The sequence below is a fragment of the Bacillus safensis genome (assembly GCF_039619585.1).
Taxonomy (GTDB): domain Bacteria; phylum Bacillota; class Bacilli; order Bacillales; family Bacillaceae; genus Bacillus; species Bacillus safensis.
In genome coordinates, this window is sequence record NZ_CP154909.1 from 3104420 (window position 1) to 3162090 (window position 57671).

General features: G+C 40.1%; 56 protein-coding genes and 1 other annotated feature (2 of these 57 running past the window's edge). Of the genes, 14 read left to right on the forward strand and 42 right to left on the reverse strand.

Translation table 11 applies throughout. The features are described 5' to 3' along the window. Both nagB and AAYR28_RS16045 read left to right on the forward strand, forming a co-directional pair. A protein-coding gene (gene nagB, locus AAYR28_RS16040) for a glucosamine-6-phosphate deaminase (protein WP_034281053.1) crosses the window boundary here: on the forward strand, positions 1-37 show its final stretch. 689 nt of this gene lie to the left of the window's left edge; only the last 37 of its 726 coding nucleotides appear in the window; the start codon falls outside the window, past its left edge; its stop codon occupies positions 35-37. An 18-nt stretch (positions 38-55) separates the two neighbouring features. After that, positions 56-781 carry a GntR family transcriptional regulator gene (locus AAYR28_RS16045; RefSeq protein WP_065214814.1) on the forward strand — a complete coding sequence of 242 codons (726 nt, stop codon included), beginning with the start codon at positions 56-58 and terminating at the stop codon, positions 779-781. Positions 782-811: 30 nt separating this feature from the next. Here AAYR28_RS16045 and AAYR28_RS16050 read toward each other — a convergent pair whose 3' ends face one another. The 5 genes from AAYR28_RS16050 to AAYR28_RS16070 form a co-directional block, all read right to left on the reverse strand. Continuing rightward, entirely contained in the window at positions 812-4666 is a 3855-nt protein-coding gene (locus AAYR28_RS16050) for a metallophosphoesterase (protein ID WP_345808885.1), read from the reverse strand. Between the two features lie 94 nt (positions 4667-4760). Further along, positions 4761-5147 (reverse strand): phage holin family protein, encoded by a 387-nt coding sequence (locus AAYR28_RS16055; protein ID WP_024423577.1) that lies wholly within the window; start codon positions 5145-5147, stop codon positions 4761-4763. Further along, on the reverse strand, positions 5148-5342 hold the full coding sequence (locus AAYR28_RS16060) for a PspC domain-containing protein (protein WP_024423578.1): 195 nt from the start codon (positions 5340-5342) through the stop codon (positions 5148-5150). Between the two features lie 6 nt (positions 5343-5348). Beyond that, positions 5349-6440, reverse strand: coding sequence for a DUF4097 family beta strand repeat-containing protein (locus tag AAYR28_RS16065; protein ID WP_081124889.1), 1092 nt, complete (start codon positions 6438-6440; stop codon positions 5349-5351). A gap of 11 nt (positions 6441-6451) precedes the next feature. Then, positions 6452-6787 (reverse strand): hypothetical protein, encoded by a 336-nt coding sequence (locus AAYR28_RS16070; protein WP_024427655.1) that lies wholly within the window; start codon positions 6785-6787, stop codon positions 6452-6454. Positions 6788-6984: 197 nt separating this feature from the next. Here AAYR28_RS16070 and AAYR28_RS16075 point away from each other — a divergent pair, with 197 nt between their 5' ends. Next, on the forward strand, positions 6985-7215 hold the full coding sequence (locus AAYR28_RS16075; RefSeq protein ID WP_034281058.1) for a hypothetical protein: 231 nt from the start codon (positions 6985-6987) through the stop codon (positions 7213-7215). A gap of 30 nt (positions 7216-7245) precedes the next feature. Here the strand turns inward: AAYR28_RS16075 and uvrA are convergent, their stop codons facing one another. The 3 genes from uvrA to AAYR28_RS16090 all read right to left on the reverse strand — a co-directional run bounded on the left by uvrA (position 7246) and on the right by AAYR28_RS16090 (position 12654). Next, a complete protein-coding gene (uvrA, locus tag AAYR28_RS16080; protein ID WP_025093988.1) occupies positions 7246-10122 on the reverse strand; it encodes an excinuclease ABC subunit UvrA in 2877 nt (958 codons plus the stop codon). A gap of 7 nt (positions 10123-10129) precedes the next feature. After that, positions 10130-12115: an excinuclease ABC subunit UvrB gene (gene uvrB, locus AAYR28_RS16085; protein WP_024423583.1), complete on the reverse strand. Its 1986-nt coding sequence runs from the start codon at positions 12113-12115 to the stop codon at positions 10130-10132. Between the two features lie 293 nt (positions 12116-12408). Continuing rightward, positions 12409-12654: a CsbA family protein gene (locus AAYR28_RS16090; protein ID WP_034281059.1), complete on the reverse strand. Its 246-nt coding sequence runs from the start codon at positions 12652-12654 to the stop codon at positions 12409-12411. Between the two features lie 281 nt (positions 12655-12935). Between AAYR28_RS16090 and AAYR28_RS16095 the strand changes: the two genes are divergently transcribed. The 6 genes from AAYR28_RS16095 (at position 12936) to AAYR28_RS16120 (ending at position 20857) form a co-directional block, all read left to right on the forward strand. Continuing rightward, positions 12936-15467 carry a PEP/pyruvate-binding domain-containing protein gene (locus AAYR28_RS16095; protein WP_342474562.1) on the forward strand — a complete coding sequence of 844 codons (2532 nt, stop codon included), beginning with the start codon at positions 12936-12938 and terminating at the stop codon, positions 15465-15467. A gap of 90 nt (positions 15468-15557) precedes the next feature. Beyond that, a complete protein-coding gene (locus tag AAYR28_RS16100) occupies positions 15558-16130 on the forward strand; it encodes a TetR/AcrR family transcriptional regulator (protein ID WP_034281062.1) in 573 nt (190 codons plus the stop codon). Positions 16131-16170: 40 nt separating this feature from the next. Continuing rightward, positions 16171-17505 carry an MFS transporter gene (locus AAYR28_RS16105; protein ID WP_034281064.1) on the forward strand — a complete coding sequence of 445 codons (1335 nt, stop codon included), beginning with the start codon at positions 16171-16173 and terminating at the stop codon, positions 17503-17505. 273 nt (positions 17506-17778) lie between these two features. Further along, positions 17779-18762 carry a YncE family protein gene (locus AAYR28_RS16110; RefSeq protein WP_070326071.1) on the forward strand — a complete coding sequence of 328 codons (984 nt, stop codon included), beginning with the start codon at positions 17779-17781 and terminating at the stop codon, positions 18760-18762. Then, positions 18759-19445: a response regulator transcription factor gene (locus AAYR28_RS16115; RefSeq protein ID WP_034281069.1), complete on the forward strand. Its 687-nt coding sequence runs from the start codon at positions 18759-18761 to the stop codon at positions 19443-19445. The genes AAYR28_RS16110 and AAYR28_RS16115 overlap by 4 nt, the downstream gene beginning before the upstream one ends. Beyond that, positions 19442-20857 carry a HAMP domain-containing sensor histidine kinase gene (locus tag AAYR28_RS16120; RefSeq protein ID WP_034281071.1) on the forward strand — a complete coding sequence of 472 codons (1416 nt, stop codon included), beginning with the start codon at positions 19442-19444 and terminating at the stop codon, positions 20855-20857. Before AAYR28_RS16115 ends, AAYR28_RS16120 begins: the two co-directional genes overlap by 4 nt. A 193-nt stretch (positions 20858-21050) precedes the next feature. On the opposite strand, the gene AAYR28_RS16125 is transcribed toward AAYR28_RS16120, so the two are convergent. Both AAYR28_RS16125 and AAYR28_RS16130 read right to left on the reverse strand, forming a co-directional pair. Further along, positions 21051-22400 carry an amino acid permease gene (locus AAYR28_RS16125; protein ID WP_034281072.1) on the reverse strand — a complete coding sequence of 450 codons (1350 nt, stop codon included), beginning with the start codon at positions 22398-22400 and terminating at the stop codon, positions 21051-21053. 75 nt (positions 22401-22475) lie between these two features. Beyond that, positions 22476-22701: a binding site (T-box leader), on the reverse strand. Positions 22702-22790: 89 nt separating this feature from the next. Then, entirely contained in the window at positions 22791-23465 is a 675-nt protein-coding gene (locus tag AAYR28_RS16130) for an NAD(P)H-dependent oxidoreductase (protein ID WP_024423594.1), read from the reverse strand. A 227-nt stretch (positions 23466-23692) separates the two neighbouring features. Here AAYR28_RS16130 and AAYR28_RS16135 point away from each other — a divergent pair, with 227 nt between their 5' ends. Beyond that, complete coding sequence (locus tag AAYR28_RS16135; protein WP_024423595.1) at positions 23693-24058, forward strand: winged helix-turn-helix transcriptional regulator; 366 nt, start codon at positions 23693-23695, stop codon at positions 24056-24058. Between the two features lie 9 nt (positions 24059-24067). On the opposite strand, the gene AAYR28_RS16140 is transcribed toward AAYR28_RS16135, so the two are convergent. The 3 genes from AAYR28_RS16140 to AAYR28_RS16150 form a co-directional block, all read right to left on the reverse strand. Beyond that, on the reverse strand, positions 24068-25255 hold the full coding sequence (locus tag AAYR28_RS16140; RefSeq protein ID WP_024426241.1) for a PDZ domain-containing protein: 1188 nt from the start codon (positions 25253-25255) through the stop codon (positions 24068-24070). 68 nt (positions 25256-25323) lie between these two features. After that, positions 25324-25677, reverse strand: a complete 354-nt coding sequence (locus AAYR28_RS16145) for a swarming motility protein SwrAA (RefSeq protein WP_007500014.1) — start codon at positions 25675-25677, stop codon at positions 25324-25326. A 344-nt stretch (positions 25678-26021) separates the two neighbouring features. Then, entirely contained in the window at positions 26022-27470 is a 1449-nt protein-coding gene (locus AAYR28_RS16150; protein WP_034281075.1) for a S41 family peptidase, read from the reverse strand. 153 nt (positions 27471-27623) lie between these two features. Here AAYR28_RS16150 and AAYR28_RS16155 point away from each other — a divergent pair, with 153 nt between their 5' ends. Further along, positions 27624-28364 carry a sulfite exporter TauE/SafE family protein gene (locus tag AAYR28_RS16155; RefSeq protein WP_024423598.1) on the forward strand — a complete coding sequence of 247 codons (741 nt, stop codon included), beginning with the start codon at positions 27624-27626 and terminating at the stop codon, positions 28362-28364. Between the two features lie 49 nt (positions 28365-28413). Here the strand turns inward: AAYR28_RS16155 and AAYR28_RS16160 are convergent, their stop codons facing one another. The 5 genes from AAYR28_RS16160 to AAYR28_RS16180 all read right to left on the reverse strand — a co-directional run bounded on the left by AAYR28_RS16160 (position 28414) and on the right by AAYR28_RS16180 (position 32966). Then, entirely contained in the window at positions 28414-29676 is a 1263-nt protein-coding gene (locus AAYR28_RS16160) for a murein hydrolase activator EnvC family protein (RefSeq protein WP_345808886.1), read from the reverse strand. 110 nt (positions 29677-29786) lie between these two features. Next, on the reverse strand, positions 29787-30677 hold the full coding sequence (gene ftsX, locus AAYR28_RS16165; RefSeq protein WP_034281079.1) for a permease-like cell division protein FtsX: 891 nt from the start codon (positions 30675-30677) through the stop codon (positions 29787-29789). Next, positions 30670-31356 carry a cell division ATP-binding protein FtsE gene (ftsE, locus tag AAYR28_RS16170; RefSeq protein ID WP_024423601.1) on the reverse strand — a complete coding sequence of 229 codons (687 nt, stop codon included), beginning with the start codon at positions 31354-31356 and terminating at the stop codon, positions 30670-30672. The genes ftsX and ftsE overlap by 8 nt, the downstream gene beginning before the upstream one ends. Positions 31357-31739: 383 nt before the next feature. Continuing rightward, a complete protein-coding gene (cccB, locus tag AAYR28_RS16175; RefSeq protein WP_024423602.1) occupies positions 31740-32069 on the reverse strand; it encodes a cytochrome c551 in 330 nt (109 codons plus the stop codon). A gap of 48 nt (positions 32070-32117) precedes the next feature. Further along, positions 32118-32966: a YitT family protein gene (locus tag AAYR28_RS16180; RefSeq protein ID WP_024426245.1), complete on the reverse strand. Its 849-nt coding sequence runs from the start codon at positions 32964-32966 to the stop codon at positions 32118-32120. Positions 32967-33155: 189 nt separating this feature from the next. Here AAYR28_RS16180 and AAYR28_RS16185 point away from each other — a divergent pair, with 189 nt between their 5' ends. Further along, positions 33156-33890, forward strand: coding sequence for an alpha/beta fold hydrolase (locus tag AAYR28_RS16185; protein WP_120207788.1), 735 nt, complete (start codon positions 33156-33158; stop codon positions 33888-33890). Positions 33891-33907: 17 nt separating this feature from the next. On the opposite strand, the gene AAYR28_RS16190 is transcribed toward AAYR28_RS16185, so the two are convergent. The 24 genes from AAYR28_RS16190 to AAYR28_RS16305 all read right to left on the reverse strand — a co-directional run bounded on the left by AAYR28_RS16190 (position 33908) and on the right by AAYR28_RS16305 (position 56007). Continuing rightward, positions 33908-35701, reverse strand: a complete 1794-nt coding sequence (locus AAYR28_RS16190; protein ID WP_081124900.1) for a M3 family oligoendopeptidase — start codon at positions 35699-35701, stop codon at positions 33908-33910. Positions 35702-35825: 124 nt separating this feature from the next. After that, a protein-coding gene (gene prfB / locus AAYR28_RS16195; protein ID WP_098677688.1) for a peptide chain release factor 2 occupies positions 35826-36927 on the reverse strand; the annotation gives its coding sequence in 2 pieces (ribosomal slippage) (positions 35826-36854 and positions 36856-36927; 1101 coding nt in all). A 67-nt stretch (positions 36928-36994) separates the two neighbouring features. Next, a complete protein-coding gene (gene secA, locus AAYR28_RS16200; RefSeq protein WP_120207790.1) occupies positions 36995-39520 on the reverse strand; it encodes a preprotein translocase subunit SecA in 2526 nt (841 codons plus the stop codon). Between the two features lie 198 nt (positions 39521-39718). Continuing rightward, the gene (hpf, locus tag AAYR28_RS16205; protein ID WP_024423608.1) at positions 39719-40282 is read right to left on the reverse strand and encodes a ribosome hibernation-promoting factor, HPF/YfiA family; all 564 of its coding nucleotides are present in this window, start codon (positions 40280-40282) and stop codon (positions 39719-39721) included. A 188-nt stretch (positions 40283-40470) separates the two neighbouring features. Continuing rightward, positions 40471-42156, reverse strand: a complete 1686-nt coding sequence (locus AAYR28_RS16210; protein WP_120207792.1) for a methyl-accepting chemotaxis protein — start codon at positions 42154-42156, stop codon at positions 40471-40473. A gap of 33 nt (positions 42157-42189) precedes the next feature. Then, on the reverse strand, positions 42190-42570 hold the full coding sequence (locus tag AAYR28_RS16215) for a hypothetical protein (RefSeq protein WP_041115576.1): 381 nt from the start codon (positions 42568-42570) through the stop codon (positions 42190-42192). A 13-nt stretch (positions 42571-42583) separates the two neighbouring features. Continuing rightward, entirely contained in the window at positions 42584-42925 is a 342-nt protein-coding gene (gene fliT / locus AAYR28_RS16220) for a flagella biosynthesis regulatory protein FliT (protein WP_041115575.1), read from the reverse strand. Next, on the reverse strand, positions 42922-43326 hold the full coding sequence (gene fliS, locus AAYR28_RS16225; protein WP_024423612.1) for a flagellar export chaperone FliS: 405 nt from the start codon (positions 43324-43326) through the stop codon (positions 42922-42924). The genes fliT and fliS overlap by 4 nt, the downstream gene beginning before the upstream one ends. Before the next feature lie 17 nt (positions 43327-43343). Next, the gene (locus AAYR28_RS16230) at positions 43344-44873 is read right to left on the reverse strand and encodes a flagellar hook-associated protein 2 (RefSeq protein WP_120207794.1); all 1530 of its coding nucleotides are present in this window, start codon (positions 44871-44873) and stop codon (positions 43344-43346) included. Between the two features lie 20 nt (positions 44874-44893). After that, positions 44894-45235 (reverse strand): flagellar protein FlaG, encoded by a 342-nt coding sequence (gene flaG, locus AAYR28_RS16235; protein ID WP_034281093.1) that lies wholly within the window; start codon positions 45233-45235, stop codon positions 44894-44896. 161 nt (positions 45236-45396) lie between these two features. Beyond that, positions 45397-45621: a carbon storage regulator CsrA gene (gene csrA / locus AAYR28_RS16240; protein WP_008360181.1), complete on the reverse strand. Its 225-nt coding sequence runs from the start codon at positions 45619-45621 to the stop codon at positions 45397-45399. Beyond that, positions 45615-46049 carry a flagellar assembly protein FliW gene (gene fliW / locus AAYR28_RS16245; protein WP_024423615.1) on the reverse strand — a complete coding sequence of 145 codons (435 nt, stop codon included), beginning with the start codon at positions 46047-46049 and terminating at the stop codon, positions 45615-45617. The genes csrA and fliW overlap by 7 nt, the downstream gene beginning before the upstream one ends. A 28-nt stretch (positions 46050-46077) precedes the next feature. Then, on the reverse strand, positions 46078-46656 hold the full coding sequence (locus AAYR28_RS16250; RefSeq protein ID WP_024423616.1) for a DUF6470 family protein: 579 nt from the start codon (positions 46654-46656) through the stop codon (positions 46078-46080). Between the two features lie 46 nt (positions 46657-46702). After that, the gene (gene flgL, locus AAYR28_RS16255) at positions 46703-47611 is read right to left on the reverse strand and encodes a flagellar hook-associated protein FlgL (protein WP_034281095.1); all 909 of its coding nucleotides are present in this window, start codon (positions 47609-47611) and stop codon (positions 46703-46705) included. 9 nt (positions 47612-47620) lie between these two features. Further along, positions 47621-49141, reverse strand: coding sequence for a flagellar hook-associated protein FlgK (gene flgK, locus AAYR28_RS16260; RefSeq protein ID WP_024423618.1), 1521 nt, complete (start codon positions 49139-49141; stop codon positions 47621-47623). A 15-nt stretch (positions 49142-49156) separates the two neighbouring features. Beyond that, positions 49157-49639, reverse strand: coding sequence for a flagellar protein FlgN (locus AAYR28_RS16265; protein WP_024423619.1), 483 nt, complete (start codon positions 49637-49639; stop codon positions 49157-49159). Positions 49640-49657: 18 nt separating this feature from the next. Beyond that, on the reverse strand, positions 49658-49921 hold the full coding sequence (gene flgM / locus AAYR28_RS16270; protein WP_024423620.1) for a flagellar biosynthesis anti-sigma factor FlgM: 264 nt from the start codon (positions 49919-49921) through the stop codon (positions 49658-49660). Between the two features lie 79 nt (positions 49922-50000). Further along, positions 50001-50420: a TIGR03826 family flagellar region protein gene (locus tag AAYR28_RS16275; protein ID WP_120207796.1), complete on the reverse strand. Its 420-nt coding sequence runs from the start codon at positions 50418-50420 to the stop codon at positions 50001-50003. A gap of 56 nt (positions 50421-50476) precedes the next feature. Further along, a complete protein-coding gene (locus tag AAYR28_RS16280) occupies positions 50477-51133 on the reverse strand; it encodes a ComF family protein (RefSeq protein ID WP_251232415.1) in 657 nt (218 codons plus the stop codon). Between the two features lie 26 nt (positions 51134-51159). Next, positions 51160-51453 carry a late competence development ComFB family protein gene (locus AAYR28_RS16285; RefSeq protein WP_024423623.1) on the reverse strand — a complete coding sequence of 98 codons (294 nt, stop codon included), beginning with the start codon at positions 51451-51453 and terminating at the stop codon, positions 51160-51162. Positions 51454-51501: 48 nt separating this feature from the next. Then, on the reverse strand, positions 51502-52899 hold the full coding sequence (locus AAYR28_RS16290) for a DEAD/DEAH box helicase (RefSeq protein ID WP_142925562.1): 1398 nt from the start codon (positions 52897-52899) through the stop codon (positions 51502-51504). A gap of 120 nt (positions 52900-53019) precedes the next feature. Beyond that, positions 53020-53862, reverse strand: coding sequence for a DegV family protein (locus AAYR28_RS16295; RefSeq protein ID WP_024423625.1), 843 nt, complete (start codon positions 53860-53862; stop codon positions 53020-53022). 215 nt (positions 53863-54077) lie between these two features. Further along, entirely contained in the window at positions 54078-54767 is a 690-nt protein-coding gene (gene degU, locus AAYR28_RS16300) for a two-component system response regulator DegU (protein ID WP_008348273.1), read from the reverse strand. A gap of 64 nt (positions 54768-54831) precedes the next feature. Further along, positions 54832-56007 (reverse strand): sensor histidine kinase, encoded by a 1176-nt coding sequence (locus tag AAYR28_RS16305; protein WP_003213166.1) that lies wholly within the window; start codon positions 56005-56007, stop codon positions 54832-54834. A gap of 220 nt (positions 56008-56227) precedes the next feature. Between AAYR28_RS16305 and AAYR28_RS16310 the strand changes: the two genes are divergently transcribed. Together AAYR28_RS16310 and AAYR28_RS16315 are read left to right on the forward strand one after the other, a co-directional pair. Continuing rightward, complete coding sequence (locus AAYR28_RS16310; protein ID WP_012011434.1) at positions 56228-56896, forward strand: YigZ family protein; 669 nt, start codon at positions 56228-56230, stop codon at positions 56894-56896. Then, positions 56881-57671: the 5' portion of an LCP family protein gene (locus AAYR28_RS16315; protein ID WP_034281103.1), read on the forward strand. It continues 301 nt past the right edge of the window; only the first 791 of its 1092 coding nucleotides appear in the window; the start codon lies at positions 56881-56883; its stop codon lies off the right edge, out of view. The genes AAYR28_RS16310 and AAYR28_RS16315 overlap by 16 nt, the downstream gene beginning before the upstream one ends.

The following is a 57671-nucleotide window of genomic DNA, read 5'->3' on the forward strand; positions in this document are numbered from 1 at the left end:
GGTTATGATTGATCGAGAAGCTGGATCACTACGCTAAAAACGAGAGGATTTTCACATGTTTATTGATAAGCAGTCACCTATTCCGATGTACCATCAGATTATGGAGAACTTGAAAAAGCAGATTGAGGATGGAACATTAGCACCTGATACACTCATTCCTTCTGAAAGAGAATATGCCGAACGCTTTGGTATTAGTCGAATGACTGTCAGACAAGCCTTATCGAATCTTGTGAACGAAGGATATTTGTATCGTCAAAAAGGAAAAGGCACCTTTGTTAGCCGGAAAAAATTTGAACAGCCGCTTCAAGGCTTAACAAGCTTTTCAGAGGATATGCGCCAGCGTGGGCTCAAAGCATCAAGCCAGCTGATTGACTTTAAAAAAACCGCATGTCCAGAGCACTTGCTGCCCGTCTTACAGCTGACTAATAGTGATGCTGTATTTGAACTAAAACGGATACGCCTTGCAAATGATGAACCGATGGCGATTGAAACGAGCTATATACCTGAAAGATTTGCAGGAGATTTAACAAAGGAACATTTAACTGGCTCTTTATATGAATATATTGAAACTCACACTGGCCATGTCATTGCTCATGCCAAACAGGAGCTTGAAGCCAATGTTGCCTCAAAGGAAGAAGCACACTTGCTGTCTATTCTAGCAGGAGACCCTGTGCTGTCCATAACAAGAACGACTTTTTTTCAAAAAGACATTCCATTTGAGTATGTTGTTTCCGTTTATAGAGGGGATCGTTACAAGCTCATTCATACAATGGAAAGATAAACAGTGCCCCTGACACGGAGCACTGTTTTTTTATTTCCTAAGAAATTTTATTTCGTCATCATCTTTTGTATGAATTTTCCATATTGGAGAAATGGCTTTTCCTTGAAAACGATCTTTTGCTACAGTGTACCAATAATAATCTTCATTTGGCTTTAAGCCCTTCCACTCAAAGCTCGCTTTTTTGCCGCTTTTTATGCCTCGAGCCTCTCCTAGAAGAACATTCGTATACACATTGAGTTCAAAATAATTGGTTTTGACAGATTTCATTTTCGGTGTCAAATCCACATCGATTGAAAATTCATCTTGATCTCCATACGTTTTAGGATCATAAAAATGCTCTTGATTCAAGTAAGGTGAGTATGTCGTAAAGTGAAGCTGATTTTTTTCTTGATCGGCTGTTATCACCCTCATAAACCCTTGACCACCTTCAGGTCCTGACTGATAATCGGCGAGTATTTGATATACTTTCCTGTCTACTTTTCCATCATGGTCATCATCAAGCTCATCTACTTTCCTGCTTGCTCCATGATAATGGCCGCTAAATACGGCCACAATATTAGGATGGCGTTTCACCACTTGGTGGAAGATGAGGTCGCCAATCGGGCTTCGGTTGCCGCTCACTAACAAATACTCATGGAAATTTAAAATGACGATACGATCTGGATGCTCAGAAATGACACGGTTTAACCAATCAATTTCATCTTGCTTAATCCCCCAGCCCATGTACACCATCATATAATCATTGCCGCCGGCAGAGATGAGATCATAATGACCTTTATTGTTTCGATAGGATTCACCATAGTAAGGCTTATCCGCAAAGCGTTTTTCCCCGAAATATTTTCCGTATTCCGCATATAAACCATCCTTGTGTCTAACATCATGATTTCCTGCTAAAACACCATAGGGAATGTGATTCTCATCTAATACACGCATAAACGTATCAGCACGGTGCCATTGCTTATCCTTTGAATCATCCACAATATCGCCTGTATGGAACACATATTGAATGTTTAATTTTTCCCTTTGATCTCTGATCCATTCGACCATTTGTTTAAAGATATGAGGATAGCTCTTTGCATAATATTGAGTATCAGACATCCATATCATCTTATATGGCTTTTGCGATTTGCTGATTTCATCCTGTACTAGCAAATCAAACGTTTGATTCTTCATGTACTGTCTGACTGACAGCAGCCCTTTCAGGTAAAATTCCTTTTGATCCTTGGCAAAGTGATGAGTGATTTTATCCCACTTTTCCTGCTGGTGATTCCACGCGTACATTGTCACCTTTCTCCCTGACAATGAACTCCCTTTCCATACAGCTTCGACGACATTCTTTTCACGTACATCATGATGGACCTTAATTTGAAAACGATGATAAGGAAAGCGCTGTAAATCCTTCGTTTCAACTGACTTCCCATCAACAAATGCAATACGGTTCCTTTCTTGATCAGAAAAAATCATTTCTCCTTTTTGGAGATAACTCTTAGGCGGTTCTGTCTCTGCTGCATACTTAAAAATCTTCATTGATGGATGCAACGATGTATATTGATAGGCACGATAAAAAGAGTAATCTAACTTATCATTCGTTGGATCCTTGGTTAGCACAGTTTGTTTTGATGATTTCATTTTCGTCTTATCTGCCACCCGCTCTGGTGTTTCAGGATGCTCATGTACCGTCTTGAACTCTTTTTTCAACGTCGACATGTTCCCGGCAGCGTCTTTTGCTTTTATTGTAAACGTGTGCTTTCCAGGCTTTAATTCACTAGAGGACGTCTGATATGGTAAAGAAACTGGTTTGCCATCTACATATGCCTTCAACTCCTCTATGTCACTCCAGCGATCCGTTACTTTTGCTTTTAATGTAAAGGCGCCTTTATATTGATCCTTTGCTTGTACGTTGGTCTTAATTCTCGGCCCAGTGTTATCAACTTTCACACGTACTGAAGCGTACTCGTCTGAGGTTTTGGCCTCAATCAGGTGCGGCCCTTCTTTCAGCCTTTTTGTGTCCCACTTTATATAGGATGAGACATACGCCTCTTTTGGAATCTCAAATTGAAACGTTCTCACCTTTTTTGCGTTCCCGCTGTCTCCCATTCTCCATTCTTTTAGCGGCTTCGCATTGATTGGCGGAATTTGTGTTCCATTTGATAAGATCATCCTGACGTTTTTCAATTCAAAATCATCATGATTCTCTCCAGGCAGCCGGTCCACCGGAGAAGACTTTGTACCAGCGTGAAAAGAGATCGTTTGGAGACCTGCCTTTTTTATCTCTTCTTCGGGTATTGGCATTGTATAGGTACGGTACACTTTTGTCGAATCATCAAAAATAGAAAGTAAACGCCTACCTATAGACACACCATTTTTAAAATATAAATTTGTTCCTTTGACATCAAATGCGATATATGGATCTGCTTCAAGGGCAGAGGATACTTGCTGATTCCGTTTTCCATCTATCCGTAATTCGATGCTTTTTTTCTGATCAGACGTTGCCTTTAATGAAAATAAACCTGATACCGTATCTCCCTCTTCTACATTGAATCGCAGACCGTGGGCTTTACTGACCTGCTCCACATCAATCGTTTTTTTCAACGTCTTGGCTTCATTTTCGCCGTCTGACGCTTCAAGCTGATATTCCAATTGTTCTTTCCCAATCAACTCAGGTGAATAAATAATATGATGAAATAACCGGTCATTATGGTCTTTTTGCAGCAGTATTTCCTTAAACGGATCTTTTCGATTCGTTCGATAGCGCAGCTTGACGGTTTTTACAGCCTGATCATCTTGGACATCTGCTTTAATCTCTACACTTTCAGTGGGTTTCACCGGTTTCCTTACCGTCATATCTTCAATCACAGGTTTATGGATATCTTGAGAAATTTCCTTTTTTTCAGTTGGAATTTGTGCTTTTAGCACTTTACCTGGAGTGGGTTCTTCCTCAATTTTCGAAATCAGCTTCGTCTGCGTAGTACCATCCATTGGATACTTAAACAGCAAGGATTTATGCTCACTAAACCATGATGGCTTCAAACGAAATGCGGCAGAAGAAATCTCTTCACCTATATTTGTTGTGATCGAAACAAGACGAGATTTTGAGTTGGACAGCCCTTTGCTCTCGATAATGGATAGATGCTCGCCCTCTTTTAATTGGCTTTTGTACATGGCATTAAAGTCCGCTGCCGTTAAATGCTCCTGCCCTTTTTTTCTCAGCCAGAATACATAAGGTTTTCCAGGTGAAATGGTGACTGGATTTGTGTGAAAGGAATATACATCATCCATTTCAATTCCCTGTGCAGGATTGCGGTAGCGGAGCTGATAATGTTTAAGAGAGATAGGCGCCTGTGTCGTGTTATACACTTCGATAAACTCAAAAGCATCTTTGCCTTTTCGGTTTTTTGAATTGACGACAATTTCTGTGATGAATAAGTCCGGAATATGTGAAAGATCTTCTTCAAATCCATTTAAATGAACCGATTTCTCTGCCGTTTTGATGACTGATTTTTGCGTTAGGAACTCTGTATAGTAACGAACGGTTGGATTCCATAATTGATCTGGCGGAATTTTCGCTGTAAATTCTGGCTTCATCCCTGGCAGCCGTTCCATTGGAATCAAGCGGTACCCCAGTTCATCACTTTGTTTATAATACAAGTTCGCAGACAAAATCTGTTCTTGGTCACTAATGGACGCACGAAACTGTAGATCATGGCTTTTTCCTAGAACCGGGCGGACGTCCACATGAAATTGGTCAAAGATAAAAGGCGAAAAAGGCTTGTCCGGTACATTCACTTCTGTTTGAAGAAAAGGTCCTGCTGAAGCAGGCTGACTGAAACAAAAAAGAATGATAAAAAAACATAAAAGCATGATTTGTCTGCTCACGTTCACCATCTTGCACCGCCTCCCTTCGGATATTGTGTCTCCTGAAGGTCGTTTTTATGTCAGATGGAACGGAGAAACGATGCAAATTTGCACAAAAAAACCGTTAGCTTTTTTTCGCTAACGGCTCTACAATTCCTTTTTGTATCAACAGATGGAAAATGGATAAAATGACAGCCATCCAAATGGCCGTTCCGAATCCATCAATGTTAAAGCTATCTCCCATAAAGCTCGATGTCATCATGAGTGTAATCGCATTGATGACAAATAAGAACAATCCTAGTGAAAGAACGGTCACTGGAAGCGTTAAAATGATCAAAAACGGCTTCACTAAAATATTGAGCAAAGACAAAATGATACTTGCCACAATGGCTGCGCCAAAACCTTCAATATACACGCTCCCGAGCCCAGGCAGAATGCCCGAATCAAAATATCCAGCAATGACGATTAAAAGTAATGCATTTACTAAAATACTGACGATCCATCTAAGCATTTATTTAGTGCCTTCTTCCGGAACAACAAAATACCAGATGAAGTAGATCAGGAAGATCGGCATAAATGCTGTCAAAAATCCGATGATGACGGTTAAAATGCGAAGCAGGGATGCATCCACACTTAAATATTCCGCAAGTCCACCAACAACACCCGCTATTTTTTTATCTGTTGCTGAACGATAAAGCTTCTTCATGTAGAATCACTCCTTGTCTGATTGGTGCTTTACTTGTATTGAGCCTGTTTTTGTTTCTGCAAAAATGGATATACTGTGCACCGCTTGTTGATTGGCTTTGATCATTTTCTCTTTTTGTAATGTTTCATTTTTCTCTTTAATCATCTCTGCATCAAGTAAATCGTGAGAGATAGACCCGAGATTGCTTTTCAGCTCAGCGGTCACTGCACAAGCACGCGGGATTTGAACGTCCACACTGCCTGTTGTCGTTTTCGCATAGATGGAACGGCACTTTTCATCTGACAGCTGAACAGCAATATTTCCATTAAAGCTTTGGGCATCAATTGATTCACTTTTCCCACGCAGGTCTATGAGCCCATTGATGGTTTCTACTTCAATCATACCACACTCATGATCTGCCAGTTTGATTTGGCCGTTTGCTGTTTCAATTCCGACTTTTTCTGCTTGTAACGAAGCAAAAGAGACAACCCCATTTGTCGTTTTCGCGGCAAGTTCTTTTGTCTTTAGCTTTTCCCCGCGAATCGGTCCATTAAACAGCTTGACCTTAATCTTATCGTATTGGATACGAGGTACGTATAATGTAACATTGACTTTCATCGTCTTCTTTTCGGTTCGAATAAAAAATTTATCTCCTTCAAGCCCGCAGTCCAATTGATTGAGAAATTGCTGTCTTGCCTGCTCTCCATCCTCTGCACGGTAGATTTTCGCATGGCACTCAGCTCGAATATCTCGATCGTCCCAAGGCATCACGTTGAGACTGCCGTTCGCCAATTGAATATCTAAATGAGAAAGCGATGCATCTTTGAACTGAAAAATGTGCTCAACATCAACTGACTGTCCAAAGTTCAAATCAAGATCCACGTCTTTTACCTTTTTCACCGCAGAATCTAACCAGCCAAACAGCTTTGCACCAAGATTTTCGGTACCATTTCCTTTGCTCTCTGCTCCAGCTTTTTCTTCATGAAAGCTGTGATCAGCCGTAGACTTTTCTAATGAGACTGACTGACCTTCTTCTAGTTTTTCCAGCAGCGTAATTGCTTCTTTTGCTGATAATATCCCGTCTTCTACTAATTTTAAAATTCGTTCTTTTTCATTCATACAAAGCCCTCCTAAGATTTGATGGATTGAAGTACTTTAATCCCTTGAATGATATTCCAAATGACAGAGATCAAAAAGCCAATGACTACTAAAAAAGACAAGATGAACACCGTCATGACTGGAATGAGCGAGTCACCTGCCTGGGTCGTCAATAAAAATGGGATAGACCCAAAAATCAACAGAATGCACGCTGCGACCGGCAAAAGATGTGACCATAATGCCCGCAATGCGTGCCGCTTCGTTTCCTTTTGATCTACTACAAAAAACGCCACGATCGGTACGATAAACGGCATAAACAATACACTAAAATAACAAATAGAAGCAATAATCGACTGATCTCTATTCATATATATTCGCTCCTTCATAACGAAAATTCCTTTCTAACTCATACGTTTATTGCGTATAAAAAGTTTCAAAATCATTCGATTTACATATGACCTTAGACACAAATTATTTCTTTTTGCACCTAAGAGTAGATTCTTCACAGATTACCCTTTAAAATATGTTGAAAAGATGGTGATTATCATTATAGGGGGTAATTATTTTGACAGATCATCATAATTCAAACCACACGGCTCAAACGCTTTTAGACCTTATACAGAAACAAAAAAGCATGAACAGCGATATGATCAAGGAGCTTGAGACCATTCATCCGTCTCATCCAAAGTATGGTGATATCCGTTATTTAAAGGTACTGCTCGACAGCAGCAGCACCCATATTTTAAAGGATTTAACGCACCTCAGTAATTTAATGCCGAAGGAAGATGTGCAATAAAAGAAAACCCCTCTTATCGAGGGGTTTTCTTTATGAAGAAGTTACACTTTCCGTTTCTTTAACCAGTTGTTTCATGCGTTTACGGTCACGCTCTAAAATAGGCTTCAAGTATTTTCCTGTGTAAGATGCTTCTTCTTTTGCAATGTGCTCAGGAGTGCCAGAGGCAATGATCGTTCCGCCGCCTGCACCGCCTTCTGGTCCGAGATCAACAAGGTAATCAGCAGCCTTGATAATATCAAGGTTGTGCTCAATGACCAACACCGTATCTCCATTTTCAACCAAACGCTGAAGCACTTTTAATAAACGGGCAATATCATCCACATGCAAACCTGTTGTCGGCTCGTCCAAAATATAAAGAGACCTTCCGTTTGAACGGCGGTGAAGCTCAGATGCCAATTTCACGCGCTGCGCCTCTCCTCCGGACAATGTCGTTGCAGGCTGTCCAAGTGTAATGTATCCTAGCCCCACATCATAAATCGTTTGAAGCTTCCGCTTAATTTTCGGGATATTCTCGAAAAATTGGAGTGCATCCTCCACGGTCATTTCAAGCACATCAGCAATGTTTTTTCCTTTATATGTGACCTCGAGTGTTTCGCGGTTATAACGTTTCCCGTGACACACTTCACAAGGCACATACACATCTGGCAAAAAGTGCATTTCAATTTTAATGATGCCATCCCCGCGGCACGCCTCACAGCGGCCGCCTTTGACGTTAAAGCTGAATCTACCTTTTTTATAGCCTCGTACCTTTGCTTCGTTGGTTTGTGCAAACACATCCCGCACATCATCAAAGACACCTGTATACGTGGCAGGGTTGGATCTTGGTGTACGGCCAATTGGAGATTGATCAATATCAATGACCTTATCTAAATGATCCATTCCTTTAATTTCTTTGTGCTGCCCTGGCTTCGCTTTCGCTCTGTGCAATTTTTGCGAAAGTGATTTTAATAGAATTTCATTCACAAGCGTACTTTTCCCTGAGCCGGATACTCCGGTCACAGCTGTAAAAACGCCAAGAGGAAACTTCGCATTCACGTTTTTCAGGTTGTTTTCTTTTGCACCTTTTATCTCAATATAGCGGCCGTCAGGCTTTCTTCTCTCAATTGGCAGCGGGATAAATTTCTCACCAGATAAATATTGTCCTGTTAAGGATTTCGGGTCCTTCATGACTTCTTCTGGCGTTCCAGCTGAAATCACTTCTCCCCCATGAACTCCTGCTCCAGGTCCAATATCTATTAAATAATCAGCAGCTAGCATAGTATCTTCATCATGCTCCACGACAATTAGTGTGTTCCCGATGTCACGCATGTTTTTCAACGTCCCGATCAACCGGTCATTATCGCGTTGATGCAGACCAATGGATGGTTCATCTAATATATAAAGAACACCTGTCAGCCTTGAGCCGATTTGAGTCGCCAGGCGAATCCGCTGCGCCTCTCCGCCTGATAGTGTGCCAGCGGACCGGCTCAAATTCAGATAATCTAATCCCACATTATTTAAGAAGGACAAACGCTCTTTGATTTCACGTAAAATGAGCTGGGCAATCTGCAAATCTTTCTCAGACAACTCAATTTTTTCATAGAAATCAAGGGCATCAGAGACAGACAAATCGGTGATTTCTCCGATATGCTTGCCATTGATGAGAACCGCCAGCGTTTCTTTTTTCAGACGATATCCTTTACATGTCGGACATGGCTGATTGGCCATATATTTTTCCATTTGTTCACGAATATAATCAGAGCTGGTTTCCTTATAACGCCGTTCAATATTACGAAGAACGCCTTCAAACTCAATTTCATTTTCACGTACCTGGCCAAAATCATTTTCATATTTAAAATAAATCCGTTCAGATCCGCTTCCATATAAAATTTTATCAAATAAATGCGATGGGATATCTTTCACTGGAATGTCCATGTCGATGCCATAATGTGTACAAACAGCCTCAAGAAGCTGCGGATAGTATTGCGAGCTTTGCGGCTCCCATGGTGCAATGGCATGCTGCCGTAAAGTCAGATCCTTATTAGGAATGACAAGCTCAGGGTCGACTTCCAGTTTTGAACCGAGCCCATCACAGCTCGGGCAGGCACCAAAAGGACTATTAAATGAAAACATTCTCGGCTCAAGCTCACCAATAGAGAACCCGCAATGCGGACAAGCATGATGTTCGCTGAATAATAGCTCTTCTTGTCCAATCACATCAATCATCACTCGGCCTTCGCCCAGCCGCAGCGCAGTTTCAAGAGAGTCAGATAGCCGAGCAGCAACGCCTTCTTTGACCACAATTCGATCAATAACCACTTCAATGGAATGCTTCTTGTTCTTTTCAAGCTCGATATCTTCTGAAAGGTCTTCCATCTCTCCATCGACTCTCACTCGCACATAGCCCTGCTTCCGAATTTGATCAAGCACTTTCACATGTGTTCCTTTGCGGCCGGATACAACTGGCGCAAGCACTTGTAATTTCGTTCTTTCAGGATACTCTAAAATACGATCTGTCATCTGCTCAATCGTTTGTGACGTAATTTCAATCCCATGTATAGGACAAATAGGTTTTCCGACTCGAGCATACAAAAGACGCAAGTAATCATAAATTTCAGTGACAGTACCAACTGTTGATCTAGGGTTTCGGCTCGTCGTTTTCTGGTCAATACTAATCGCCGGAGAAAGACCTTCAATGGCATCTACATCCGGTTTATCCATCTGCCCAAGAAATTGGCGTGCATACGCTGAAAGAGATTCAACGTACCTGCGCTGACCTTCTGCATAAATCGTATCAAAGGCAAGCGACGATTTTCCTGAACCAGATAATCCCGTAATGACCACTAGCTGGTCACGCGGGATATTCACATCAATATTTTTAAGGTTGTGGGCTCTAGCACCTTTCACCTCTATTCGTTCCATAGCCATCAGGCAATCATCCTTCCGCTTTTAGCTCTAGCAATAGATCTCTTAATTCTGCTGCTTTTTCAAAATCAAGCGCTTTTGCTGCATCTTTCATTTCCATCTCGACTTTTTCGATCACTTTTTCTCGTTCTTTTTTGCTCATTTTCGACAGCTTTGGTGCTGCTTTTGTTTCGTATTCTTCTGAATCCTCATGTATCTTTGTTGCCTTAATGACATCTCGAATTTTCTTATGGATCGTTTGCGGTGTAATCCCGAATTTCTCGTTATATGCTTCTTGCTGTTCTCGTCTTCGCTTCGTTTCTTGAATCGCAATGTCCATCGATTTCGTCATATTGTCTGCATACATAATGACCCGGCCTTCTGCATTTCTCGCTGCACGGCCAATCGTCTGGATGAGGGATCTTTCAGAGCGTAAAAAGCCTTCTTTATCCGCATCTAAAATGGCCACAAGCGACACTTCTGGAATATCCAGTCCTTCACGAAGAAGGTTGATTCCAACAAGCACATCATATTTACCGAGACGCAGATCACGGATAATCTCAATCCGCTCAAGGGTCTTAATCTCTGAATGCAGGTAATTCACCTTGATTCCGATTTCTTTTAAGTAATCTGTGAGATCCTCAGACATTTTCTTCGTCAGTGTGGTCACGAGCACACGCTCATTTTTCTCAACTCGTGCATGAATTTCTCCAATTAAGTCATCAATTTGTCCTTCAATCGGACGAACTTCAATAATTGGATCAAGTAATCCTGTTGGACGGATAATTTGTTCCACAACCTCTGGTGTTTTCTCAAGCTCATACGGACCAGGCGTTGCTGATACATGGACAATATGATTGATATGCTTTTCAAACTCATCAAAGGTGAGCGGTCTGTTATCAAGTGCTGATGGCAGGCGGAATCCGTGATCAACCAACACTTGCTTTCTAGCTTGGTCACCGTTGTACATGGCGCGGATTTGCGGAATCGTCACATGCGACTCATCGACAACAATCATAAAATCATCTGGGAAATAATCAAGCAGTGTGTAAGGTGTTGAACCAGGAGGACGCAAGGTCAGATGTCTTGAATAGTTCTCAATTCCTGAACAAAAGCCCATCTCTCTCATCATCTCAAGGTCATATCTTGTCCGCTGCTCAAGGCGCTGCGCTTCAAGCAATTTTCCATTTTCACGAAGCTTTTCAAGCTGTTCTTCTAGCTCTTGTTCAATATTGATAATGGCTTTTTCCATTTTTTCTTCTCTTGTGACGAAGTGAGATGCTGGGAAAATCGCCACATGATCACGATCACCAAGTATTTCTCCAGTCAGCGCATCCACTTCACGAATACGTTCAATTTCATCACCGAAAAACTCCACTCTGATACAATGCTCATCTCGTGAAGCAGGAAAAATCTCAACGACGTCTCCTCGAACTCGGAAGGTTCCGCGCTGAAAATCTATATCATTACGAGAATACTGAATATCCACCAGCTTACGAAGAAGCTGATTGCGTTCAATCTCCATTTCAGTACGCAAAGACAGCACAAGCTCTCTGTATTCCTCTGGCGAACCTAAGCCATAAATACAGGACACACTGGCAATGATGATGACATCTCTTCTCTCAAATAACGAGGACGTAGCCGAGTGTCTCAGCTTATCAATCTCATCATTGATGCTGGCATCCTTCTCAATAAATGTATCGGTCTGAGGCACATATGCCTCTGGCTGATAATAATCATAGTAACTCACAAAATATTCAACAGCGTTATTCGGGAAAAATTCCTTGAATTCGCTGTATAACTGACCGGCAAGTGTCTTATTATGCGCAATGACAAGTGTCGGTTTGTTCACTTCTTTGATCAGGTTGGAGACAGTAAAGGTCTTTCCCGTACCTGTAGCACCTAACAGCGTTTGATGCTGTTTCCCCTGATGGATCCCCTCAACAAGCTTTTCAATCGCCTTTGGCTGATCTCCTTGGGGCTGATAGTTAGAAACTAATTCAAAGCGGTCACTCACATCAAAGCCTCCGTTTCGTTTACGAAATCTATCTAATGAATATATTATCATAAAAGAACACAAAAATACGAACTAAAGTTCGGCTCTTACTTGATTTTTATTTCCAATACAGTCATACCCTCTCTCCCATGGCAAATAACCCTCTTAAGAAAACCTTCCTTTCAGTATGGAACATTTTGGAGTGAGATATTCGATGAGCAGAAAAAGAAAGCTGCGCTTACTAGAAATCGTAAGCACAGCTCTTGTTTAAAACATGTCATTTTTCAGCCATCATGCTCTTGATGGCGATGACATCATTGATTTTTTTCAGCTTTCTCTCTTTTTTCGATTTCTTTCTTAGCCATAAACAAAGCCCCAGCTACTAAAGAAATAATATCTAATCCCACAATAAAGTAGGTTTCTGTATATCCCTTCATGTACGAAGCAAATAAAAGCGCTGCTGTTAACGCAATGCCCACGTAATGATTGTAAGTAACCTTTGAAAATAAAATAACGAGCAGGAAAGGAAAAACTAGTGCAAATATGGCTTTTGTAATCACAAAAACCCTCCCTCTTCATGGTCTACTTCCTTGATTATAGTAAAGATTGGCATATTGAACAATTCACAGTTTTCAATTTCGCCTTTTTTCTTCATGTTCGGAGACTTTTGTTGTAGAAGAAGAAGGAAATTAGTGAGATTGTCCCCTTTGTAAAGATAGGTCTTTCCGTCTTTGACAATAACATCCAATCAATTCTATGATTAAAATGATAGTGCGCACTATCATTTTGAAAAATAGAGAGACATACAAACCATTGGCTATTTGGATAAGGGGGCATTCCCATGTATTCAGTTTTATTTCATGCGGCTGAAGAATCCGCATCACTCGCAGGGGCAAAAGGCCTGAATTTAATCAAATTAAACAATCACGGCCTGCCAGTCCCAGATGGATTTATTATCAAAACCAACAGCTTTGCAAGCTTTCTTTCATATCACAATCTGCAGCCAGCAGAACAAAACCTTTCTCAAAAAATCAAAGAAGCATCGTTTCCTTTACAAATGGAAGCAGAGCTGCTTTCGTCCTTTCAATCCTTGCGGAAGACTTACCCCTCAGTTGCAGTCAGATCCTCTTCTGTTGCTGAAGATCTCGAAGGCGCCTCATTTGCAGGACAGTACGAGACCTATTTAAATATCAAAACAAATGAAGAGTTTTTACAGGCAGTCAAAGAATGCTGGTCTTCTTATTTTGCAGCGAGGGTCACAGAATATAAGGAAGAGATGAATGAAAACGAGGAAGAGATGCCGCTCATGGCCGTTGTCGTTCAAGGGTTGATCCATTCTGACGTCTCCGGTGTCATCTTTAGTGAGAATCCCGTATCGGGGAAAACAAATGAAATGATGCTGACCGCAAGCTACGGATTGGGAGAAGCAATTGTCTCCGGTCTTGTGACACCAGACACGTTTATTGTAGATAAAGAGAACTTTTCGATTGAAAAAACACTTGGGGCGAAAGAGCTGCAAATTGTTCCTTTCCAAGAGGGTGTCATCGAGGAGCCAGTATCGGAGGAAATGGCTGGCCAGTTTTGCCTGAACGATGATCAATTGAAAGAAATCACACAAATCACGAAACAAGTAGAAGAACTTTACGGACATGGAGTCGATATCGAATTTGGAATTGCAGGTGGGTCGTTTTATTTACTTCAAGCAAGGCCGATTACTACAGCTCTTCCAAAAGCAGTAAATGAAACAGCAGGTGCTTCTTTACAAATGAAACCAGAAGAGCTTCAGGATTTCTGGATTTCAATGGATGATCATATGCCTGGTCCAACGAGCCCTCTTTTCTCAAGTCTGATCATACCAGCCTTAAAAAGCGGGATGAAGAAAAATGGAGAAAAGTATCAAGTACCTGATATGAACATCAAAGATATTAAGCTTTACAGAGGCCACCTATACTCAGCACCGGATCTGCCACAAGCGGAAGAGGGAGCTGCACCCGTTTTTGATGAAAGTATATTTGAGTTATTTCCGCATTTAAGTGAACGGATGTATGAGATTCTAGAGAAAAATTTCTTTCCATTTTACGAAAAACTCGATCGCCGAATGAATGAACCTATGACCATTGAAAAAGCCATCATTGGCTTTGAAGAATTAAAGGATTTTTATATCCAAGCATATGATGATCATTTTGATATTGTCATACCACAAGTCATTCTATCAGCCATCATTGAAGACATGCTTGTCACGTATACTGGTGACCAAACCCAAGTCGTCTTGCTTCATGAAATGATGATAGGTGTGATGAACAAATCTCTTGAAACAGACAAGGTGCTATCTGATATCGCAAAGGATGTCCTTCAAGATCCAGAACTTCACCAAGCATTTATTCATCATGAAAAGAACTCGGAGCTGTTACATGCGCTCAATCACTCGGAAAAAGGAAGGCATTTCATTTCGAAATTGGAGGGTTTTCTCCAAGTTTACGGCTGGCGATCTATTAAAAGTCATGACCTTACAGATGAGACTTGGGCAGAAAACCCAGAGTTTATATTAGATATCATCAGAAATAATATCCATTGCCATTGTGATTTTGATGAAGAATTTGCAAAAGCAGTTATCAAAAGACAAGAGACGTATAAACATTTTATCAATCAAGTGAAGGATGAATCGTTTAAAACAAAATTTGAGACGCTGTATCAATTTGCCCTTCAAGCAGCGAATATCCGAGATGACCACCACTTCTACATTGATGCCATGTTAGATGCAAAGGCCCGGGTATATCTATTAAAAATTGGTGAACTTCTTGTACAAAAAGGAGCCATTCCTCATCAAGAAGATCTTTGGTATCTCTACGATGAAGAGGTACAAAAAGCGCTCACAACGTCTATCTCATTTAATTCGGTTATCCAGCAAAGAAAGATAAAAATGAAGGAAAATGAAGACATTCAACCACCGGCTTACATTGGCACACCAACTGAAGCTGAACTGCAACAAGTAGAAAGAATGCTTGGTTCATTAAGAGAAAATGAAAACAACACACACGATGTGATCCATGGAATTGGCGCATCCAGCGGTATTGTTTCTGGAAGAGTAAAAGTCATTACATGTGCTGACGAATTCTCACAATTTCAAAAGGATGATATTTTAGTTTGTAAAACGACCACACCTTTATGGACGAGCTTATTTAGAGATGCAAAAGCAGTCATCACCGATGCTGGAGGCATTTTATCTCATTCAGCTATTATCGCAAGAGAGTATATGATACCAGCTGTCTTAGGTACTAGAATAGCAACTGAAACACTTCAATCCGGTGACCTTGTGACAGTAGATGGCAGCAATGGACGCATTCAGATTTTAAAGCAGCATTCGCGTGTATAAACTTATCATTTTGGATGATATTGGCGGTCATAGGTTTTATCGGTATACTTACTTTGTTGCAAACACATTCATAACCTGAGGTGAGTATGCTTGTTAAAATCTACAAATCAACGAATCATTCGCGCAACAATGGATTTATTAACTGAAAAGGGCTATCAAAAAACAACAACCAAAGAAATAGCGACAAAAGCGAATGTGAGTGAAGCAACTATTTTTCGCAACTTTAAAAACAAACGCGGCGTCATTGCTGCCATTATGAAAATGAAATCAACACCGACAAAAATCCTAGAAGCAGAATTCAAAGGCGATTTATACACCGATTTGAAGTTTCTCGGTACCTATTTCCTTGAAGATTTGACTTCCAAAAAAGAATTTATTTATATCAGCATGCGAGAACCGGCTATGTTTAAGGATTTAACCAGTCATGAAAAGATTTACCCTCAAGAACTGAGAGAAATGCTCATACAATATTTCAAAAAGATGGGTGCCGAGCATCATGTATTAAAAGGAAATGAAGACATTTATGCAGACATCTTCATTAGTACGTATTTCGGATTTTTCATTCAGCAGCTAGAGCAAGATTTTCAACTCGTTCTCACACAAAAAGAAGATTTTATTGAAATATGCACACACATTTTCATGAGAGGAATTTCTCCCGCTTAAAGGGTGGAATTCTTCTTTTTTACAAAAGGTGGTATACACATTGAGGTTAAAAAAAGAGAGTTTCGTCATCTATTCTTTGTTGCTTGGAGCTATACTAGTTCCCGTCAATTCAACGATGATCGCTGTCGCTCTATCATCCATATCAACTTATTATGATCAATCTCTTGCAAACATCACTTGGGTTGTCACAATTTATCTTATTGTCATGGCAGTCACTCAACCTATCGCTGGTAAGTTAGGAGATATATACGGACACAGGCGAATGTATTTAATTGGGGTCATGCTCTTTTTAATTGGCTCAATTGGATGTGCTTTAGCTCCTAATCTAGCTTTTCTCATCACTTTTCGTTCCATTCAAGCAGCTGGCGGTGCTATTTTAACACCGAATAGCATTGCATTGATTCGTGCAACAGTATCCCCCGAAAAACTGTCTAAAACAATGGGGTATTTTGGATTTGGAGCCGGTATTGGTGCCGCACTTGGACCTTTTATTGGTTCGATTCTTATTCAGAGTTTTGATTGGCACTCTATATTCTTTGTCAATATCCCATTCTTGTTCCTTACACTTGTTACCGGCGTATTACTCATTCCGAAAACAAAGCATACACGCTTACAAGCAAATGTAGACATCACTGGTTCAATATACTTAACCATCGGGATTGCCACACTCATTCTATGCACTAAAAGCCAATTGCTAAATGAATACTTGATCTATGGAATTCTAGCGTTGATCGTCATTCCTTTATTCTTTAAACATGTACGAAAAGTAAAGAATCCGATCATCGATTTGTCGCTTTTTAAAAACAGTTCATTTACAAATGCAAACCTGTCGATCATGCTGAGTAATTTTGTGATGTATGCCATTCTTCTAATTATGCCGCTGTTTATGGAACAACAACTTGCACTTTCTCATACACAAAGCGGTATTATTCTATCAGTATTTTCTCTTTGCATGTCTATTAGCGGCTTGTTAGGGGCAAGACTCCATCCGAAAAAAGGCGCGAAAAAAATGATTGGCTTTTCATTTCTCTGTCTCACTTTATCAGGAATCATGTTAATCACACTCAGTCAGTTCCCTACCTTACCACTGCTTATCGTGACACTTGTCGCAGGTGGAATTTCATCAGGTATTGGGATGACCAGTATGCAGATGGCTTCTTTAACGTCTGTTGATCAAAGCTTATCTGGTTCAGCATCTGGCATTTTCTCTACCTTTCGATATTTTGGCAGTATCATTTCGTCTACATTGATTGGGATCATGAGTGGTTTTCAATCTTTATTTATTGTATTAATGGGTGCAGGCATTCTTGGTTTCTTTTTATCTCAACGTGTACGAACCAAATCCACCTCCCCATCATCCGAACATTCCGCCTAATGACTCCCTTGCTCTATGTTTCTTTAGAGCGGGGAGTTTTCGTCATTTGTATCACTGTAAACTATAGCGAGTGCATCCATCAAATCCTGAAAATCATCTTTTAAGAAAGAAAAAATGGCATATGATCCAGACAAAAAAGGAACTTCAGGTACAAATGGTCTCCCTCACTTACCTAAAAGCTTTTTTTCATTCTTTCAGCAAAGATAACTTCAATTTTTTTTCACAATTTTTGTGGTATGATTTTGAAAATAGAGAACGCAAAGGAGCGGAAGAATGGTACGTGTGAAATATGTTTTGATCTGTTTATCAGCTCTACTTTTATTCGTTACAGGCTGTGGAAAAGAACAGCAATTTACGCCGCCAGGCAGCTCTCAATCCATCGCTGTCATCTCTCAATTAAAAAAAGCCTCCTTTTCAATAGTTGATATACAAAAAAATAAAATGCTCTCTTCTGTGGATTTAAAACACCCACTCACTGATCTTATTCAAATCAATAAAGACGTCATCATCGCTACTAGTAAAGAGGGAGAATCCCTTATCGAAATTAATCTAAAACACGGGACAGCAGCAGATTATATGAATGTGGATAAAGGACTGACTTCCCTTACATATGATGCAGCTTCTCATACATTAATCGCTGCCAACTCACAGAAAAATGTCGTTTATTTTATTGATACGGAGCGCAAAAAAATAAAATCGACTGTAAAAACTGGAAAATTACCTTCTTCTATGACTCTTTCTTCGTCAGGTATTTTATTTGTTTTAAATGCAGAAAGTCATACTGTCTCCGTCATAGATATTGAAAAGGAAAAAAATATACGTACGTTTTCTGTACTTGAACGGCCTTCTGGGATTCATTTTGATGGACAGTCCATTTGGATCGGCGGTCATGGTAAACAAGGCACCTTAAATAAGAGTATTTTTGCTTATGACCCTAAAACAGGCAAGAAACAGCGAGAAATAAAGCTAGGCGTTATGCCTGTTGCATTTTTTCCAGAGAAAAATTCTTCTACTTTATATGTACTATGTCATGGAGATCATACGCTATACAAAGTAGATACCAAAACAAATAAACAGCTTGCTTCTGTTGAAACTGGTCAAAATCCGAATTATATCACTGCTGATACGTCATCAATTTATGTGAGTAACTTGGATGACAATTCAGTATCCATCATCGATAAACACTCATTTATCATGAAAAATCAACTGAATGTCCCATCAGGACCTTATGCTATCGTGTTGGAGGAAAAGAAATGAAGGAACAAATGCGTATTTTAATCGTAGATGATGAGCTTGATATGCTTGAGTTAATCGGATCTTTTTTAAAGAGACATGGCTTTCACATTATCACTGCGAATAATGGAAAAGATGCCTTGCATCAGCTTGAAAAGGAATCTGTTGATCTTGTTGTATTAGATATCATGATGCCTGACATGGATGGATTTGAAGTCTGTCAGCGTATTCGACAAACATCTCAAATACCGATTTTATTTTTAACAGCGAGGAGTTATGAAGAGGACCGAATTAGAGGACTTGAAATTGGAGCGGATGACTACATCATGAAGCCTTTCAGTCTGCGTGAGCTTGCAGCAAGAATTGAAACAACCCTGAGACGAATTAGAGGTCTTTCGCTAAAGCGCAGCCGAATACAGATTGGTGACATGGAGATTGATCAAGATGGCAGACAAGTTTACCTCCATCAACAGCCCGTTAATTTAACAAGAAGAGAATTTGATTTACTCATGTTTCTTTTGCTCAACCAAGGACAAGTGTTTTCACGAGAACACCTTTATCAAAAATTGTGGGAATCACATTCAATGAGCGGCTCTTTAAGAACAGTCGATACACATATCAAAACGCTGCGACTAAAGTTAAAGGAAGCAGAACGATATATTAAAACCGTTTGGGGTGTCGGCTATAAGTTTGAGGAGGAAGAATGAAGCCATTATCGATTAAAAAGAAAGTACTCTTCTTAATTCTTGCAGTGATCGGAATCGTTGCAGCCTCAGCGCTTGCCCTTACCTTTTACTTATACCAGCACTTATATATTGATAAACAGATTGATTCCTTAAGTTTGCAAGGTAAGAAGCTGGCAGAAATCTATCACACACACGGGAAAGACAAGTATTTTACCGACAGAATGAAATGGGCAAATGACTCAAGTCAGGCGAACGTTATTTTTACAGATGATCCAATGGAGCTTTCAAGTGGTCTTCCTTTTGATACGAACACAAATGATAATCTCATTACGTTCAAGGAACGCCAAAAGCTCCTTCAAGGTGAAACCGTCGTGTTAATTAGAGAACACCCACAGTTTCACCAAGATATTCTTGGCATCGCCATCCCTGTTTTCTCAAGCAATGATGATCTATCGGGAACTATTTTCCTCTCCATGCCATTATCAGATGTATATGAACCCTTTGTCCAAATTAGATTGACGCTGGGTATATCCATCTCATTGATTCTGCTCCTGATATTTTTAATCGGATATAAGAGCTCCAATCACATTGTACAGACAATAAATAAAATGAAAGAAATTGCAATGGAAATGGAATCTGGCGATTTCTCAAAACGAATGGCCGTAACTAAAAAAGGAGACGAGTTAAACCAGCTTAGCCGCTCCTTTAATAAACTGTCTTCAACCCTCGAAAAAGTTGAGCAGCACCGCAGGGAATTTCTTGCGAATGTCTCTCACGAACTTAGAACGCCTTTAAGTTATATGAAAGGCTATGCAGAAGGAATTGAAGAAGGGGTCATTGATCAAAAAAAGGGGATGCAAATCATCCAAGATGAGGCCACACGTTTAAGCCGGCTTGTGCACGACCTTTTAGATCTTGCACAGTTAGAAGGTGACTCTTATCCACTTACGATGGAGCCAGTCGTCTTTGCACAGCTCATCCACGATGTTCTTGATCAAATGGCATTCATCGCTGACAAAAAAAGCATTATTTTCAAACGAACGCTAGAAGAGGATTGTATTGTTTATGGTGATAGCGACCGTCTCCAACAAGTGATACGTAATTTACTGGACAATGCCATTCATTACACGCCATCTGGGAAATCAATATCGATTGAATTACAAGTTCACCAAGGTGTTGCTGAATTGAAAGTGACCGACGAAGGCAGCGGTATTCCAAAAGAAGATCTTCCACATGTTTCTGAGCGATTTTATCGTGTAAATAAAGCACGAACAAGAAAGGATGGCGGCTCTGGCCTTGGACTAGCCGTTGTCTATCAAATCATCAAAAAACATCATGGAACATTCGACATTCAATCTGAGCCTGGCATTGGTACGACAGCCATCATTCAGCTGCCAAATACTCCTTTCACTGAAGACGTGCCAACTAAATAACAAATGAGATGAAGACTATCTATGAGAATCAGCTGTCTACATTTGAACAGTCTTCTTAACAACCACTATTTTTAATCCCTTTTTCATCACATATTCTATTTTTCAAAAGGGAGAGCTGAATGCTTCATTCACGAAATACTATCTCAAAAAAAGCGTGCAAGACCTTCTTGAGAACGTCCTGCACGCTTTTAAATCAAACAGCTGTTTCAAACCGCTTTCTGTTGATGAAGAAAGAAAGAGTAATAATCAGATAAATGCCCATTGTGACCATCGTTTGGACAATTGGAGTTGTTGACACAACGCCGATGAAAATGGCAATGATCGCAATCACAGAAAACCATGTTGTGAAAGGATACAGCTTCACGCGATATCCTCCTGGTTCTGCTACACTTCGAGATTTTAAATGCCCGACAGCAATAATAAACCAAATGAATAAGACCGTATAGCTTAAAGATCCCATTAAATAATTAAAGGTTTGACTTCCTACAAAAAGAGAAATCAATACAGCAGCATACAATGTAGATGTACACACTAGGATCGCTCTGACAGGCACCTGCTGTTTTGATAGCTTTGAGAAGCCCTTCCATACACGCCCATCCATCGCTTGCGTATAAAGTACCCTTGAGGATGCGTACAGCCCAGAGTTCATAGAAGACAAGATCGCTAATAAAATGATACCGTTCATGATGTCACTTGCGTATGGCACGCCAATCGTTGCAAACACGGTGACGAATGGACTCACTTGCTCATTGTTTACTTGATTCCAGGGAATCAAGCTGACGATGATGAAGAACGGCAGTACATAGAAACCGATGATTCGTACAAATGTACTTTGAATGGCCTTTGGGATGACTTTTTCAGGGTTTTTTGTTTCTGCTAATGTGACCCCGATCATTTCAGTCCCGCCATATGAATACACCACCACAAGCATGGCCGCAATTAAGCCGCCTGTTCCATTCGGGAAAAATCCTCCGTGGTCGGTTAAGTTGGATAATCCCGGTGCAGCATGCTGACCAAATGAGACAAACAGCATGGTTAACCCAATGATAATAAATAAAATAATGACAGCAATTTTAATAGAAGCTAACCAGTACTCCGTCTCAGCAAACATTTTAACAGAACAAACATTGATCAATGTCACAACAAGTGAAATGATTAACACAAGTATCCAAATCGGCACCTGTGGGAACCAGTACTGAATAAAGATCGCAGATACGATTGCTTCTGCTGCAATGTTCAGCACCCACATTTTCCAGTATATCCAGTCTAAGAAATAAGCCGGATATTTCCCTAACACCGGTTCAATTAAATCACGGAATGTTCTTGCGCCAGGTCGTGCAACCGTCATTTCGGCAAGTCCTTGCATAATAAATAATAAAATAAGACCACCAATCATATATGCCAAAATGACAGCAGGACCTGCGATATCAATAGCGGAGCTGCTTCCTTTAAACAGACCAGCACCTATTGCACCACCAAGTGCGAGCATCATAATATGCCTTGACGTCATTGTTCGTTTTAACTGCACATGTTCCTTTTCCATTTTCTATAGCTCCTTTAAATTTGAATCTTCAGACAAATATAGGATAAAAACATATAAAAAGGCCAGTCATCTCCTTGAAGAGACGACTGACCTTGCAACCGCGTTACCACTCTAATTGATTCAGCCATAGCTGAATCCAACTTAAAACCCGTTAACGGAGGTCACACGTAAAGACTTACTATTCATTCAGTCTTACCGCTCTTTGAGCGAGTTCAATGATTCGTTTTACTGCGTTGCACCAACCCGCAGCTCTCTTAAAAAAACGGATGTTCATCTACTATTCTCAAGTCAAAGCGTTTATAGTCAATTTGTATATTCATCAAAGATTTTATTTTTTAAATATACTGACTAACCACGCAATTGTCAACATCCTTTTTCAGACATTCTCTTTTAACGAATCCAAACAGCTACTTCATCCATTGGACGGCGCGTTTTGCCGCGCTTTGGCTCGGTGACACGATAACCAAAGGCTGCCATGACAGAAATATCATACTGACCATCCTCAAGCAGCCCTTCTTCATCTAGAATGCGATGAATCTCATCGTAGCTGAATCCCTCGACTGGGCATGAATCAATGCCAATTTGTGCAGCAGCTGTCATCATGTTTCCAAGGGCAATATACGTTTGTTTTGAAGCCCAATCAAAGAGCGTACGTTCATTTTCTAACAAATGAAGATCATTCTCTTGGAATTCTTGGTAGCGTCCCTTCACCATCTCGAACGTTTCGTCTGACATTCCTTTGATTTGCTTGTTGATGTATTCTGCATATGCTGAATCATAACGGGCGTCTGTTCTTGCCAAGATGATCACAAAATGGCTGGCAGTAGGAAGCTGCTTTTGCGCTCCCCATGTATACTCTTTTAATTTTTCTCTAAATGCTTCATTTTGAACAACGAGGAACTTCCAAGGCTCAAACCCTACAGAGCTTGGGGAAAGTCTTCCTGTTTCTAAAATAAATGCAAAATCATCCTCTGGTATTTTTTTCGTTGGATCAAACTCTTTTGTCGCATGGCGGAACTCATACGCCTCAATGATTTCTTTTTTTAATTGCTCTTTGTCTCGCATTGTATTCATCCTTTCTATTAACCAATTAGGGCGTTAGTTTCATCAATCCAATTTCTTTCCATTCTCATTTAGAAATTGTTATGATAAAAAAACAACAGCCCGAATGTGTGATGTGATATCTCTATGGTATAAGAAAAGCTTCGAGTGATTCAAGTACGCACATTTTTGTTCGTTAGTTACCATCTTGTTCGTGTATCACCAAATTTGTCTTAGAAAGGAGTGTTAAGATGAGTGCACCATCCAATCCAGTCAGTATTGTCAATCATGGCTGTCCCGTTTCAGTGACGACAAGTGTCATCGGAGGGAAATGGAAAGGAGTGATCCTTTATCATTTGACTTGCGGACCAAAACGCTACAATGAATTGCGCCGGCTGCTGCCAAGAATTTCTCAGCGTGTCCTCACACTGCAATTGCGTGAGCTTGAACAAGACGGCGTTGTCCATAGAGAAGTCTATGAGGAGGTCCCCCCTCGTGTCGAATATTCCCTCACTTCTCTCGGAAATACATTAAAGCCTATCATCTTCGCCATGCGTGAATGGGGCGAATCCTACGGGAAAGAAGCGCGCCCAAAAGAAAAAAGCTGCCATCTCTAGCAGCTTTTTTTAAGATGAAATTGCCGTTGGTTCTTGCTGTGGATCATCCTTCACAAACAGGATGCCAAGCTGATGATGCTCCCCTTCGTAAGAAGCACGTTTCTCAAATCTTGTCTGACCATTTAAGCCAATGATCTCGAGCTTTGTTAGAGCACGATTGGTTTGAAGGGCTTCATAAAATTCCGAAACGGTTTTGACTTCAATTCCATTCACTTTTGTGATGACTTCTCCGATCTCAAGCTTTAAATCAGCCGCTGGTGTATTTGGAATAATCCCCAGCACCATCAGCCCTTGATTACGCTTAGAGAAGTAGAACGGAGCAGCATTGTCATTGACCCTCTGTTTCCATGAGAGAAAGGCTCTTCCTATCACCGCAATCAATACAGCTCCCCAAGCAATCGGTTCAAACCAAATACTTGCAGCACCTAATAAGGCGACAGCGAGTCCGAGCATGAGAATACGCCGCGCTGTAATTTGAATACTAACAATTGGCAGTGAGCCTTGAATTCTCTGACCGAATCCGATGATATATGGAATCAAAATAAATGAAAAGCTTTGATCATGTACTTGAAGCACCGGCCACCATGGCAGAGAAGAAGTGAATTCACCTGCCGGCATCAGCAAAACAAGCGGTAAAAGCCACAGACGGTTTGCCCGCTGCTGACCAATTAAAAGTCCTCTCGCACTCATCACCATAGCAGGCGATGTACGTAAATGCGCCGTTCGATAGGCTAGAATCCCCTCCGTCATTAATAGAAGTCCTAGCAGAATGACAACGGCTGATGCATTCATCATTGAGAGCTGCGGCAGCCAAGAATGACTCACTTGGAAATGCATCAGTCCAAGTGCCGCAATAAAACTGAAACCGAGTGTGTATGCAGACGAAAGCGCACTCGCCTTAAAGAATAAAGAGAAAACGATGGTCATCGCTGCAATCAGCACGATGAATCCAGGGGGGAGGGCAATCCCTAAGCCTACTGAAATAACGGATAGGCAAATCCCTAGAATCCATCCCTTTGAATATGTAAATTTAAGTTCATCGTATACATCTTCTATTCTTGTTTGAAACGCTTTTCTCTCCCGCTTTACGCGGATGTAGCCATGCAATAGGCTGATTAATATCATGAAATAAAAAAGAGGATGGATTAAAAACAGACCGACCGCTTTTAATCCAGCTCCCATCCACTCCGAGCTCATTATCGTTCACCGCCCAAGTCAAGCATTTTCTCTTATTCTATCAAATAAATCGATGCTTGACATCAGGTTTATTTCTCCTGATTCATCCAAAGTGTGACATTCGACAGTGAAAAATCTTTTAAGTAGTGATTGACATCTACATCTAGTATGCCGCCGAGCAGCTGCATCGACCTCTTGATGTCGGTTAAGTTTATACCAAGTCTCTTATGATTATCCATTAAATAATTGAAGTATATCTCAGCACAGTCTTCATCGATTTCGTCGACTGATTCTACCGTTGTGTAATTGACCAAGTACCTGCTTAACAGCATGAGCAGACTTAATGCCTTTGTAGCGGAAAACGTCACATCTTTCGTACGACTCTTAAGTTCCTCTACCAACTCGTAATATTTTTTCTCTCTCACAATACTTGCCCTTTTCAATTGTGTACCCCCATTTACTAGTTCTTTTAAGAAAAGCGCAAACCTCGGTACAGCTTCATGCTCAAGCTGAATATCCGCAAAAAATAAAATATTTAAAATGAGTGCTACTTTTTATTGTAAGAATTATTTATGTAACATACAACTTTCAAAAGTTTCATTTTCATGACATGTTTAAATCAACAGAAAGTCTCTTATATACATATGTTATCGGGTAAAATTGAAGGAATGTTATGTTTTTTGTAAAATAAATGAATATATTTCTCGATATAATTTATTTTTAATCATAAATTATTACATGTTCATGACACTTATGAACCAAAAAAAAGAGGCTATTATTCGCCTCTTTATTTTTTAAGATATAGTGCTTTTAGTGCAGTCTGTAATTGAAGATCATTTTTTTCGTATGATTTCACTTCATCCACCATTTTGTTCATCATTTCCGCTGTTTTCAAATCAATGACACCTGATTTATCGAGATTGTATGTGCTTTGGAAGGCAAGTACGGCCTTTTTCGTTTCTTCATCAAAGTATCCATCTACTCTGCCAGGGTCAAATGACAATCCCTTTAACAGCGTCTGCGCTTGTCTCACTTCTTCATTGTTCATATCACGCTGAAGCGGTTCTTTTAGCTGAAGCGGACCTGCGGTAAAGTAATCCGGCTGATGAATCGCAATTGTCGGTACGACGCCTTTTTTGTGAATCCAATTGCCTTTTGGCGTGAGCCATTTATACAGCGTTAATTTAATATTACTTCCATCTCCCATCGGAACCGCCTGCTGCACAGTTCCTTTTCCAAAGGAGACATCACCGACGACTTCATACTTTCCAGCTTCTTTCATGGCTCCAGCAAGTATTTCCGAAGCGGAAGCACTGCCTTTATCAATTAAGACATTGACTGGGTAAGGCTTTTTTTCTTTCAGTTTTGAAAAATATCGTTTCCGGTCGCCATTCCGTTCTGCGATTTGAATATAAGGCTGATCCTTCGTAATAAAATGCTTCAAAATATCTTCCACACTTTGCAGATAGCCGCCAGGGTTTCCTCTCACATCCAGTACAAGGCCTTCTATGCCCTTTTTCTCGAGCTGTTTCAAGCTTGAAGTGAAATCCTTCGCCGTATCTTCAGAGAAGCTGGAGATCGCAATATAGCCTGTTTTATGACCATTTACCTCTTTTACAGAGGAAGTCACTGTTTCAAGCGGGATTTCTTCTCGTTTGATATGGAACGTTAGCTCTTTTTCAATCCCGTTTCGTTTGATTGTTAAGGCGACAGACGTTCCTTTTTTTCCTCTTATTTTCAGTACAGCATCGTTTAAGCTTTTTTCTTTCATCGGCTCACCGTCTATGCTGATGACTTCATCTTTCGGCTTTAGACCTGCTTTTGCCGCAGGGGATTTTTTAAAGGCGGAGACAATAATGATCTTTCCTTCATCCATCCCCACTTCTGCCCCAATTCCCTCAAAGGAAGAATCAAGCGAATCAGAAAATTGCTTTGCGGTTTGCTTGTCCATGTATACTGAATACGGATCGTTTAAAGTCGAAAGCATTCCTTGGATCGCGCCTTCAAGCAGCTTTTGCCGATCCACTTCCTCTACATATTCATTTGAAATAAGGTCATAGGCTTTCTCGATCTTTTCCATCCCATTCTCTTTCGCCTTATCACTTGATTGAGCTTGTCCAGCCATTGCAGCTGCTGCTTGCGGTGACTCCGCATGAGTTCCCTCTTTATGCGTCATCACACCTGCACTTATTAAGAGAACGACACTTGCCATAATAGATGCGATTTGTTTTTTCATATTTGGCCTCCTTCTTCAACTCTTCCTGATGACCTGAGTTATTATATGCCAGAAGAAGGGATTTCATGTAAAGACATTCTCCCGTGAAGGCTTGACGAATCATTTTATTAGGTGTAATTTTTATTTTGTTATGATTGAGAAGGAGTCTTCGCTATGTATATTATCTTGACGATGCTTTTATTAGGAATTTTATTAGGTTTTGTAGGAGCAGGCGGGGCAGGATTTGTCATCGCATTGCTTACGTTAATTTTTGATATCCCTATCCATACAGCACTCGGGACGTCATTAGCCGCCATGGCATTTACGACACTATCAGGTGCATACAGCCACTACCGGGAAGGGAACATTCAGCTGAAATCTGGTTTGATTGTCGGGGCACTTGCTTGTATCGCTTCTTTTGCCGGGGCTAAGGTTGCTCCTTTTATTCCAGAAGAGAGTCTGCACTATTTAACAGCAGGGATGCTTTTTTTATCCGCTGTTTTTATGATGATCAAACTATTTGTTCTTAATGAAGAGGCTGAGCAGCAGCCGCTTTCTTCTCGTCAGCTGATGACAAGAGGCATTATTTTAGGCCTTGTGTCTGGGATGCTGTCAGGCATGTTTGGTATCGGGTCTGCACCATTCATTCAAGTAGGACTTTTGATTTTACTGAAGCTGTCGATTAGGCAAGCCGTTGGCACGACCATGCTTGTCATTATTCCGATTTCCATCGGCGGTGGAATTGGATATATTTCAGAGGGCTATGTTGATTTTATCCTGCTGATCCAAATATTAATTGGCACCGTATTAGGCGCATTTATCGGCGCGAAATTCACACGCCTTGCACCGAAGCTCTTATTGAAATCAGCTGTTCTGTTAACACCTATTATTGCCGGATTACTGCTGTTATTTTAATTCTAACTAGATCAAAAAAGCCGATAACATCATGTTATCGGCTTTTTGATTAGCGGATATATTGCGCTGGATTGACTGCATTTGATTTTGCGCCATTCCATAATCCTTTATGAATTTCAAAGTGAAGATGCTGACCATGCGATTGGCCGGTATTTCCCATATATCCAAGGAATTGTCCTTGTTCGACTCTCTGTCCTGTTGACACACTTCTTGTAGACAGGTGGGCGTATACAGTTTGATATGTCTGTCCATTGATATTGTGCGTAATGAACACAACATTTCCGTAGCTCGATGAGTAGCTGGAGTTCGTGACTGTTCCAGATGCTGCTGCATAGACAGGAACTGTGCCTTTTGCTGCAATATCTAATCCGAAGTGGTTTCCGCCAGAACGTCCGCCAAAGCCAGATGAGAAACGTCCTGCAGCTGGTTTAATAAAGCCAGAGCTGCTTGCTGGTGTATCAGACACTTGATCTGAGCCGCCGCTGTGAGGTGCAGGTCCATTTTTTTCAGCTGCTTGTTTTGCTTTCTTCGCTTCTTCCTTTTGTCGGTGTGCTTCCTCAGATTTCACAGCCGCTTTTTGATTCGCTAGGATTTCTTGTTCATTCTCAAGCTTGCCTAGTTCATCATGAGCATGATTTTTTTTATCTGTCACATCACCTAAAATGTGTTCTTTTTCTTTGTGCTTCTTAGATAAATCTTTTTTCAGTGCTTCTAGCTCTTTCAGAGATGTTTCAAGTCCGCTTAGCTGATTATTTAGCTCTGCTTCTTTTTGCTCCACCAGCTTTAAATCATTTTCATGTTCTGTAATCATGTCTTTGTCTGCTTCGACAATCGTTGTGACAGCCCCAACACGACCGACAAAATCACTAAAGCTGCGAGCACCTAGCAGCACATCTAAATAGTTGATCGTACCGCCGCTTTTTTGCATTGAACGAATTCGGTCTTTGAAAATGGCTTTTCTTTTTTCAATTCGCTCATTGATGACTTGAATGTCTTTTTTTAGCTTCTTGATCTCTTGCTTCGTTTTTTTAACTTCTTTCTCTTTTTCAGCGACTTTTTCAGTTGCAGTACTTACCTTTTGGTCAATTTGTTCAATTTCTTTCTTGAGCTTTGATTCTTTCTTTTCAAGCTTTGCCAGCTCTGACTTCTTCTTCTTCAAGCTTGATTCAGTCTTCGATGTTTTCTCTTCGATTTGTTGACGTTTTTGATCTAGGTCTTCGTATGCGAATGCACGATTCTCGTTCCCTGGAATGTATAGCCACGTTGTTCCAATAAACGCTGCCATTCCAGCCATCATCAGCTTTCTTTTCAAAACGATATTCCCCTCCCATGACAACTGTCGACATGAAGAGCCGACCGGATGAATCGGGTCAACCGGTCACATCTTCTATAGAATCCTCGAATGCTGCCATCAAAATATATTTATACTTTTAAGAATTTACGGATAGACGTTAAGCTTCCCCATACACCAATGATTGCACCGATCACTAGCAGGACCAGTGATACTTGATAGACAAACGGATTGTATGGAAGCATTGAAATAAATGAGCCTTGTACTCTCGGTGCGACCCAGCCAACTGCATATTGATACGTGCCAAGCAATAGGGCAATTGGTATAATGGAACCAAATACACCAAGCAATAATCCTTCAATGAAGAATGGCCAGCGGATAAACCAGTTCGTTGCACCTACCAGCTTCATAATCTCAATTTCTTTACGTCTAGCAAAAATCGTAATTTTGATCGTATTGGAGATTAAGAACATAGCTGTAAATAACAGCCCAATAATGAGCACAATGCCGACATTACGCGCTACTCCAACTACATTGAAGAGTCGGCTGACCTCTTCTTTCCCATAGGTTACTTTATATGTACCCTTTAGGTTTTCTAATTTCTTCGCTACTTTTGGTGTATCGTGAGGATCTGTTGTTTTCACAATAAACGCATCGTTTAATGGATTTTCTTGATCAACAAGTCCCATGGATTGTCCATTTTCTCCAAAGCTTTTAATCAGTGCTTTCAGTTCGTCATCCTTAGATGAGTACTTCACATTACTGATTTCAGGAATCTTTTCAATTTCTGCTTTTAATTCATCCTGCTGCTTTTGATTCGCCGTTAATTCGATTAATACTTTTACTTCTACTTCTTTTTCAGCGTTCGATGCCATGTTATTCAAGTTGAGCATAATCACAAGGAAAACCCCAACTAAAATCAATGTGACAGTAACCGCACTAATTGATGCAAATGTCATCCACGTGTTTCTTCCAAGTGAACGGAAGCTCTCACGTAAATGCCGCGAGAGAGTTTTAATCATAAATTCCGTACTCCCCTCTTGCTTCGTCACGCACAATCATTCCATCTTCGATTGCGATGACGCGTTTCTTCATGGTGTTTACAATTTCTTTGTTGTGTGTCGCCATAACCACTGTTGTTCCGCGGTTATTAATCTCTTCGAGCGTCTTCATGATTTCCCAAGAAGTGTCTGGATCAAGGTTTCCTGTCGGCTCATCTGCAATGACGACCTCAGGGCTATTAACAATCGAGCGGGCGATAGACACACGCTGCTGTTCACCGCCGGACAGCTGGTCAGGAAATTGACGCGCTCTGTGCTTTAGCTGAACCAGATCGAGAACATCAAGCACTTTTTTCTTAATGATATGAGGCTGTTCACCAATCACTTCAAGAGCAAATGCCACGTTCTCAAACACAGTAAGAGTTGGAAGCAGCTTGAAATCTTGGAATACTACGCCAATTTCTCTTCTTACGTAAGGAATTTCTTTTTCCTTCATTGATCCTAAATCTTTGTTATTAATTAAGATTTGCCCTTTGGTTGGCTTCTCTTCACGATACATCATTTTGATGAAAGTGGATTTACCAGCACCACTTGGACCAACAACATACACAAACTCTCCTGGATGGATAGAGACATTGATTCCATTGATCGCCTTTACGCCATTAGGATAGATCTTGTAGACTTCCTTCATTTGAATCATGTAATCACCTAATCTTTTCTTATTCGCTGACTAACAGCTTATCATGATGTTTTGACACTTCTCGTCAAAAAACGTTATGTATGGTCACGCACATACCCTTCGATACTTACTAACAATTTATGTCCTTTTCATCCAAAAAGATGAAAAAATTGAATCGTCTAAATTTCAACAACTCCAATTATACGTCATGAATCGACGCAATGGTATTACATTTATATTTCAAAACTTATAAATAAAAGGTAAATAGAACAATCAAAACCGAAAAACGTGCCTTTATACCCTTATTTTTTAAATAAAATTTAATATAATGCGTTTTCATACTATCTAAAAGTCTTTTTCTACATATAAAAAAACAAAAAAACCTTGTCGATTAGACAAAGGTTTTATTTTTTCTCTGCAAGCCATTTTGCTACTTCTTTTGCTTGCTTCTCATCTACCATACCGCTTGGCATAGAGCCTTTACCATTTTGCGCAATATCTGCGATTTGGCTTTCATTATATTTCTTCCCTACTTCTTTCAGGCTTGGTCCGCCTCCGCCAGATAGGTCTTTCCCATGACAGCCAATACAGTTTTGCTGATAGATCTCCTCACCACTGCTCACAGATGAAGCACTTTTGCTGCCTTCTTTGTCACTGCTGCTTGAATTTCCTCCACAAGCCGCGAGAACAAGAAGCATCGCTGCAAATAGCATCGTTAATCCGCTTTTTTTCATCTATTTCCCTCCCTTACAATCATTTGGTCAACGCTATTATATCCTTGTTTATGCCCTTTTAAAACCCTCACCAAGCACCTCTTTTGCATCCATCACGATGACAAATGCAGATGCATCGATTGCTTTCACCACTTGTTTCAACTTTGTGAATTGTGACTGCCCAACGACACACATCAAAATTGGGCGGTCATGATCGGTATATCCTCCGACTGCTGAGATCTTCGTCACACCGCGGTCAATTTGATCAAAAACCGCCTGTCTGACCTCATCTTCATGCCCTGTAATGATCATTGCCATTTTTGAATGACTGAAGCCAGCCTGTACCACATCAATCGTTTTACTAGAAATAAACACACCAATGACCGCGTACAGCCCCTCTTCAATTCCAAAGACCGTCATCGCAGCCAGAACAATCAAGCCATCCATCATCGCTAAACAGGTGCCTAGCGTGAGTCCTGTGTACTTATTGATGATTTTGGCAGCGAGTGCTGTTCCACCCGTTGATCCATTCCCAAGGAACACGAGCCCTATTCCGATCCCAATGACCACACCGCCAAATATAGCCGCCAGCAGTGCTTCATGTGTGACAGGTGCAATATGTCTTGTGACAAACACCATGAAAGGTAAAAAAATCGAGCCAACGAGTGTTTTCACTCCAAATGTACCGCCTAATAAATAAAAGCCAGCGATAAACAGGGGAATATTAAGCCCCCATTGCACATACGCCGCTTCAAAGCCGAATGACTGCATAATGGTACTAATGCCGCTCACACCGCCTGCTGCAATCTGATTCGGTAATAATAACGTATTAAAACCAATCGCCACGATGGCAGATCCGATTAAAATGAACAAATAATTTTTCACTTCGATCCAAAATTGTGAATGTCCCTGCTTCATGTCTTTCTTCCTCCGTTACTTCTGAATGCACACCTATTTTAATCCCTCTTAAAACGATTGTAAATAACAGCCAAATGCAGTGCTAATGGATTAATACTTTATCACACAGACGGAATAGCGTACTTGCCGGTTGGCATAGGATGAATTGATGGTATATTTAATATGTACATGAGAAAGAAGGGGCATGCGATGAAGAAAATACTGAAGATAACAGGTATGACATTACTTGCACTGATCATCTTAGCTTTTGGTGCTTTCTATACATGGAGCCGCTTTACATATGGACCATCAGAAGCATTAAAAAAACAAGTAAACATGGAGCAAGTGGAACATAAAAACAATGTTTATACATTTGAAGCATCAAAAAGTGATACTGGCATCATTCTCTATCCTGGGGCAAAGGTGGAACCACTTGCGTATGCCTATATCGGGGATACGCTGATGAAAAAAGGCTACTCTGTCTTTATCCCTGACATGCCATTTTCCTTTGCGATCTTCAATCCAAACAAAGCGCAGGACATCATCAAAGATCACCAATCGATCAAACACTGGTATATTGGCGGACATTCACTTGGCGGGGCAGCTGCCGCTATGTTTGCAGAAAAAAATCAGAGCAAGCTCGATGGACTCTTTTTCCTAGCATCTTATCCAGCATCAGATGACCTGAAACAATCGTCACTAAAAATCCTCTCTATTTCAGGTGAAAAGGATGGGCTGGCAACACAAGAAAAAATCAAAAAATCGAAAGCAAATCTGCCGTCTCAAACCGTTTTTCATGAAATAAAAGGCGGGAATCATGCGCAGTTTGGCATGTATGGCAAACAAAAAGGGGATCAGCCAGCGGACATTCCAGCCCTGTCGCAGCAAAATGATCTCATCCAGACAATGGTTGACTGGCTGAAGCCAGCAAAAAAGCTCCCATAATAGGAGCTTTTCATTTTTTATTTTTTTGTCACCTCTAAAAATTCTTCAGCATCTGCTACAGCCAAACGAATGGCTTCTTCCCAAAATGCTTTTTGGGTAAGGTCAACGCCTAGATGCTTTTTGGCTAAATCTTCTACTGTCATTGAAGCAGTATCCTTTAATAATGCAATGTATTTCTCTTCAAACGATGTACCAGCCTGCAATGCTTTTGCGTAAATTCCTAACGAGAACATGTATCCAAAGGTGTATGGAAAATTATAAAATGGAACATTCGTGATATGGAAATGCAGCTTAGAAGCCCAGAAATGCGGATGGTATTCATCTAATGAGTCACCGAACGCTTCCTTCTGCGCTTCGACCATCAATTCATTCAATCTGTCAGCCGGCACTTCTCCTTGTTTACGCTCTTCATAAAAGCGCTGTTCAAATAAGAAACGAGATTGAATGTTCATGAAGAAAGCTACACTGCGCTGCAGCTTATCCTCTAACAGGCTGAGCCGCTCCTCTTCATTTGCCGCTTCTTTTAATGAGGCATCAGCTACAATCATTTCTGCGAATGTCGACGCTGTTTCAGCTACATTCATTGCGTATTTGCGATTCAGAATGCGAACATCCTGCATCACTTCCTGATGAAACGAATGACCAAGCTCATGCGCTAGTGTCGCCACATTGGATGGACTTCCTGAGAAAGTCATAAAAATACGTGATTCTCCGCTGTCAGGGAAATTTGTACAAAAGCCGCCTACCCGTTTGTTTGGACGGTCCTCAGCTTCTACCCAGCGTTCATTAAAGGCTTTTTCTGTAAAAGCAGCGAGCTCTTCTCCAAATCCTGCGAAATGTTTCACAATAAAAGCAGCTGCTTCTTGATAAGGATAGATTTTGGTCTCACTGCCGATAGGAGCCCCAACATCGAACCAGCTCAGCTTATCCACTCCAAGCATGTCAGCTTTTCGGTGTAAATAATCAATGAATGGCTGCTTATGTTCATCAATCACAGACCACATTGCATCAAGGGTTTCTTGTTTCATCCGGCAAATTTCAAGCGGTTCTTTTAAAATGTGATCCCAGCCCCTTGCTTCATACACTTGCAAACGAAAACCAGCAAGGTGATTGAGCGTACTAGCAAATAAATGTTCATCCTGCTTCCATGCATGCTCTAGGTTGTGATAAACGGCCTTTCTGACTTCACGATCTGAATCATCCATAGCATTTTCTGCTTGGCCTACAGAGATCATCTGCGTTTCTCCATGCTGTTCAAACGGAATGGTGATTTTATTGACTAAGCTGGAATAAAGCTCATCCCACGCATGGTACCCATCTACAGCCAGCTTTTGAATCAGCGTTTCTTGTTCAACAGGTAATTGATCCTTCACACGGTCTCTTCGCTCATTTAATATGTAGCGGACATCTGAAAAGGCTGCTGAATTCATCAATTCTTCCCACTTGTTTGCAGGGATAGCAGCTAGCGCTTGATCAAACAGTGCAAGGATGGTTCCTAAATCAGCTTCTAGGTTGGCAATCGTACCTCGAAGGCTGCCTGCCTTCATATCCTTCGTATTTTGAGCTTGTAGACAGGATACAAATGAACCTGCTTGAGACAATTTTTTATATGTAGTTTCATACGCGTCAAGGACAGACGTTAATTGGCTTTCAATGTGTGTATCTTCTTTTGAAAAGGCATCCACCTTTTGTCGTAATTCATCTAGTAGCTGCTGAATGTTTTGCAGGTATGTCTTAAATTCTGGTGAAGAACTGCCTCCTTTAAAAAAGGCATCTAAATCCCACGTTTCTTGCAATGGTGTTAATCCCAAAATATTTCCCCCTTTATTTGCTAATTTCATCATACAAAGGATATAGAATCAGTATGTCGTATGCATACCTTTATATTCATTATATTTTCTCACAATTAAAAAAACCCGGCAAGAAGCCGAGTTTTTATGATAATTTCGAACGTAGGTACGCATCGATAAATGAATCTAAATCTCCATCCATCACCGCTTGAACATTTCCCATCTCCGTATTGGTTCGATGGTCTTTCACAAGAGAATAAGGGTGGAATACATAAGAGCGGATTTGGCTTCCCCAGCCAATTTCTTTCTGCTCTCCTCTGATTTCATCCAATTCTGCCTGCTGTTCTTCGATCCGTTTTTGATAAAGTTTCGATTTCAGCATTTTCATCGCACGTTCTCTGTTTTTAATTTGTGATCTTTCTGTTTGGCACGTCACGACGACATTCGTCGGAATGTGTGTGATACGAACAGCAGAGTCCGTCGTATTGACGTGCTGCCCGCCAGCTCCGCTTGCACGATACGTATCTACCTTGATATCCTCTGTCCGAATATCAATATCAATTTCTTCATTGAATTCCGGCATGACATCACAGGAAACGAAGGATGTATGTCTGCGGCCAGAAGAATCAAAAGGAGAAATACGAACCAAACGGTGGACACCTTTTTCAGCTTTTAAGTAACCGTACGCGTTATGCCCTTTGATAAGCAAAGTCACAGACTTAATTCCTGCTTCATCACCTGGAAGGTAATCAAGCGTTTCGACCTTAAAGCCTCTGCGCTCTGCCCAGCGAGTGTACATTCGCAGAAGCATAGAACCCCAGTCCTGAGATTCAGTTCCGCCTGCACCTGGGTGAAGTTCAAGAATGGCATTGTTTTTATCATAAGGTTCGCTTAAGAGAAGCTGCAGCTCAAATTCGTTAAACTGCTTCGTTAAGTTCTTCAGCTCTTTTTCAAGCTCTGCATGAAGCTCCTCGTCATAATCTTCCTTTAATAAGTCATGCGTCATTTGCAGCTCTTCATGTGATTCACTGAGCTCATGGTAGGAATTCACAGAATCCTTCAGTGCATTGGCTTCATTGATAACGCCTTGAGCCTTTTGCTGATCATTCCAAAAATCAGCCTCTGACATCGTCGCTTCAAGCTCTGCGATTTTGGCCTCTTTTGTTTCTAAGTCAAAGAGACCCCCTAAAATCAGCTAGCCTGCTAGCCATATTTTCAAGCTCTTGTCTAATTTCTACTAATTCCATATCCTTCACCTCATAGATGTATGGGGGCTGACATGAATAGAAAGAGGTTTTCACCTCTTTCCATTACTTATTCTGTCTTCCCATGACAATTTTTATATTTCTTGCCGCTTCCGCAGTGACATGGGGAGTTTCGTCCAATGTCTACGACTTTACGTACCGGCTTCTTCTTCACTGTCTTCTCCTCATCGCCCTCTTGCGGCTGATGAGCCGTTGTTTGACCTTGAACCACTTCTTCACGTTCTAGGTTGTTTTGGATTTCTGATTTCAAGACATACTTGGCCACGTCATCTTCAATTGAAGCAACCATATGCTCAAACATCGCAAATCCTTCCATTTGGTATTCACGAAGCGGATTCGTTTGTGCGTACGCACGTAAATGAATCCCTTGACGCAGCTGATCCATTGCATCGATATGGTCCATCCACTTCGAATCCACCGCACGAAGAACGATGACTTTTTCAAATTCACGCATTTGTTCTTCGCCAAATGTTTCTTCTTTTGCATCGTATTTATCTTTAATACGATCCATGATGAAGGTTGTGATTTCATCTGCTTCTTTACCGAAGATATCTTTGACCGTAATGGCACCTTCGTCTAAATAGTTCGTGTTGATTAATTCAACAAGACCATCTAGTTTCCATTCTTCAGGCAGCTCTTCTTTTGGCGTATAAGATCCCACCGCACGCTCAATTGAAGATTGGATCATATTGATGACAATTGATTTTAAGTTGTCAGAATCGATCACTTCAAAACGCTGTTTGTAGATTACTTCACGCTGTTGACGAAGCACATCGTCATATTGCAGAAGCTGCTTACGGGAATCAAAGTTGTTCCCCTCTACACGTTTTTGAGATGATTCAACGGCTTTAGACACCATTTTACTTTGGATTGGTGTAGAATCATCCATGCCAAAGCGGTCAAGCATCGCCATCGTCCGCTCTGCACCAAATCGGCGCATCAATTCATCTTCCATTGAGAGATAGAATTGGGTAATCCCTGGGTCTCCTTGACGTCCAGAACGTCCGCGAAGCTGGTTATCAATACGACGGGATTCATGACGCTCTGTCCCGATAACAGCCAGACCTCCAAGTTCTTTTACACCTTCGCCAAGCTTGATGTCTGTACCACGTCCTGCCATGTTTGTCGCAATGGTCACAGCACCTTTTTGACCAGCCTCTTCAATAATTTGTGCTTCACGCTCATGGTTTTTTGCGTTTAACACTTGATGAGGAATGCCTTTATTTTTAAGCAGCTTAGAAATAAGCTCAGATGTCTCAACTGCAACTGTTCCGACAAGAACTGGCTGCCCTGTCATATAGCGCTGCGCAACATCCTCAGCCACTGCTTTAAATTTACCATCCATTGTGCGGTAAATTAAATCAGGTCTGTCATCACGAACAACTGGCTGGTTGGTCGGGATTGAGACAACCTGCATGTTGTAAATGTTACGGAATTCTTCTTCTTCCGTTTTTGCTGTACCAGTCATACCAGATAATTTTTCATACATACGGAAGTAGTTCTGGAACGTAATTGTTGCTAGTGTCATGCTTTCGTTCTGCACTTCAAGACCTTCTTTTGCCTCGATGGCTTGATGCAGACCTTCACTATAACGGCGTCCTTTCATTAAACGTCCTGTGAAGGAGTCAACGATGACTACTTGGCCTTCTTCTACTACATAATCCACGTCTTTTTGCATCGCAACATGTGCCTTCAGCGCCTGAGCGATGTGATGGTTCAGCGCGACATGTTTGACATCAAACAGGTTCTCAATGCCGAATGCTTTTTCCGCCTTCGTCATTCCGCTTTCAGTCAGCTGCACACTTTTTGTTTTAATATCATACGTGAAATCATCTTCGATTTTTAATGTGCGGACAAATGCATTGGCTTGTACATAAAGCTTTGTTGATTTCGCAGCTTGTCCAGAAATAATAAGAGGTGTTCTCGCTTCATCAATTAAAATGGAGTCAACCTCATCGATCACGGCATAATGCAGCGGTCTCTGAACCATTTGCTCTTTGTAAAGCACCATGTTATCCCGTAAATAGTCAAAGCCGAGTTCATTGTTTGTTGAATACGTGATATCAGCGGCATACGCTTCTCTTTTTTCATCTTTGTCTAAGCTGTTTAAGTTTAAGCCGACTGTTAAACCAAGAAACTCAAAAATTTTGCCCATTTCCTGCGCATCACGGCTTGCCAAATATTCGTTGACTGTCACGATGTGGACGCCTTTTCCAGAAAGAGCATTTAAATAAACAGGCATTGTTGATGTCAATGTTTTACCTTCACCTGTTTTCATTTCAGCGATGTTACCTTCGTGAAGCGCGATCCCCCCCATGAGCTGCACCTTAAATGGGAACATTCCTGTTACGCGGCGGGATGCCTCGCGAACCGTTGCAAATGCTTCAACCAGCAGGTCATCCACCGATTGTCCTTTTTCAAGTTTTTCTTTAAATTCAATCGTTTTATTTCGTAAAGCCTCGTCAGATAATTTTTCAAAATCTTGAGCGAGAGCTTCGATTTCATTTGCCTTTTTTTCATATCGGCTGATCGTACGTTTCGTAGGATCAAACACTTTGTTTAAGATTCCAAGCATATAATAACGCTCCTCTATTTCATGCAATTTTTCGGCATGTCCAAAAGTTTGACAGGTCCATATTTACCTGCATTTATCATACCATACCTTCTTTCATTTCCAAAGAATTTGCCATAATTTCGCACAAAAAACCCGCCCCTTATGAAGGGAACGGGTTTACTTTATTTAGGTTGTTTTTGAATCAGCATCAACTGATATTTAAGCGTTTGGCTCAATGAGTCCATATTTACCGTCATTTCGGCGATAAACCACATTGGTCAAATTCGTCTCAGCATTTGTGAAAACGAAGAAACTATGACCTAACATGTTCATTTGGAGAATGGCCTCTTCACTATCCATTGGCTTTAAGTTGAAACGTTTTTGTCTGACGATTTCTGTTTCATCAATCTCTTCGTCATCTTGAACTGCTACTTCAGCCGTACCATTTCCTCCAGCAAATAAGTGCTTTTTGGCACCTTGCTCGCGGAATTTACGGTTTACTTTTGTTTTGTGCTTTCTAATTTGACGTTCTAATTTACTGGCTGCTAGGTCTACTGCATTGTACATATCCTCATTATGCACCTCAGCTCGAAGTGCTAGATCAGTCATTGGAATGGTAACCTCAACTTTAGATTCTTGATCGTTGTAAAACTTCAAGTTCACGTTGACTGAAGCATCTACATCTGTCTCAAAATAACGCTCCAGCTTTCCAATTTTTTTCTCGACATGATCTCTTAGTGCAGGTGTTACGTCGATGTTTTCTCCTCTGACATTGTAATTCATGTAAAGAACGCCTCCTTTAAAATTAAGGATATGTAAACCTATTTCTACTTTTCCCTCCTTTTCTCCTGCTCAAACGTAAAAAAAATGTGAATATTTATTGAAATTTGTCGAATTTTGCGGTGCTTCAACTGTTGCTTGATAGGTGATGAATATATATTCGGCTGATTCTTGAAAAAGACCAGCGTACATTAAATGGTAAAAGATGAAATCGATGTTTTCAGCGATTGAGATAAGGATTTTAGATCCTCCGCAGCCGCTTTCATCTCTTCATTGGCCGCTAATGATTCTTCAACAGCAGCAGACATGTACTCTGTTTCTTCTGAGTTTCGTTTCGCACCTTCTTCAATGAAACCAACCGTTTGAGAAATTTCCTCTGTACTAGCAGAAATTTGTTCTGCAGTGGCTGACAGCTCTTCTGCTTTCATTGAAATATCACGAATAGATTCCAATATTTCATGGAAGCTTTGTTCAGATAATTGTGATACTTTTACACCCTCTGCTACATCCCGCTCAACCTTCGTCATCGATTGTGATGACCTTTCTGTATCTTTGTTCACGTTCTCGAGTAATTGACTAATTTGATCTGTCAACTGACTAGATTCTTCTGCCAGTTTCCTCACTTCATCTGCTACAACTGCAAAGCCTCTTCCATGTTCTCCCGCTCTTGCTGCTTCTATAGCTGCGTTTAAAGCAAGCAAATTCGTCTGGTCAGCAATGGCATGGATATGACCTAACAGATCTTGAATGCCTGTAAACTGCGCTTGCACATGGGCCATTGTGGAATGGTGTTCATTCACAGACTCTTTAATAGAACTCATTTGTTGCACAAATTGTTGAATAAGGGCGGCACCCTCTTCAGCCTTTTCAGTCACTGAAATTGAGTGACCCGAAACATCGGACGTGTGTACAGCTGCATTTTGCATGCCAGTCGACACTTCCTGAATGGCGGATGCCACTTTTCCGACCGCATCTGATTGTTCACGTGAAGCTTCACTGACCTGTTCAATCGAGCTAGATGTCTGCTCACTAGCCGATATCGTTTGACTGATGGTTTCCTCAAATTGAGCAGCAGAATCAGCAAGCTGTATTGATCCGCTTTGCACCTGCAAAATAAGCTGACGCAAATGAGCCGTCATTTGATTAAAGGCTGTGCCGAGTTGACCAATCTCATTTTTAGAGGTCACTTCAATCTCTTCAAGGGTAAGATCACCATCTGCCATCCTTTTTGCGGCATTTGTGACAGAAACAATTGGTTTTGTCATGCGATGAACAAATCTGATCCCAATCACCAAAAGGCCAACAATAATCGCTGCACTGACCAAAATGAGTGTAAGCAATAATTGATTACTATCTTGATTGAGCTGATTGATTTTTTGATCACGTTGTTTTAGCTGATTTTGAGCGAATTCTTTTGTAAAGGTATGTATTTCTTGTTCGATAGGTTGTAATTCTTGACTAAGGCGGGTGTTGAATTCTTTTTGGTTTTGCATATTTAATGAATTAAATAATCGATTTGTTGAGGTGTAGTAGAGATAATTTTTTTCTGAGATTTGATCTAATAGATTTTTTGCTTGTTTGACCGTACTCATTTTAGAAGCTTCTGCTGTTTTCTTATTAATATCTTCATATGTTTGCTCAATTTTCTGTAAATTTTCAGCATCTTGCACGACGACATATGTTTTAATCTGTGCTTCCTGCTTTTGCAGAAGAGTTTCTAATTCCAGCGATGTCTGATAAAGCTTCACTTCCTTGCTTAATAGCGCTTTATAGGATTGATCTGTTTTGTAATAGAGAAAGCTTGAGAATCCTAACATACTGACAAACAATACACATATGACAATAAGCCCAAATAAAAATTGATTTTTTAGTCTCATAATTTCCTCCGAATGGTCTGAATTGGACAAAAATTAATGAATGACATACGGCCTCATACAGGCATGTATTTCATCCATCCACTTTCTATATTCAGGTATAAAGTATGTTTTCAGGAATGATTGGAAGTGATTTGAAGGGAATGTATAGAAAGCTAGTACATCAAAACTTAAAAATATTTGATCAAACGAACGAATCGTTTTGGCAAAGTGTTCATTTTCAATAATTGAAAGCAGAAGAGGATGTGTTGTGTCTAAATGAAAGAAGGCATGGATCAGATCATTAAAGATCCGATCCCCTTCTGTTTTGTCAAAATCCTTCTCAATTTCATCTAAATAGTTTAGACTCTCTTCTATCGTGTATAGAAGTTCATAATATGTGGTTAATAAAATATAGTCATTTGAACGATACGCCACAGGTCTCACCTATTTATTTCCGTTTATCGTAGTATACGCCGTCACTTGTTATGGGCTGGTATGGATTTTGATAATTCAGCTGTTTTGTTTTCTTTTTTTGTATGGCTTGAATATCTGCCTTTATTCCATTTTGGATAACCGTTAATTGCTTCGCCATCTGTTGATCTGTTTGGATGATTTCGCGGATTTTCTCTTTTTCTTGATCCGTCAATTCATGCTGTATATCTCTCATTAATTCGTCTCTCTCAATTAAAAAGGCATCAAAGTCTTCAACAAGTGTCTCACTTTGCGGATTTTCCGCTATTTCGGCTGCCATTTTTAATGTTTGATCATGCAGCTGGTCCACAATACTCATAGAGAGCCCCCGATAGAGTGGTGACGGCCTTTTCGATCGGTTTGAATGACTTCCTTCCACGCATCACGAAAATCAGTTACGTACTCTTCTACTTCATTCAATATCTCTTCGTCATTTTGAAGATTGGCTTCTATCAGTCTGCGATAAATGTAATCATACATACTTGCCATACTCTTTGATACGTCATAGGAACGATTTAAGGTGACATTTAATTCTTGAATGATGTTTTGAGCCTTTTTCAGGTTCAAGTTTCTCGTTTCTGCATCCTCTTTTTGAATGGCATGCTTCGCTATTCTGATGAACTTTAAGCAGCCTTCATAAAGCATAAGCGTCAACTCGGCAGGTGTTGCGGTCTCAATAGAATTTTTTTGATAGGCGGCATAAGGGTTCTGTATTGCCATATGTTATAAACCTCCAATTATTGTCCAAGCAGTTGAGAAAGGTAGCCAGATTGGTTGTTTAGCTTTTGAATTGCACTATCCATGGCGTTAAACTTTTTGTAGTAACGGGCTTCAACCATTTTTAAACGATCTTGGAATGTACTCATTCGTTTTGTCAAAGAATCAAGGTCCTTACCAAGTCCGTATTCCTTTGATTCCATTGTTATGCTGCCAGCCTTTTTTTGAATGCTCTTCGAAAAGTCTGATAAGGAATTTTTGATACGATAGATGATTCCTTGTTCTTGATATTGCTGCTGCGCTTTGTCTTTATCCTTTGAATCCACATTTAAACTACCCGAGATGAACATTTGTCTGACCTTCTCCGGGTCTTCTTCAATGGCTTTTTTTAATTTCTCTACTCCATCACTATCCTTAATAAATTCAAGCTTCCCACCATCTTTATAGCTGGATGATGTCGAAATACCGATTTGTGTGAGTTGGATTTTATTCGCATCACTTGTCGTAATATTAGCATACAAATCACTTCTTATTTTAGAGGCACCAGATCGTAAAATGGAATCACTTCTCAGCAAGCCAGACTTCGCGGTCGTTTCCCATAGCTCTATTTCTTTTTCAGACATCGCTTTTTTCTCTTCAGCCGTTAATGGATGATAGTCTCTGTTTTTCTTTTCATTGACTTTTCCATTAATCTGCTCAACGAGTTCATTATATTTATCAACAAATTGTTTAATTTTATCATATATTGCATCCACATCTGTTGAAACGTTTAAGCTGACGGGCTTATCTGTGGTTGCTTTAAGCTCGTACGTAATATCAGCCTGCGTGAATGTATTGTTGTTATTTTCCATTTTCAGACCATTAATCTCGTATTGCGCCTTCTGTCCTTGAGTGGTCGCAACTAATTTGTTATCTCCATCTACTTGGAAGCCTAATTGCGTTAAAAATGAAGCCGAATTGCCATCAGCTGCTTTAATACTGACGCCTTCACCCGTTGTTCGAGAAGTAAGAGCAATTGTATCCACGTAGTTAGTGCCATCAGAGATTTGGCCTTTGTAAGCCGTCACACCTAATTGAGCGTTGTTTAGCTTTTTCACGATGTCATCGATTGTATCGGAATCAGAGGTATTGATCGTCACCATTTTCGGTTTTGTTGAATCTGGTGTCGTCACTTCAAACGTAAACGTGCCATTTGCTGGTGTAAATCCAGATGTACCAGAGGACTTGAAGACAGAAGCTGTCGCTAGTTGAGTGACATGAATAGAGCCAGAGGTCGCATTTGTTGATCCAGTTGCTGTGACAGCAGATTCATTAGAGCTTGTCACCTTTTTGGCGCCATATGTACTTGGACGCGTTAAGTTTAAACTGTTGATCAAATCATCTAATTCTTTAATTTTCGAATTAACCTCGCGATAGCTGTCTCTTTGCCATTCAAGTGTTTGTTTCTGACGCGTCATTGTATCAAGTGGTGCTTGCTCCGTTTTCATCAGCTTTGATACGATTTCATCAATATCGAACACATTTGAAAATCCAGTAATACGATTGACCATTATTTATGTTCTCCCTTCATTTACATTCTTTTATCTACAAATAAACCGACAATTTCTGTCATTGCTGCATAGAAATCAAGCCATTCCTTGGAAGGAATTTCTCTAATGACTTCATCTGTTTGGTTATCTACGACTTTGACATAATATTCGTTGAGTTTTTCATGTAATTCAAATTGAAGATGAAATTGAGTAGGTTCAATCAGCTTGTTTGCCCCTTGAAGCGTTTTTTCAATTTCTTCTTTTGAAACAGCCCTGCCATTTGCTTGTGAGTCAGAGTTTACATTGTCATTCTGGTTATTAGAAACACGGGTTTGAAATGCATCGATAATTGGCTCTAGCGATGTCAACTTACCAACAGACATAGTTATTCAGCTCCTGTGCTTTAATCTATCTTTTATATCGGCTTTGAATTTGCAAATTAAATATAGATGGACCGATTTGTTAAAGTTTCCTATAGATCATGAACATCTGTATCGAAACGCTTTCACACGGAGAAGGACAGCTGAATGCGATAAAAAAATCCTCACTTTTTTTGTGAGGATAATTGAGAGAGGAGATCTAAGGATAAACTAGCAGCACGATTGTTCTCTTCTTGAATTGACAGGTACACTTCTTTCCTGTGAATATCGATGTGCTTAGGAGCCTCAATCCCGACTTTCACTTGATCGCCTTCGATTGAAATAATCTTGACTTCAATATCATCGCCTATTTGAATCGACTGGTTTAATTTACGAGACAGCACTAACATGAGGATGCCACCTCTAACAAATGTTTTGTATGATAGGCTGAATCATGCAAAATCACCTGCTTGGCTTTCATGTTTTTCCGGTTCACAATAATAGGCGCTCTTAAATTGGCTGTTGTTTTTTCAATAGATGATTCCATTGTTAAAATAACCATTACTTCCACATCATTAGCATCTTCTACTTCCAGAATGTCTACAACCGTTTCGTCTAAATCAAATTCGTATTGATTGAAGAATAAAAACGGGCTGCTGACGATAAAACCTAATGCCGAGTTATTTAATGATTGAAGAACTAAAAATGGAGACTCTTCTGATAAAGGCAAAATGACAAACTGTTTTTGATCCAGAAATCCTGGTATCCCGTTAGAGAAGTGAATGATTTGCTCCTCTTTGATTGTCACTTCACCATGGTATTTTGTTTGAATGATCATAATTCACGACCTTTTTCGTTTTTCTTAACTATACCTTATCACCATTTTGGCCCGTTTCGTCAACTTCTATTTTTAATTCTGGGTATTGTAACATATCAATATTGACCTTACCTGGCTGGTAGTTAACGATTGGTTTATGAGGTGTGGCCTCTATGATAGCTTTTTGCGGCTCCACATCAATTTGAAGCTCAGAAGGCTGATAGTGAATTTTCACACTAAAGAATGAAGGTATCACACCAATGGTGAATTGTTTTGCTGGGGGACTGCCATTGATTTTGGCAAACTCAGCAATCGCATTCCCACCATTCTCGATCTTGATGAGTTCACTTCCTTCTTCCGCTCTGCGACCCATTCCTTCTCCAACAGCACGCTTCCCCTCAGCTGCCCATTCCTCAGAACGTCTAAAAATTGACTTGATGTCCATATCGGCAAACGCCTCGGTTTGATCAATGGTTAATTTCGACGGTGTCCTTTTGATATTCATGACAGCTCGTGGCTGCTGAATCTCAAGATCAGCTCGTGGCTGCTCTACTTCTTGCCGGGAAGGAGTTGTCGACATTTGAAGTTTTGCATAGGTTTGCTGCATTAACAATCTAGGGATTTGCATATGTTCACCTCCATGATGCAAAAAAGCACCCATCGGATGCTTTTTATTATCTTAAGAAATCAACAAGGGATGGCTGAATGACTTTAGCTGTTGTCGCTAAAGCAGCTCTATTCACCGTCTCTTGTTGAAGAAGATCAAGAATTGCCTTTTCACTTTCAACATCTTCATTATCTGATTTAGCATTTTTCAGTACTTGAAATTGTGAAGTCAAACGACTTCCTACTAAGTCAACACGATTCGAACGCGCTCCTAGGTCAGATCGCTCAGCACTCATTACTTCTTTAAACTGATCGATACTTCCTAATGCATCATCAGAATTCGCAAACGTTCCATTTTTCAATGAGTTTTCTAAATCAGTCAGCATTTCAATGACATTTTGACCGTTAGCCTGTCCGCCAAACGCTGAGATTGGATTTGAGTTTACATTTAAAGTGATACCATCAGAAATATTCGCTTGAACAGCATTCGCATCTGTATAATTTTCGAAGTTAAATGTATACGTTCCGTCTGCATTCTCAACAACTGGTTTAACATTTGTATTTGTCCCATTAAATACGAACTTACCTAGCATTTGAGTGTTCATTGCATCAATGATTTGATTCTTCATCTGGCCAATTTCCACTCCGATAGCTGCTAAATCTTCGGGCTGCTTTGTTCCATTTGCCGCATCAAGCACTTTATCTCGTATATTTGACATAATATCAATGATTTCCGTGACACTTGTTTCAGATGTATCAATCCAGTTTTGTGCTTCATTTAAGTTATTTTTATATTGTTCATTTCGAAACAAGGCAGTACTATATTGAAGGCTTTTTACTGCTGCAACAGGATCATCAGACGTTTTTGTAAAACGTTTGCCTGTTTGTGCCTGCTCATTAATTTTAGAAAGTTTTTCATAGCTTTTACTAATATTTCGAAGTGAGTTTTGAGAAATCATCCCTTGTGTGACTCGCATCCGTTATCCCTACCTTCCTACGACACCCATGCCGTTTATGACCTTATCCAATACTTCATCTTGTAATGTCATAATTCTCGCAGCCGCATTATATGCATGCTGAAATTGGATCATATTCGTCATTTCTTCATCAATGGAGACAGCGCTAGTCGACATTCTACGTTCATTGGCTGAATTGACAAGAGCAGCTGAACTGCTTTCAAGCGTCATGTTCTTTTTCCCTTGTACCCCCATCTCAGCAATCACATTTTGGTAATAATCCTGAATTGTCGTTGTATTTCCGCCGATTGGTAACTTTAAGTCTTGTATATTAGCTAATTTCGTAGCATTCGAACCGTCACCTTGTGTTTGATTGAGAGATGCAGCAATATTATCTGTTGATGCTAAAATGACATCGCTCACTTTAATACGAGCTGCCAAACCTTTATTCAACTCATTGTTATTTTCGATATCAAAAAAGTCTTGTCCACTTGCACCATTTAACGTGTACCCCTGCTTATGTACATCGTTAAATGTATCCATGAATACTTTTGCTACTTCATCCAGCTCTGCAAGCATATCTGGATACATGCCTTTTTCAGCACCGTTTGACATGTAGCCATAAGCTTCAACAAGTGCTTTTACTTTACCGTTCACTTGTAATTGATCCGCTGCAATTGTTGTTGTTCCGAACTGAAGTGAGTTAACAAGTCCCGTTGTATTATCGTAAGAGATTTGCAGTTCAGACTTTTCGTTCGTAATACCATTCAAAATGTTTCCAGCAGATTGTCCATTTGCACCGATAATGTCGATGTTGACAGTTCCTTCAGCAATTTTGAGTGCATTACCGCCAGGTGGATTGTAGCTGACCTTAATATCAACAAGTGAGGATAATTGATCGACCAAAGTATCACGTGTATCATAAAGATCATTTGGAAGATATCCATTTGGCTCAACTGCTGCAATCTGTTTGTTCACTTCATCTATTTGAGATAAAAGAGTGTTTACATCTTTGGCTGTTGAATCGAGTTCCGTTTTTAAATTCTTTTGTATCGTTGTTAAAGAAGAATTGAGCAGACGGAATTGGTCAACTAAAGCCTGTGCACTTGTTTTAACAACTGTACGTGCAGAAGCCGTATCAGCATTTTTTGATTCCGATAAGACCTGTAATGATTTCCATAGATTATCAAAAGCTCTGTTCAAGCCCTCATCCGTCAAATCATTCATAACCCCTTCCATCTGTGAAAGGGCATCTGACTTCGTTGAGTAGTAAGATAAGTTATTATTATGATCTCTGTATTGTAGATCTAAAAAGCTGTCTCGAATTCTTTCAACGGTTCCAACTTGTACACCTGTCCCCATTTGGCCATACGTTTTGCCGTCATAAACAGAAATGACTGGATAAGGATTTTCTGCTTTAAAGGTCACTCTTTGTCTTGAGTAGCCCTCCGTATTTGCATTGGAGACGTTGTTTGATGTGACATAAAGCCCTGCACGCTGGGCTGTGATGCCTCTTTTTGCCGTTTCTAGTCCCATGAATGTAGAACCCATTGGTATCCTCCTTGTTTACGCCTTTGAATCAAACAAAGCCCTTTGCTGTTTAGGCTTTGAACTCTCAAGACCATTTTGTCCGTAATTCATATTTTCTTTATTAGGGTTAACGAGATCGAATGTCAGTGAAATAAATTGAAGTGACTGCTGAATAAGCTGCTTGTTCAGTTCATTTACATCTTTTAGTTCCACCATGATGTCATTTAGTTTCTCATATAATGAAATGAGCTCTTCTTGATCTGTACCTTCAGCCTTTTCGATACATGCAGTGATGGTTGGTGATTGATCACTTTGTAAAAATTGAACGGTCGCTTCAATTCGTTTTTCTTCTAATTGAGAAATGGCCTGAATATACTTTTGCTCTAAATTCAGGACCTCTGAAAGAGCATCAATCTCATTGCTTTTCAGCATTTCTGTTTTATCCTTAGACAACTTTAAAAGCTGTTCATGCAATCCATAGAGACGATGCAGTTCTTCAATAATTATTTTAACTGACATTCACGCTGCTCCCTTTTGTTATTGTTGTTTATAAAAATTCAGCATTTTATCTGCAATGCCTTTTGTATCTACTTGATATGTTCCGGCTTCAATGCTTTTTTTAATTTGGTCAATTTTATCTTGGCGTTCTCTCATAATATTCGGCACCTTTTGCATTTCGATTGCCTTTTTAGAAATTTCGACTTTATCAGTTGATTTAGCTTGATTCGATTGCAACGTTTGTTTCTCATATGTTTTCTTGTAAGGATTTACTGGTTGTGTTCCATATCGATTAATTTTCACGGGATTCCTCTCGCTTTCCGTTACAGTCTGTCTTGATTCTATCCATTTTATCGACCAAACTGCAACTTAGTTTAGGGAATCAGTCGTTTTTAGGATTAATGGCATAATAGGTGTCTTTTTTCCTAGATTCAATCTCCCTTTTACGCTCCTCTTCTTGGTTCATTTGGCTGATTTGCAAATGAATATCCTGTTCACATTGGCTGCATAGCTTGTTTTTCCTGATCGCTTTGCCACATCTTTCACAAGGAAAATTAATATTTGGAAATTGACTAATTTGCAGTCTTTTCAAACGAATAAATTTCAAGATTAATTCTTCATCAACGTCTGTTGCTTCTACTATTTCAGCAATAGTTGATTGTCTATTACTTTGTTTTCTCAAGAATTTATATACGATATCAAAAGAACGTTCTTCTTCTTCAAAGCATTTGTTACAAACCGTTTGGATGGTGGTTTTTAAAAATAGCTGATTACATTGTGGACAGTTTGCCAATTGATTCATAACCAAAACCCCTTACGTTATTTTCTTTTCTTATTATCGGTTAATTATCATGATTTTTAACTACGTATCAACGTAAAAGAAGAAACACTTTTAGCACCTGCGTCTTTCAAAATTCTTGCCGCATCATAGATGGTTGCTCCCGTTGTATAGATATCATCAACTAATATAATATCCCTTTGAACAACCGCATCTGTTTGCTTGATTTGAAACAATCCTTTTTGATCTAGGCGTTCATTTTTCTTTTTTTTAGACTGCTTACTTTGATGTATTTTCACGAGTGGCTGCAATATTGGCTTATCTAGCAAAGAAGCGATTATCACGGACTGATTAAATCCTCTTTCTTTTAGTCTTTCATGACTTAAAGGGATCGGTATCAGCAATGGGTCTTTTATGCAGAAGGAATGTTTAAATGCTGCTTGTACATCTCTTTTAAACAGCTCAGCTAAAGCCGTATCACCCCGAAATTTAAAGCGGGCAAGGACATCTTTCATCAACTCGCTGTAAGTATAAACTGACCTATTTTTTACAAGGACTTTAATAGAATCAGAGCGTTCATTCCAACTCTTACAGTCCTGGCATAATTGGTCATTTGACTGCGCCCTTCCGCATGTTGGACAAATAGGACGTTCAATCTTTACTAAGTGATTCTTACATGCTACACAAAGACGATCATCATTTAATAGTAGGAATGATTTCCATGTAAAAGCAGGCACAAAATGTCCCTCGCAAATTTGACAAATCAATTGGTTTCCTTGTTCAGCAGCAGACGATTTTCACACCTTGGAAATGCGGAAACCTTGGAAGCTGCTTCTGTCAGAATGACCAGCATCGCAGTATTCTTCTGTTTATCCACCATCTCAGATTTACTGTAAGATATTTTATCGATATCTGTTATATATTGTGGTTTCACTTGATTCAGTGAAATCGCTAATACATCTTCCATACACTTTTCACAATGACAAATCATGTTTAATTGGTTGAGATATTGATTGAGAATTTCCTTGAGTAGTATTTCTTTTGCATTGAGTAGCATATTTGTCTCTCCTGCCATTTGTGTATTGTGAATATAATGTACCATGATTTAGTTGAACCCACACTGTTTTTCAGAAAACTCTTTTGCAGCCGTATCATTCATTTTTGCGATATGCTTCTTTGCTTGTTTCATACTTCTCGTTAAACCAAAATGAAAAAGGAAAACATCTCCTGTACAATAATCCGGATGTCTGCCTACCCGTCCAGAAATCTGAACAAGTGCACTCTCTGTAAAAATAGTAGATTCCGAACCTAGTACCCCCACTTGAACATTTGGAATGGTTACGCCTCTTTCTAGAATAGTGGTTGTAACTAGTACATCGTATACGTAATCTCTAAAGTGCTGAACCTTTTGTTTCCTATCCGGATCATCGGCAGATACTCCCTCCACGTTTAAGGATTGTTCTCGAAGAATCTTCGTTACCTTCTTCATGACAGCAATTGAAGGAACAAAAAGTAATATTCTTCTCTTATTTGCAATATGTCTCTGCATCCAATTCATCACTTTAGGGGGCAGTTGGTTCTTTTTTAATTTCTTTTTCCAATGTCCGATCCAATGAAAGGTCGGTACGGGTAATGGGTGCTCGTGAAAACGCAAAGGAACTTTCATCGCTTCCAGTTTTCCGCGAGAAACCTCTCTCGTCATTTTTTTAGAGGGTGTCGCACTTAAATAAATCCTAACCCCTCCGTTCTTTCTCATCGCCTTTAGAACAGCAAATTGGAGTCGCTCATCCATTGAATAAGGGAAGGCATCGACTTCATCTACAATGAGCACATCAAAAGCATTTTTGTATCTCATCAGCTGGTGGGTTGTGGTGATCACAAGCGGTGCTATTTGAAACCTTTGAGAACTGCCTCCATAAAGTACGGTAATTATCACCCCTTGAAATGCTTTTCTAAGCCGCGGTTCGAGTTCAAGCACAACATCTGTTCTAGGTGTCGCAATACAGACACTCATTCCTTGATTTAATGCATATTCGATTCCGTGAAAAAGCACTTCCGTTTTCCCTGCTCCGCAAACCGCCCAAACAAGTAGATCAAATTTGTTTTTAATAGCTTCAATCATTCTTTCTGACGCTCTTTTTTGTCCTTTAGACAGCTCTCCCTGCCATGTTAATTCGGCTCGACCTGTTTCTACCATTTGTGGACCTGTCCATTCATAAAGAAACCCACATTCTGCTGCTTTTCCCATCATGATGCATGATCTACAGTACACACAATCCTTTTGACACACTTCACATGGAGAATGAGCGAAATACCGCTTGTGTGATACACCGCACCGGCAGCATGTAAAACCATTTGCTTTCCTCTCAATGGCTGGAGACCGATTGACTAAGCCCTTCTCCTCCAGCCAATCTAAATTGGACTGCGGGCACTTTGTTTCAACGGTGAGCAGATGGCGTGAATGCAGCTGCCCCATTAGTTCCATTGCTTTGTCCATATTCATCTTCACCAAACACCTTTCAATTGATGTTTGGCTATTATGCGCAAAGACATGACCTTTCGTCCAACAGTTAAAATCAAAAAACAAAACCTCTTTTCCATACGAAAAGAGGTTTTTTAGGAATTATCTAATCACCCAGCCAAGAGCTAAAGAGCCTTCACCTAGATGGGTGCCGATTACGGCACCAAAGTAGCTTTTATAAAATTCAACATGAGGATATTTTTCTGATAAGTGCGCAATTAATTCTTCTGCTTCTTCTTCTCTATTACCATGTATCAGTGTTGCTCTCATCGGAACACCACGTGATGCATCTTCATCAAATAATTCAAAAATACGTGAAATGGCTTTTTTACGTGTGCGAATCTTCTCAAAAGGAACAATTAGCTTGTTGTCAAAATGCAAAATAGGTTTTACCTTTAAGAGGCTTCCAATAAAAGCCTGAGCACCATTTAATCTGCCGCCTCTTTGCAAATGAGTTAAATCGTCTACCATAAAATACGCCCGCTGACTTTCTTTCAGGTAATTTAGATGTGCTAACACTTCTTCTAAAGAAGCACCTTCTTGGATTTTTTCAGCAGCTTCTAACACATAAAAACCTTGTGCCATACAGCTTGTTTCTGTATCAAACGGGTAAATATCAATCCCGTCAACTAGATCATTCGCTGAGACCGCACTATTATACGTTCCACTAATTCCACTTGAAAGGTGGATACTAATCACGGCGTCGTATGTTTCACTTAGTTTTTCATATAAGGCTATTAATTCACCGAAAGCAGGCTGAGAGGTTGTTGGAAGATCTTTGTGTTTTTTGATTTCTTCATAATATGTCTTCCAGTCCATTTCTATTTCTTCACGGTATGATTCACTGCCGAAGATGACGTTAAGGGGGATCATATGAATATTATGTTTATCACGCAGCTCTTGTGGTAGATAAGCAGTACTGTCTGTTACAACGGCTATTTTCATTCTTAAATACCTTCCTTATTCGTTAAGTTACTCTTTTTTATTTTAAAAGAATGATCATTTTTTCATTAGATTTATAATAGTAATCAAAAAAGCCTGCCTAATCAATAGGCAAGCCCTCTATATCCGAAAAAGAATCCTTACCCTGTCTATCATTTCCCTTCACCTAAAATGTGAGAGAATAAAAACAGGCGAAAAAGGAGTACTTGTCCGGAACACTATCTCATTTCTACCCAGCCGTTTTTAATAGCTACAACAACAGCTTGTGTACGGTCGTTTACATTCATTTTTTGCAAAATGTTACTCACGTGGTTTTTAACTGTTTTCTCACTAATAAAGAGCGATTCACCGATTCCTCTGTTGCTCTTTCCGTCAGCTAACATTTGAAGAACTTCACATTCACGTCTAGTTAAGATATGAAGTGGTCTGCGAATTTCAGGATATACCTCATGCTGTGGATGTGCTGAAACGCCGCTAGTCGCTAGGCGTCGGAATTCATTTACTAAGTTATGAGTGACTTTCGGGTGTAAATAAGAGCCTCCGTCAGCTACAACTTTCACTGCTTCGATGAGTGTGTCTGCATCCATTTCTTTTAACAGGTAGCCTCTCGCCCCTGTTTTCAATGCATGTGTTACATAGTTTTCATCGTCATGAATAGATAGAATAATGACTTTTGATTCGGGATAAAGCTCAACAAGCTGCTTTGTAGCCTCAACACCATTTACATTCGGCATATTAATGTCCATAATGACAACATCCGGATGATAGTGTTCTACGATACGTGCAGCTTCGTCACCGTCGTCTCCTTCTGCAACTACTTCAAAAGTAGGTTCAAAATCTAAAATCCGTTTGACACCTTCACGGAATAATTGGTGGTCATCAATAATTACAATATTTACTTTAGTCACAAGCTACGCCTCCCCATGTTTATTGTTCTACACCTGAACTTTATGGTCAATATGTCTTTTGACTCTATTTTACAATTTTATTTTGCAATGTTAATGGCACGCGAATCATGATGAATGTCCCTAGACCTATTTTTGAGTCTATGGTCATTTTACCTTCCAGTAAGTCTACGCGTTCTTTCATGCCAAGTAAACCGAAGGATTTGTTTTTGTTTGTTTTCACATCTTTCATATCAAAGCCTTTTCCATCATCTTTAATAATTAAGGTCACAAAGTCTTTCGTTACTTCTACTTTGACAGAGATTTCTTCAGCTTCAGAATGTTTTAATGAATTTGTGACAGCTTCTTGGGCTAGTCTAAACAGTGCTACTTCAAATTGAGAAGCAATTCTTTCGCTTTCTGTATCACCTAGGCATTGGAACGTAATTTTGGTTTTTCCATCATATTCTTCAATTGTGTTTAAGTATTTTCTCAGTGTCGGAATCAGACCCAAATCATCTAAAGCCATCGGTCTTAAATCATAAATGATTCTTCTCACTTCGTACAGTGCATTTCGCACATTCTGTCTGAGACTTCTAATTTCTTTAAAACCTTCTTCTGTACCGCGGTCTCTAAAAATCCGTTCAATTAATTCGGAACGCATCATCACATTGGCCAGCATTTGAGCAGGGCCGTCATGAATTTCCCGAGACACTCTTTTGCGTTCTTCTTCTTGGGCTTCAATAATTCTGAGACCAAAATCTTGTTTTGCCTGAGCATCTTCAAGTAAAACGCCGACCTGGCGTAAATCCTGGTTGAGATAGTTGAGAACCACTGTAATCTGACTCACAAGCGTTTCAGAACGTTCAATGACGTCTTGTAAGCTTAATAATCGTCTTTCCAGATCGTCTCTTCTTTCTCTCAGCTGCTTCTCACGCTGCTGGATCATGGTGAGTTCCACTTGCAAGTTATGTGCTTTTTCGTAGGCCTCACGTATTTCTTCTTCGCTGAATTTGTTGAAGTTTCTGCTGACCTCAGATAAGCGGTTTCTAGCATGTCTTGTATGGACTTCCAGCTTATCCCCAAAATCAATTACTTCGTTTACTTGCTGTTTGATTTGCTTCAGCTCTTCTACTAGGCTTTCATATTGTTGACGGGACTGTTCGCCTATTCTAAATACTTCGTCCTTGCTGCCATCAACTGTACTTAGCATTTTCATGATGATTGAATCCAATAATTTCGGATCCATTTTGGGTGTTGTCATGGCTTTTCCCTCCCGTAACAGTGATGTCATCTTTTTTTATTATAAATGTCATTGATCTGCATTTTATGTCGAATTATAATGAAAGAATGCGTATAATCATGAAGTTTTTATGACGACCCTTTTTCCGCTCCTATCATCATAACAAAATACGCTGTAAAATTCTAAAACCAATGCAAATTTTCACTAGTCTTACAATTTGCTTGTCAGGAGGGTATGTCTTTTGCTGAATCGCTATCTTACAGTAAAAAGTCGTGGCGAGCATGAGATCGTCATTGAAAAATCACGTTTTATTTGTCATATACAGCGTGCTGTCTCAGAAGAAGAAGCACAAGCATTTATACAATCCATTAAAAAACAACATTGGAATGCCACACATAATTGTTCAGCCTATCTCATTGGTGAACATGACCTGATTCAAAAGGCGAATGATGATGGTGAACCAAGCGGTACAGCAGGTGTGCCAATGCTTGAAGTGCTAAAAAAACGGAAGCTGAAAGATACAGTCGTTGTGGTCACTCGTTATTTCGGCGGTATCAAGCTTGGTGCCGGTGGATTGATTCGTGCCTACGGAAAATCTGTATCAGAAGCTATCAACCATGTTGGAATGGTAGAGCGCTGTTTAATGCGTACAATGCACACAACAATAGATTATACATGGCTTGGAAAGGTAGAGAATGAGCTTAGAGCCTCATCTTTTCAGCTAAAAGAAATCCATTATGCAGAAGATGTTATTTTTGAGACATATGTCGAAGAAACACAAACAGAGCAGTTCATTGAGTGGATGACTGAGCTGACAAATGGAAAGAGTGTTACAAAAGAAGGCGAACTTATTTATTTAGAAAAGGACATTGGTCCGATAAAGGAGACAGATGAATGGCACAACGAGTAAAAGTGCGTGTACGAAAGAAAAAGAGTAAGAAGAAGAGAATTATCAAACGTATTCTGGTCTTATTTTTGCTTCTTATCATCTGCATGGGCGGATTTGCAGTATATAAAATCGTCAATACTCTTCAAGCTGCTGACAAAACATATGATGAACTAAACCGTGGAGAGAAATCGAATCTTCGTGATGCTGTCATTGATATTAAGAAAAAACCTTTCTCTGTACTATTTGTCGGAATTGAGGATTATGCCACAAAGGGTGATCATGGCCGTTCAGATTCACTCATTGTCGCAACGATAAACCCCCAAGACAAAACGATGAAAATGGTTAGTATTCCTCGTGACACACGCGTACAGCTTGCAAGTGATACAACAGGAAGTAAAGAAAAGATCAATGCAGCATTTGCTAAAGGTGGTAAAGACGAAACGATCGAAACTGTCGAACAATTCTTGCATATTCCGATTGATAAGTATGCAACCGTTGATTTTGACGGATTCAAGGATGTCATTGATGAAGTCGGCGGAATTGATATCGATGTTCCATTTGACTTCAATGAAAAAAGTGATGTTAAAAAATCGAAAAAGATTTACTTCAAAAAAGGCAATATGCATTTAAACGGGGAAGAAGCACTTGCTTACGCACGGATGAGAAAACAAGATCCACGCGGTGATTTCGGACGTAACGATCGTCAGAAACAAATTTTACGTGCAATGATTGATCAAATGGCGAAGCCAAATAACATTGCGAACGTCGATAACATTGCGAAAGAAGTCAGTGATCA

Coding starts and splice junctions, on each gene's coding strand:
- hpf (WP_024423608.1), bottom strand. CDS start 40,282: ATGAATTACAATGTCAGAGGAGAAAACATCGACGTAACACCTGCACTA.
- AAYR28_RS16285 (WP_024423623.1), bottom strand. CDS start 51,453: ATGCTACTCAATGCAAAAGAAATACTACTCAAGGAAATTCTCAATCAA.
- AAYR28_RS16130 (WP_024423594.1), bottom strand. CDS start 23,465: ATGCGAGACAAAGAGCAATTAAAAAAAGAAATCATTGAGGCGTATGAG.
- AAYR28_RS16290 (WP_142925562.1), bottom strand. CDS start 52,899: ATGAATATGGACAAAGCAATGGAACTAATGGGGCAGCTGCATTCACGC.
- csrA (WP_008360181.1), bottom strand. CDS start 45,621: ATGTTAGTGCTGTCTCGTAAATTAAACCAGTCGATTCAAATAGGCGAT.
- AAYR28_RS16185 (WP_120207788.1), top strand. CDS start 33,156: ATGAAGAAAATACTGAAGATAACAGGTATGACATTACTTGCACTGATC.
- AAYR28_RS16155 (WP_024423598.1), top strand. CDS start 27,624: ATGTATATTATCTTGACGATGCTTTTATTAGGAATTTTATTAGGTTTT.
- AAYR28_RS16265 (WP_024423619.1), bottom strand. CDS start 49,639: ATGTCAGTTAAAATAATTATTGAAGAACTGCATCGTCTCTATGGATTG.
- AAYR28_RS16125 (WP_034281072.1), bottom strand. CDS start 22,400: ATGGAAAAGGAACATGTGCAGTTAAAACGAACAATGACGTCAAGGCAT.
- cccB (WP_024423602.1), bottom strand. CDS start 32,069: ATGAAAAAAAGCGGATTAACGATGCTATTTGCAGCGATGCTTCTTGTT.
- AAYR28_RS16275 (WP_120207796.1), bottom strand. CDS start 50,420: ATGAATCAATTGGCAAACTGTCCACAATGTAATCAGCTATTTTTAAAA.
- ftsE (WP_024423601.1), bottom strand. CDS start 31,356: ATGATTCAAATGAAGGAAGTCTACAAGATCTATCCTAATGGCGTAAAG.
- fliS (WP_024423612.1), bottom strand. CDS start 43,326: ATGGCAATACAGAACCCTTATGCCGCCTATCAAAAAAATTCTATTGAG.
- AAYR28_RS16060 (WP_024423578.1), bottom strand. CDS start 5,342: ATGAAGAAGCTTTATCGTTCAGCAACAGATAAAAAAATAGCGGGTGTT.
- AAYR28_RS16050 (WP_345808885.1), bottom strand. CDS start 4,666: ATGGTGAACGTGAGCAGACAAATCATGCTTTTATGTTTTTTTATCATT.
- flgK (WP_024423618.1), bottom strand. CDS start 49,141: ATGGGTTCTACATTCATGGGACTAGAAACGGCAAAAAGAGGCATCACA.
- AAYR28_RS16120 (WP_034281071.1), top strand. CDS start 19,442: ATGAAGCCATTATCGATTAAAAAGAAAGTACTCTTCTTAATTCTTGCA.
- flgL (WP_034281095.1), bottom strand. CDS start 47,611: ATGCGAGTCACACAAGGGATGATTTCTCAAAACTCACTTCGAAATATT.
- AAYR28_RS16135 (WP_024423595.1), top strand. CDS start 23,693: ATGAGTGCACCATCCAATCCAGTCAGTATTGTCAATCATGGCTGTCCC.
- AAYR28_RS16180 (WP_024426245.1), bottom strand. CDS start 32,966: ATGAAGCAGGGACATTCACAATTTTGGATCGAAGTGAAAAATTATTTG.
- flaG (WP_034281093.1), bottom strand. CDS start 45,235: ATGTCTGTTGGTAAGTTGACATCGCTAGAGCCAATTATCGATGCATTT.
- ftsX (WP_034281079.1), bottom strand. CDS start 30,677: ATGATTAAAACTCTCTCGCGGCATTTACGTGAGAGCTTCCGTTCACTT.
- fliW (WP_024423615.1), bottom strand. CDS start 46,049: ATGATCATTCAAACAAAATACCATGGTGAAGTGACAATCAAAGAGGAG.
- AAYR28_RS16070 (WP_024427655.1), bottom strand. CDS start 6,787: ATGAATAGAGATCAGTCGATTATTGCTTCTATTTGTTATTTTAGTGTA.
- AAYR28_RS16305 (WP_003213166.1), bottom strand. CDS start 56,007: ATGACAACACCCAAAATGGATCCGAAATTATTGGATTCAATCATCATG.
- uvrA (WP_025093988.1), bottom strand. CDS start 10,122: ATGGCTATGGAACGAATAGAGGTGAAAGGTGCTAGAGCCCACAACCTT.
- AAYR28_RS16095 (WP_342474562.1), top strand. CDS start 12,936: ATGTATTCAGTTTTATTTCATGCGGCTGAAGAATCCGCATCACTCGCA.
- AAYR28_RS16295 (WP_024423625.1), bottom strand. CDS start 53,862: ATGAAAATAGCCGTTGTAACAGACAGTACTGCTTATCTACCACAAGAG.
- secA (WP_120207790.1), bottom strand. CDS start 39,520: ATGCTTGGAATCTTAAACAAAGTGTTTGATCCTACGAAACGTACGATC.
- AAYR28_RS16250 (WP_024423616.1), bottom strand. CDS start 46,656: ATGCAAATCCCTAGATTGTTAATGCAGCAAACCTATGCAAAACTTCAA.
- AAYR28_RS16065 (WP_081124889.1), bottom strand. CDS start 6,440: ATGAATGAAAAAGAACGAATTTTAAAATTAGTAGAAGACGGGATATTA.
- AAYR28_RS16045 (WP_065214814.1), top strand. CDS start 56: ATGTTTATTGATAAGCAGTCACCTATTCCGATGTACCATCAGATTATG.
- AAYR28_RS16140 (WP_024426241.1), bottom strand. CDS start 25,255: ATGAGCTCGGAGTGGATGGGAGCTGGATTAAAAGCGGTCGGTCTGTTT.
- AAYR28_RS16110 (WP_070326071.1), top strand. CDS start 17,779: ATGGTACGTGTGAAATATGTTTTGATCTGTTTATCAGCTCTACTTTTA.
- AAYR28_RS16150 (WP_034281075.1), bottom strand. CDS start 27,470: ATGAAAAAACAAATCGCATCTATTATGGCAAGTGTCGTTCTCTTAATA.
- AAYR28_RS16210 (WP_120207792.1), bottom strand. CDS start 42,156: ATGAGACTAAAAAATCAATTTTTATTTGGGCTTATTGTCATATGTGTA.
- AAYR28_RS16230 (WP_120207794.1), bottom strand. CDS start 44,873: ATGGTCAATCGTATTACTGGATTTTCAAATGTGTTCGATATTGATGAA.
- AAYR28_RS16055 (WP_024423577.1), bottom strand. CDS start 5,147: ATGCTTAGATGGATCGTCAGTATTTTAGTAAATGCATTACTTTTAATC.
- fliT (WP_041115575.1), bottom strand. CDS start 42,925: ATGAGTATTGTGGACCAGCTGCATGATCAAACATTAAAAATGGCAGCC.
- AAYR28_RS16115 (WP_034281069.1), top strand. CDS start 18,759: ATGAAGGAACAAATGCGTATTTTAATCGTAGATGATGAGCTTGATATG.